This window comes from Bartonella sp. AC130YNZD (assembly GCF_042196865.1).
Classification (GTDB): Bacteria; Pseudomonadota; Alphaproteobacteria; order Rhizobiales; family Rhizobiaceae; genus Bartonella.
The window spans coordinates 1-57671 of sequence record NZ_JBHIQZ010000011.1; the positions used below are offsets into that span (position 1 = coordinate 1).

Here is a 57671-nt window from a genome sequence, read left to right on the forward strand (position 1 = left end):
GTTTTGCTATTCGTGAAGGTGGTCGTACTGTTGGTGCCGGTATCGTCTCTAAGATCATTGAATAAATAATGCTTGTTAAAGGGGTGTTAAAAGTGTTTTAGTTTTGAGAGTTAGGGGTATAGCTCAGTTGGTAGAGCGGCGGTCTCCAAAACCGCAGGTCGCAGGTTCAAGTCCTGCTGCCCCTGCCAAAGGGAGATTTTACATATAAGGGAGTGGATTTTGCTGCCTTTTTTGCTTTTTTTGATATGGGGCTTGTTTTTTTGTGTGTGAAACGGTATTGAATAGAAAGTAAGGAAATTGCATAAGTGTGAAAATTGGCTTTTGCATTTTTTCCTGTTTATTTTGTTCTATAAAGCACAATAGGACTATAAAGCACAATAGGACTAGAGAGAGTATAGTGTGACGATGGCATCTAAAACCAATCCGATTACCTTTTTGAAGCAGGTTTATGCAGAAACAATTAAAGTGAAATGGCCTACACGTCGTGAGACGGTTATTTCTACTATTATGGTTTTGTTGGTAACTGCATTGGCTTCAGCTTTCTTTTTTATTGTGGATCAGGTTATGCATTTTGGTGTTTGGCGGGTTATTGATCTTCTGAAATATCTTTTTAGTTGAGAATGTAAGGAAGTGTGACTGTGGCAGCTCGTTGGTATATTGTTCAGGCATATTCAAATTTTGAAAAGAAAGTAGCGGAAGCTATTGATAAGGAGGCAAAGCAAAAGGGACTTGATCATCTTTTTGAAAGGATTTTTGTTCCAACAGAGCGTGTTGTAGAGGTTCGTCGTGGACGCAAAGTTGATACTGAGCGAAAATTTTTTCCTGGTTATGTTCTTGTTCGTGCTGAGTTAACAGATGAAGTTTATCATCTTATTAAGAATACGCCTAAAGTGACAGGTTTTTTAGGATCGGATGCGCGTCCTGTTCCTATTTCTGATCGAGAGGTTGAGCAAATTCTCAAACAAGTTCAGGAAAGGGTTGAGTCTCCAAAGTCCTCTGTATTGTTTGAGGTTGGAGAGCAAGTTCGCGTTGCTGATGGACCTTTTGTTTCGTTTAATGGAATTGTTCAAGAGGTTGAAGAAGAGCGCTCTCGTCTTAAGGTTGAAGTGCTTATTTTTGGGCGTCCTACGCCTGTTGATTTGGAATTTGGTCAGGTTGAAAAACTCTGATTAAACTTAGAGTAATTTTAATTACTTTAAGGAAGGAGTGGGAGGTGATTTATAGCTTTTGTCGGCTTAATGATCCGAACCACGTGACTGCAAGCGGGTAACAGGCAAGATGAATTGTCAGTATACCAGTGAAATTAAAGGCAGATTGTTATGGCAAAAAAAAGTATAGGTCAGCTTAAGTTGCAGGTTCCTGCGGGAGCTGCTACTCCATCTCCACCGATTGGTCCAGCTCTTGGGCAGCGTGGTATTAATATCATGGAATTTTGTAAGGCGTTTAATGCTGCGACACAAGAAATGGAAAAGGGGGCACCGATTCCAGTTGTTATTACGTATTACCAAGATAAATCTTTCACATTTTCTCTCAAGACGCCTCCTGTATCATTCTTTTTAAAGAAGGAAGCAAACCTGAAATCTGGCTCAAAAGAGCCTGGTAAAGTGTCTGTAGGAAGCATTTCTCGCGATAAAATTCGTTCGATTGCGGAATCAAAGATGAAAGATCTTAATGCGAATGACATTGAGGCAGCAATGCGTATGGTTGAAGGTTCTGCTCGCTCGATGGGCTTGGAAGTGGTGGGCTAATATTATGGCAAAAGTAGCAAAAAGAATAAAAAATATCCGAAAAGATATTGATTTTAATGAACTTTACGCTTTAAAAGATGCCGTTTCAATGGTTAAGGAGCGTGCTATTGCTAAGTTTGATGAAACAATCGAAATTTCAATGAACTTGGGTGTTGATCCTCGTCATGCTGATCAAATGGTTCGAGGCGTTGCTCATTTGCCTAATGGAACAGGTAGAAATATTCGTGTTGCCGTTTTTGCTCGTGGGGATAAGGCTGAGGAAGCTAAGGCGGCAGGAGCTGATATTGTGGGTGCCGAAGATTTATTTGAAAGCGTTAATAGAGGGACTATAGATTTTGATCGTTGTATTGCAACGCCAGACATGATGCCTCTTGTTGGTCGTCTTGGTAAGATTCTTGGTCCACGGAGTTTGATGCCGAATCCGAAAGTTGGTACTGTAACACTTGATGTCGCCGGTGCTGTCAAAGCTTCTAAAGGTGGTGCTGTTGAGTTTCGTGTGGAAAAAGCTGGTATTGTGCATGCTGGTATTGGTAAGGCTTCTTTTGGTGTTGAAAAAATCGTAGAAAATATAAAAGCCTTTGCAAGTGCAGTTATTAAAGCCAAACCGCAAGGTGCAAAAGGTGAGTATATTAGGCGCGTTGCTGTTTCGTCGACTATGGGAATTGGTGTTAAAGTTGATCCAGCAACGGTTCGTTCAGAGCTAGTATAAGCTGATTTATAATTTTGTTTTGGGGTATGGGAATATCAAAATTGTATTTAAAATGCTGATTTTGATCAGCTCGCTATCTAAGCTTTATAGGGCTTAGGTTGTACCGGGAGAAATTCCGGAATATCCTGTCCGAGATTGTAGGTGATGCTTTTAAGTATCTTAATCAAAAAAACCTGCATGAGACTGGGGTAAAAACTGAGAGTTAAAAGACTTAAAGGGTTTGAGCCAAGGTTGCCTTTGAACGCTGTGCGTGAAAAAGGGGACAGGATCCTCATCGGTGACATGAAGTATTTTATGTTATCAAAGGTAACCAACAGATTTGTTTTAAGCAAATCTGTTAAATGGAGAGAGACAGTGAATAGAGCGGAAAAACGCGAATTTGTTACATGGCTTAACGAGGCTTTTCGGAAGTCTGGTTCTGTTGTTGTTGCACATTATTCCGGTCTGACAGTTTCACAGATGAATGATCTGCGTTCGAAAATGGGTGAAGCTGGCGGTGCCGTTAAGGTCGCCAAAAACCGTCTTGCTAAAATCGCTCTTCAGGGCACGGAATCTGAATCGATAGTGGGTTTGTTTACTGGACAAACACTTATTGCTTATTCAGAAGATCCAATCACAGCACCGAAAGTTGCTGTTGATTTTGCGAAAAGCAATGACAAATTTGTCATACTTGGCGGTTCAATGGGTGCAACAAGTTTAACTGTAGATGCTGTGAAGTCATTGGCTTCATTGCCTTCATTAAACGAGTTGCGTGCAAAGCTTGTGGGTATGATTTCTACCCCTGCGACCCGTATTGCACAGGTTGTTAATGCCCCTGCTGGTCAGGTTGCACGTGTCATTGGAGCATATGCTCAGGAGGATAAGGCGGCTTAAGGCTGTTTGTATTCACGTTTATGGAAGAGCTTTAATGCTTTTCTGTTTTTTTGAATAAGATTTAATAATGGTTCAAATCTTTTAATTGAAGGAATTTTAAAATGGCTGATCTAGAGAAGATCGTAGAAGACCTTTCTAATCTAACCCTTTTGGAAGCCGCTGAGCTTTCTAAGTTACTTGAAGAAAAGTGGGGAGTTTCGGCTGCTGCTCCTGTAGCTGTCGCTGCTGTTGCTGGTGCTGCTGCTCCAGCTGCTGAAGAAAAAACAGAATTTGATGTTATTCTTGTTGAAGGTGGCGCACAAAAAATTAATGTTATTAAGGAAGTTCGTGCTCTTACTGGACTTGGTCTTAAAGAAGCTAAAGATCTGGTTGAAGGTGCACCTAAGCCTATTAAAGAGGCTGCTTCTAAAGAAGAAGCAGAAAAAATTAAATCTCAACTTGAAGCTGCCGGTGCTAAGGTGGAACTTAAGTAAATTTAATTTTATCGGCGGGCATTTATGTTCGCCGATTTTCTTTCTCTTAATAAAAAGAGGGAAAATAATGAGTAAAAAACCTTTTCCCAATGGTTTCGTAACAGGAATGGGATAGGTTTGGATTACTTACCCCTTCATCATAGAGTCAAAGAGATAAATGGCTTATGTTGGTGGGGAAAGTTAATGATGCTCATTATTGAGTGTCAAGTGAACTGGTCTGCATATGCAGGTTAATGGTATAAGGCTTTCAAGGTTGGTCTACCTTGAAGAGTAAAGATCAAGGAGCGACGATGGCTCAGACTCACGCAATGATGTCTCAATTCAATGGTCGTAAGCGCGTACGGAAATTTTTTGGTAAGATTCCTGAAGTAGCAGAAATGCCGAATCTTATTGAAGTTCAAAAAGCCTCATACGATCAATTTCTCATGGTTGAGGAACCGAAAGGTGGACGACCAGATGAAGGTTTGCAAGCTGTTTTTAAATCGGTTTTTCCTATTTCAGATTTTTCCGGTACAGCTATGCTTGAGTTTGTAGGTTATGAATTTGATTTACCAAAATTTGATGTTGAAGAGTGCCGTCAACGTGATTTAACTTATGCTGCCCCATTAAAGGTCATATTGCGTTTGATTGTTTTTGATGTTGATGAGGATACTGGCTCCAAAGATATCAAAGACATTAAAGAGCAAGGCGTTTATATGGGCGATATGCCTTTAATGACGACGAATGGTACCTTTATTGTTAATGGTACGGAGCGTGTTATTGTTTCTCAGATGCATCGTTCTCCTGGTGTCTTTTTTGACCATGATAAAGGAAAGTCCCATTCATCAGGAAAGCTTCTTTTTGCTGCTCGTGTTATTCCGTATCGAGGTTCTTGGCTTGATATTGAGTTTGATGCTAAGGACATCATTTATGCGCGTATTGATCGACGGCGCAAGATTCCTGTTACTAGTCTTTTGATGGCATTAGGTATGGATGCGTCGGATATTTTATCGACGTTTTATGATAAAGTGACTTATGAGCGTGATGGAGAAGGATGGCGAGTTCCATATTCTGTGGATCGCTTTAAAGGAATGAAGCTCATTTCTGACCTTATAGATGCAGATAGTGGTGAAGTCGTTGCGGAGGCTGGTAAAAAATTAACAGTTCGTACTGCGAAGTCTTTGGTAGAAAAAGGACTTAAAGCGGTTAAAGTTAGTGAAGATGATTTATTAGGTTGTTATCTAGCCGAAGATATCGTCAATTACGAAACAGGTGAAATCTACCTTGAAGCTGGTGATGAAATTGACGAAAAAGTATTAAAAATTCTGCTCGATGTTAGTGCTGATCAAGTCAATATTCTTGATATTGATCACATGAATATTGGCGCTTACATCCGCAATACTTTGAAGGTGGATAAAAATGAAAGTCGGCAGGATGCGTTATTTGATATTTACCGGGTGATGCGTCCAGGTGAACCTCCAACAATCGATACAGCAGAAGCAATGTTTCATTCATTGTTTTTTGATCCAGAGCGTTATGATCTTTCAGCTGTCGGGCGTGTTAAGATGAATTTACGTATGGATCTTGATTGTCCAGACACAGTTCGCATTTTACGCCAAGAGGATATTCTTGCTGTTGTTAAGATGTTGGTCGAATTGCGTGATGGACGTGGTGAAATTGATGATATTGATAATCTTGGCAACCGTCGCGTTCGTTCCGTCGGGGAGTTGATGGAAAATCAATATCGCATTGGTCTTCTTCGTATGGAGCGTGCGATAAAAGAGCGTATGTCATCGGTTGAAATTGATACAGTTATGCCACAGGATTTGATCAATGCAAAGCCTGCGGCAGCAGCGGTCCGTGAATTTTTTGGGTCTTCACAATTGTCTCAGTTTATGGATCAAACCAATCCATTGTCAGAAATTACCCATAAGCGTCGTCTTTCTGCTCTTGGTCCAGGTGGTTTGACTCGTGAACGTGCGGGTTTTGAAGTCCGTGACGTACATCCTACGCATTATGGTCGTATTTGTCCGATTGAAACACCAGAAGGCCCCAATATTGGTCTGATTAACTCCTTAGCAACATTTGCGCGAGTTAACAAATATGGCTTTATTGAAAGCCCATATCGAAAAATTATTGATGGGAAAGTCACAAAAGAAGTTATTTATCTTTCAGCGATGGAAGAAGCAAAGCATTATGTCGCTCAGGCTAATTCTTCATTAGATAACGAAGGTCGTTTTATAGAAGAATTTGTTGTTTGCCGTCATGCTGGTGAAGTTTTAATGGCGCCGCGTGATCATGTTGATTTGATGGATGTTTCACCAAAACAGTTGGTTTCAGTTGCAGCAGCGCTTATTCCTTTTTTGGAAAATGATGATGCGAATCGTGCGCTTATGGGATCGAACATGCAGCGTCAAGCAGTTCCTCTTGTACGCGCTGAAGCGCCATTTGTTGGGACGGGAATGGAATCTATTGTTGCGCGCGATTCAGGAGCTGCTGTGAGTGCAAAACGTAGTGGTGTTGTTGATCAAGTCGATGCTACCCGTATTGTTATCCGTGCAACAGAAGATTTAGATCCTTCAAAATCAGGCGTTGATATTTACCGCTTACAGAAATTTCAGCGTTCTAATCAGTCCACTTGTATTAATCAGCGTCCTCTTGTACATGTCGGTGATAGGGTAGAGAAAGGTGATATCATTGCAGATGGTCCATCCACGGATCTTGGTGATTTGGCTCTTGGGCGGAATGTTCTCGTAGCCTTTATGCCTTGGAATGGATACAATTATGAAGATTCTATTTTGTTATCCGAGCGCATTGTTGCTGATGATGTGTTTACTTCAATTCATATTGAGGAATTTGAAGTTGCGGCACGCGATACAAAACTTGGACCTGAGGAAATTACGCGCGACATTCCTAATGTTGCGGAAGAAGCGTTAAGAAATCTTGATGAAGCTGGCATTATTTATATTGGTGCTGAAGTTCAACCAGGTGATATTTTAGTTGGAAAGATTACCCCGAAAGGTGAAAGTCCCATGACGCCGGAAGAAAAGCTTCTGCGTGCAATTTTTGGGGAAAAGGCATCCGATGTTCGTGATACTTCTATGCGTATGCCTCCTGGGACTTTTGGTACTGTTGTTGAGGTTCGCGTTTTTAATCGCCATGGTGTGGAAAAAGATGAACGTGCGATGGCAATTGAGCGTGAAGAAATTGAGCGTTTAGCAAAAGACCGTGATGATGAACAGTCTATTCTTGATCGCAATGTTTATGCGCGCCTCACCGATATGTTGACAGGTAAAGTTGCTGTAGAAGGTCCGAGAGGCTTCTCGGGTAGTAAAAAGCTTGATAGTACAGTAATGGGGCATTATCCACGATCCCAGTGGTGGCAATTTGCTGTTGAGGATGAAAAGCTTCAAAATGAAATTGAAGCTTTGCGCAAGCAATATGATGAATCAAAAGAAGCATTACAACGTCGCTTTATGGATAAGGTTGAAAAGGTCCAAAGAGGTGATGAAATGCCTCCTGGTGTCATGAAAATGGTGAAGGTTTTTGTGGCTGTGAAGCGCAAAATCCAACCAGGTGACAAGATGGCGGGACGTCACGGGAATAAGGGTGTTGTTTCACGTATTCTTCCCGTAGAAGATATGCCATTTCTTGAAGATGGGACCCATGCTGATATCGTCTTGAATCCGCTTGGTGTGCCTAGTCGTATGAATGTTGGACAAATTCTTGAAACGCATCTTGGTTGGGCATGTGCGGGGATGGGCAAGAAGATTGGTGCTTTGTTAGAGTTATACCAAGAGACTGGGGATATATTGCCGTTACGTCAGCGTATTGAAAATCTTATGCCTGATGATAATCATAATGAACCAGTTCGTCAGTATGATAATGAAAGCCTTTACAAATTGGCATTGCAGATGAAGAAAGGGATTTCAATTGCAACGCCTGTTTTTGATGGAGCACATGAGTCTGATATTAACATGATGCTGGAAGACGCAGGCTTAGATAGTTCAGGGCAGGTTACGCTTTATGATGGTCGTACTGGGGAGCCCTTTGATCGTCCAGTAACGGTGGGATATATTTACATGTTGAAATTGCATCACCTTGTTGATGATAAGATTCATGCACGTTCTATTGGTCCCTATTCACTTGTTACGCAGCAGCCATTAGGAGGTAAGGCACAATTTGGTGGGCAGCGTTTTGGTGAAATGGAGGTTTGGGCACTTGAAGCGTATGGTGCTGCATACACTTTGCAGGAGATGCTAACGGTAAAATCAGATGATGTGGCTGGTCGAACAAAAGTCTATGAGGCAATTGTGCGTGGTGATGATACATTTGAGGCAGGTATACCCGAAAGCTTTAATGTGTTGGTAAAAGAAATGCGCTCACTTGCTCTTAATGTGGAGCTTGATGATGCGCGTGAACTTATTGCACAGCGGGCATTGTCTGATACGGCAGAATAATAATTCAAGGAGCGCACTAGAAAAAGGCTGCGCTTTTATTGCTTTAAGAGGCTCAATAACCTTATTAAGGCTATACAGGTCGTTTTTAAAAGTAAATGTATTTTAAAGAAGATCTGTTATAAAATAAATGAGATATTACAACAGGTTCTAAGAATCTTTGAAGGAGAACAGCATGAACCACGAGGTCATGAATCTTTTCAATCCTCAAGCGCCAGCGCAGACATTTGACTCTATTCGTATTTCTATTGCGAGTCCTGAGAAAATTTTGTCCTGGTCGTATGGTGAGATTAAGAAGCCTGAGACTATTAATTATCGGACTTTTAAACCAGAACGTGATGGTCTTTTTTGTGCACGTATATTTGGCCCTATTAAGGACTATGAATGTCTATGTGGCAAATATAAACGCATGAAGTATAAGGGCATTATTTGTGAAAAATGTGGTGTAGAGGTTACTCTTTCCCGCGTACGTCGTGAGCGTATGGGGCATATTGAACTTGCGGCACCCGTTGCGCATATATGGTTTCTTAAATCATTACCAGGTCGTATTTCTACACTTTTAGATTTAACTTTAAAAGATATTGAACGGGTTCTTTATTTTGAGAATTATATTGTAACCGAACCAGGGTTAACATCTCTTAAGCTCCATCAGCTTCTTTCTGAAGAAGAATATATGCTTGCTATTGATGAATTTGGAGAAGATCAGTTTACAGCTATGATTGGCGCTGAAGCTATTTACGAGCTTTTAGCTAGTATGGAGTTAGATAAAATCGCTAATGATTTGCGTCTTGAATTAGCTGAAACAACTTCAGAGTTAAAGCAGAAAAAATTGATTAAACGACTTAAAATCGTTGAAAATTTTCTTGAATCTGGAAATAAGCCAGAGTGGATGATTATGAAAACAATTCCGGTTATTCCACCGGATTTGCGTCCATTGGTTCCGCTTGATGGTGGGCGTTTTGCGACATCAGATCTGAATGATCTTTATCGGCGTGTTATTAATCGTAATAACCGCTTGAAACGGCTGATTGAATTGCGTGCTCCTGGAATTATCGTACGCAATGAAAAGCGTATGGTACAAGAAGCTGTTGATGCATTGTTTGATAATGGACGGCGTGGGCGTGTGATTACTGGAGCCAATAAACGTCCTCTTAAGTCTTTATCAGATATGTTGAAGGGCAAGCAAGGACGTTTTCGTCAGAACTTACTTGGGAAGCGTGTTGATTACTCGGGGCGTTCTGTTATCGTGACGGGTCCTGAATTAAAATTGCATCAATGTGGTCTTCCCAAAAAAATGGCTCTTGAATTATTTAAGCCTTTTATTTATGCGCGGCTTGATGCAAAAGGCTATTCATCAACGGTAAAGCAGGCAAAGAAGATTGTTGAAAAAGAACATCCAGAAGTTTGGGATATCTTGGATGAGGTTATTCGTGAACACCCTGTTTTACTCAACCGTGCACCAACATTGCACCGTTTGGGGATTCAGGCTTTTGAACCTATCTTAATTGAAGGCAAAGCTATTCAACTTCATCCACTGGTGTGTACTGCTTTTAATGCAGATTTTGATGGTGATCAGATGGCGGTTCACGTGCCGCTTTCTCTTGAAGCACAGCTTGAAGCCCGTGTTTTGATGATGTCCACCAATAATATTCTTCATCCGGCCAATGGTGCTCCCATTATTGTTCCCTCACAGGATATGGTTCTTGGTCTTTATTATCTTTCAATTGTTTCTGAAAAAGAACCAGGTGAAGGAATGGCCTTTTCTGATATAGGTGAGCTTCATTATGCCTTGGAAAATAAGGTTATAACGCTTCATACGAAGATTAAAGGCCGTGTTAAGAATATGGGGAAGGATGGAAAAGAAGTCTCTAAACTTTATGATACGACACCTGGTCGTTTGATTATCGGTGAGCTTTTGCCAAGAAGTGCGGATATCTCATTTGATATTGTCAATCAAGAGATGACGAAAAAGAACATTTCTAAAATGATTGATCATGTTTATCGGCACTGTGGACAAAAAGAGACGGTTATTTTTTGTGACCGTATTATGCAGCTTGGCTTTTCTTATGCTTGTCGTGCAGGAATTTCCTTCGGTAAGGACGATATGGTTATTCCTGATAGTAAGTCGCGTTTAGTCGCAGAAACAGAAGCTTTGGCTAAGGAGTACGAACAGCAATATAATGATGGTTTGATTACACAAGGTGAAAAATACAATAAGGTTGTAGATGCTTGGGGTAAATGTACAGATCGCGTCGCAGATGAAATGATGAAACGTATTCAAGCCGTCGATTTTGATCCTAAAACAGGTCGTCAACGGCCGATGAATTCTATCTATATGATGTCGCACTCTGGTGCTCGTGGTTCTGCTAACCAGATGAGACAATTGGCCGGTATGCGTGGATTAATGGCAAAACCATCGGGTGAAATTATTGAAACACCCATTATTTCCAATTTTAAAGAAGGTCTAACTGTTAATGAATACTTCAATTCCACGCATGGTGCACGTAAAGGACTTGCTGATACTGCGTTAAAGACGGCAAACTCTGGTTATTTAACACGGCGTCTTGTTGATGTTGCACAGGATGCTATTATTTCAGCAGTTGATTGTGGTACCGCAAAAGGGCTTACCATGCAGCCGATTGTTGATGCAGGACAAATTGTTGCCTCCCTTGGGCAAAGAATTCTTGGTCGTACAGCGCTTGTTGATATTCTACATCCTGTCTCTGGAGAGGTTATCCTTGAAGGTGGAGCAATGATTGAGGAAGCTGATGTCGCGAAGATTGAAGCAGCTGGGATTCAATCTGTTCAAATTCGTTCTGCATTAACATGTGAAACACGTCTTGGTGTTTGTGCAAAATGCTATGGTCGTGATTTGGCGCGTGGAACACCTGTTAATCAGGGAGAAGCCGTTGGTGTTATTGCTGCTCAATCCATTGGTGAGCCGGGAACACAGCTTACTATGCGTACTTTCCACTTAGGAGGAACTGCGCAGGTTGTTGATTCATCGTATTTAGAGGCTTCTTATGAAGGTAAGGTGGAGATTCGTAATCGTAATGTGGTTCGTAATTCTGAAGGACATTTGGTTGTGATGGGGCGTAATATGGCTATCCTTATCAAAGATGAGTTAGGAAAAGAGCGCGTTGTACATCGTGTTAGCTATGGTGCTCATATTTTTGTTGATGATGGTGATGTGGTTAAACGTGGCCAACGTATAGCAGAATGGGATCCTTATACACGTCCAATTTTAACGGAAGTTGAAGGCTATGTGGGTTTTGAAGATATGATTGATGGTTTATCTGTCACTGAAACAGCTGATGAATCTACGGGTATTACGAAGCGTTTGGTGATTGATTGGCGCGCTAATCCACGTGGTGCGGATCTTAAACCAGCTATTATTATTCACACGGATAAAGAAGGTGAATCCATTGCTAAATTGTATAAGGGAGGTGAAGCTCGTTATATGATGTCAGTGGAAACTATTCTTTCTGTTGAGCTTGGTGCTCATGTTAAGGCTGGTGATGTTATTGCTCGTTTGCCAATGGAAAGTGCCAAGACGAAAGATATTACGGGTGGTCTTCCTCGTGTGGCTGAGCTTTTTGAAGCGCGTCGTCCAAAGGATCATGCGATTATTGCTGAAGTTAGTGGTACAATTCGATTTGGCCGTGGTTATAAGAATAAACGTCGTATCATTATTGAACCAAATGATGAAACTCTTGAGGCAGTAGAATACTTGATTCCAAAAGGTAAGTTGTTCCACTTCCAAGAAGGCGATCAAATTGAAAAGGGAGATTATATCCTTGATGGTAATCCAGCACCTCATGACATCTTGGCGATTAAGGGGGTTGAAGCTTTGGCATCTTATCTTGTTAATGAGATTCAGGAGGTTTATCGTTTGCAGGGAGTTCTTATTAATGATAAGCACATTGAAGTGATTGTTCGTCAAATGTTGCAAAAAGTTGAAATTACTGAATCTGGAGATTCTGGTTATATTCCAGGTGATAATGTTGATCGTATTGAACTTGATGAAATCAATGATAATTTGATTGCAGAAGGGAAGAAACCTGCATCTGGTAATCCCATTCTTCTTGGAATTACAAAAGCTTCTCTTCAAACACCTTCTTTCATTTCGGCGGCATCGTTTCAGGAAACAACACGTGTTCTTACTGAAGCAGCAGTTTCTGGTAAAATTGATACTTTGCAAGGACTTAAAGAGAACGTTATTGTCGGTCGTCTTATTCCAGCAGGTACGGGTGGTACAATTTCTCAAATTCGTCGTATTGCTGCAGTTCGTGATGATTTGATTGTAGATGAGCAGCGTAAGTCTAGTAATAACGAAGTGGCTAAGGCTATGTTGACAAATATGACAACCGGAGCCGTTGCTGAATAATTTAAATACAACACCACATAATATAAAAACGTCTGAATAGAAAGTTCAGACGTTTTTTATTTCGAAATGCAGAAGTTGTATATTTTCTTGAAAAATATCAAAAATTATAAGGCGATAGTTATTTTAAACATCTTTAGTAGCTTATTGTTTTGTAATGATGCTTATCTTTTTTGTTACTTCATTTTAAAGTTTTCTTATTTCTGAAGGCAGTATAGAAAGTTTTTCCCAAGTATGTGAAACTCAAAAATCATATTCAAGGAAAAGAGTTGATTATCTACAAATCAAATAATGATTGATTTTAAACTTTAGGAAAATTTTTGATTGATATCTTCTATAAAGATTTAAAAGGACTTATAATGAAAGATCAATAGTCTTTCTGTAATCTAAAAATAATTGATTCTCTACTATACAATGTTTGTGAATGTATTTTCTTCTAAATTAGAATGCAGAAAAGTAGAGATTAGGGTGCTCACTAAGTTTTATAAAAAATAGACATATTTCTTATAACAATGTGATCTATGCAGACAGAATAATAAAATGTACGAATATTATTCAATTGGAAAATTAACACGTGAATTTTCAATAATAGCTCGAACTTTGCTATGAAGAAGAGGGACTTCTTATCCCTTTTCGGTGTGGAAGTACACGGCTTTATACATAAACGGATCGTCATAAGTTAAAACAAATCCTGTATGCTAACAGAGTAAAATTTTCGTTGTCTGAAATATCTGATATGTTGACAATGGTTGGAAAACCACCTGATGATGAGAAAAAGCTTAAGAAATTAATTGCAGGAATTCATAAAAAACGAACTGATTTAAAGCAGATGCAGCATGATGTTGATGATCTTCTACAGGATTTAGAACGAATTGAAGAGAGTTTTTTTGAGAGCTTAGCGGAGTTGGGGGTTAGTCATTGATTATAAATTTATTTTGTCTTCTTTTAGACAAATTTCTTTCTCTTAAAAGAGATAGATTATACTATCTCTAAGGGGAATATTTACCACTGCGTGAAATGTGTAAGTCATTTAAAGAAATAGAGTGTTTGAAAAAGCTGCAAAGGTATTTTCGCAGTATATTATCCTTGATAAGAAAAAACTATTTTTCATAAAGAAAGTAAAAACAATGACAGTTTCTCCTATGAGTGTTTTTCAATCTATTTTGTCACGAAAGTCAATTCGCGCTTTTACTGATCAGCCAGTTAGTTTGGAAACAATCAAAGAAATCTTAAAACTTGCAGCACGTGCACCATCTGGAACAAATATTCAGCCATGGCAAGTAATTGTGCTTACAGGAAGTGTATTACAAAAAGTAGGGCAAGAGCTTTCACAACTTGTGCTTTCAGGTGTAAAAGGAGAGCGTGAATATAGTTATTATCCACGTCAGTGGCGTGAGCCTTATATTTCAAGGCGTCGAAAAGTTGGTTTGGATCTTTATCAGAGTCTTGGAATTCAAAAAGATGATGAAGAAAAAGTACTTCATCAAAAGGCGCGAAATTTTTTATTTTTTGATGCACCTGTAGGACTCTTATTTACAATGGATCACGACATGGAAATGGGGAGTTGGCTTGATTTGGGTATGTTTATGCAGACCATTATGTTAGCTGCACGTGGATTTGGATTAGATACCTGTCCTCAAGCTGCTTTTGCTGATTATCATAAACAGATTCGTACGCTTTTATCTATTCCTTCTGATCGCCATATTATCTGTGGTATGGCACTTGGTTATCGCGATATGAGTGCTCCAGAAAACAATTTTGAGACAGAACGAGAATCGTTAGAAAAATTTGTACGTTTCATTGAAACATATCCATAAAATATTTTATAAAATTAAGCATACGTTTTGAAGAACTTAGTGCATTATGAAAAATATTTCCGATAAGATTTCTCATCCTTATTGAATTTTAATATTGCATATTAACACTTATTTTACTACGCTTGAAACATTAGGAGTTGTGACTCTAGGGGCATTGTCCGTTTTAAAGGTTGGCTAATGGAAAACACTATAGAAAGAAAGTGTTGGGTGGTAGCAAGACGAGCGACATTCGTGTTTATTGTTGTCATTTTTTTAGTTTATCTCGCAATTTGATTTTAAACGGAAGAAACGTTATGAAAAAGCATATATGCTCAAGCTCTATAGTTTAAGGTGATACGTGTTTCTATCTGTTTTTGAACTTTTTAAAATTGGGATTGGTCCTTCTAGCTCACATACGATGGGACCAATGACAGCTGCTAATATGTTTTTGCAAAAGATAGGAGATTTTTCTCAGTCGTCTGATGTTCAAGTTTCTCGTATACGTGTTTATCTTTATGGTTCTTTAGCTTTCACGGGTATTGGTCATGCAACAGATAGAGCTATCATATTAGGACTTTTAGGAGAAAAAGCTTCTACTGTTGATCCTGATAGCATGGGGTTTCTATTAGAAAAAGTTATACGTGAAAAAAAAGTGCAACCAGTAGATCATCCCGCTTATCAGTTTGATGTGCAACGTGATCTTATTTTTGAACGAAAGCAAATCCTCCCTGGACATACAAATGGACTAGCCTTTGAAGGACTTGATACTGATGGGAATGTTCTGTTGCGGCAGATTTATTATTCTATCGGTGGTGGCTTTGTTGTGACTGAGGATGAATTAAGCCATATGAATGATAATATACAACCAGAAGCATTTGAGGTACCATATCCATTCGATTCTGCTTGTACAATGTTATCAATGGCAGAAAAATCAGGATTTTCAATTGCTGAAATGAAGCGCTTAAATGAAGAAACAAAGATAGAGCGTTCTTCTCTTGATGTAGGGCTTGATGAAATTTTTTCAGCGATGACAAATTGCATTGATAGAGGTCTTTCACAAGAAGGTGAGTTGCCTGGTGGATTGCGTGTTCTAAGGCGCGCTAAAAAGCTGCATGAAACGCTTTTGGAAAAACAAAAGAAAAATTACAATTATCCACTTTGGGCAAATGATTGGCTTTCGGTATATGCTATAGCAGTCAATGAGGAAAATGCAGCAGGTGGTCGTGTTGTTACAGCACCAACAAATGGAGCAGCCGGTGTCGTCCCTGCCGTTTTGCGTTATTATCTTCAATTTAATGATAATTCAGATCGAGAGGGAATACATAACTTTCTATTAACGGCAGCAGCTATAGGCGGTGTTATCAAACATAATGCCTCTATTTCTGGTGCAGAAGTTGGGTGTCAAGGTGAAGTTGGAACGGCATCTTCAATGGCCGCAGCAGGGTTGACCGCAGCGTTAGGTGGAACACCAGCTCAAATTGAAAATGCGGCAGAAATTGCGCTTGAACATCATTTGGGAATGACATGTGATCCTGTTGCAGGTCTTGTACAAGTTCCTTGTATTGAGCGTAATGCAATGGGAGCTGTTAAGGCGGTAACGGCTTCTTCTCTTGCATTATATGGTAATGGAGATCATTTTGTTTCTCTTGATGCTTGTATAGAAACAATGCGCCAGACTGGTCATGATATGAGTGAACGTTATAAAGAGACAAGTAAAGGTGGTCTTGCAGTCAATGTGATATCTTGTTAAGAGCTGGAACATTTTTCAATCCATAACTGGACTTTTGGGAGAGAGATCGTATTTCCTGATAAAGCTTATGTTTTTTTCAGCGTTTATGTTGTATGGGGAGCGTTATTAAGAGGAACTTTCTTTATTGAACTTTTACAATAATCCCATCAAATGATAAGCTTTCATCTAATGAAGCTATTCATTTTTTCCAGAAAGATATCAAGGATAATTTTTTATATTAAATCCAAAAGTGGAAAAATATTGGGTATTTTTATGTCCTTAACAATGTTTTTATTGAAAGCTGTCAGAAAAATTCAACAATTTAAGAAAAAAATATGTTTATCAAAGGGTTTTCTAAGGCTGTAGATAATGGTTAATAATAAAATAATTTTTTAGAGAAATTAAATATTTGTTGCTCCTAAACGGATTTTAATAGGCACATTACCAGTTTGGCTCGCAACGCGTAAATGAATGCGTACAGGAGGCATTATGAGACGACGGTTGCGTATTGTTTGGCAAATGAGAAGGTGAACAAGAGATTGTGTATCTAATGCAGTCGAATTATATTTTAAACCAGTAAGTTTTGCGGCAGCATCGTGAAGAGAACGCAATGAAAGGAGGGATGATTGCTTCAATAAAATTTCTTTTTTATGGAATGAAGCAAAAGCATTATCTGTCATAATACTATCCTTAACGCAGAATTCAAAAATTTTTAGTAGGCTACAGTATAGCAGTTAAAATTTGCTTTCTTTAATGTAGAGCAAGCATCAAATGCAGCTTTTTTTGATTGAAACCCTGTAAAGCGCGCTCGGTAATAACGCCGCCCATTTTTTTCAAACAGTTGCATGTGTGAAGATGCGTGTTTTAAAATAGAAAAAGCTATATTTTTTGCTTTTAAAAGTAGAGTTTTTGCTTGTTCTTCACTAGGAAGAGAACCAATCTGGATAGCCCATCCGGCATTTTCGGACAAAGAGACTGTTACAATTTTATGAGTCTCAGCCGGTATAGTTTTTTGAGGATTCGGTATTGGTATAATTACCTTATTTACAGCCGTTATTGCGATATTGGAGTTTTTAGGTTGCTCTGCAAATGCTGTCAACATAGTTGAAATTTCATCGTCAAAATTACTTGAATCAGCTTTAATGGTGGGTATAGGAGTATTGGCGCCAGTGGGTAAGTGATAGCGTACAGAAGCCATTAAACGTTCATCACTTTTCATTTGGCTTGCTTTGGGCAAATATTGATTCAATAAGCTAGCCATATGCTCGTCACGCGCAGTAGATGATTTACCTCCCATAACAACAGCGACAACAGAGCGCCCCTCAAGACGCATCGAAGTTGCTAAATTAGAACCTGACATTTGTGTGTAGCCTGTTTTAATTCCATCGACACCTTTCATTATTTTAACAAGTTTATTGTGGCTGTTAATTTTATGTCCACGGAAATTAAAACTTTTTGTTTTGAACAATTTATATTGTTTGGGAAAATGTTTACGTAAAGCTAATGACAAAGTCGCTATATCTCGTGCTGTAGAATAATTGTGCACATCCGGAAGTCCTGAAGCATTTGAAAAATGTGTATGTTTCATGCCAAGTTTACGAGCTTTTACTGTCATCATTTGAGCGAATTTTTTTTCACTACCTCCAAGATATTCTGCAATGGCAGCAGCAACATCATTTGCGGATCTTGTAATGAGTGCTTTAGCTGCTGATTCTGCAGAAATTGTTTGGCCTGCTTTAAATCCAATTTTTGTCGGTGGACGCATTGCTGCATAATGTGAAACAGGAATTGGTGTATTTGGTGTCACACGACGCATCTGCATAGCTTCAAAGAGTAAGTACAATGTCATCATTTTTGTTAAAGAAGCAGGATAACGTTTCAGTGTTGCATTGGCTTGAAATAGAGTTTTTCCCGTAGTAGCATCTATAACAATAGCCGCATACTTATCAGGATAGGCCCCTTGAGGTGTGGCTGATGCCCAACAGTAAGAAAAAGCTAACATAACAAAAGAAATTGCTATTGTTTTACAGTAGCGCATAATTTTTTGATAATTAATATACACTTGCAGTATCCTATTTCTCCATTTATCCTGAAAAACTTCTATAAAGCTTCCTTTTCTGTAATTTGTTGATGCAGTTTAGACGAATGGTATTACTAATTTGTTTACAGAAGTTATTTTATGAGTGAGTGATTGAAGTCTAACCATAGAGGGAGATTTTTTTCTAATACAAACAGGTATTGCAATAGTTATGAAAGAATTTAAAATTAATAAAAAATGTGCTGCATGGAAAACGATAATGGGACAGACGCTCATAATAAACTCTATAGCTCATATTATGCATAATGAAAAGGGCAAGAATTGGGATGAAGGTAGGCATGGTGCGGTTATAATGCCTAAGGCTAGAGAAAAACTCGAAAAACCTAAATTATGTCGAGTTTTTTTGCTTAATGATGATTACACACCTATGGATTTTGTTGTTTTCGTTTTGAAGAACTTTTTTAAAAAAAGTTTCGAAGAGGCAACGCGGATAATGTTAAATGTTCATCACAATGGGATAGGAGAATGTGGGAATTATACTTATGAAGTCGCTGAAATGAAAATATTACAAGTGAGGGAATGTGCGCGTCAAAATGAACATCCGTTACAATGTGTAATGGAATGGAAGTGAGGAGCTATGCCATCTTTTACACCTAGTCTTGAAGAGGTTTTGCATCGTGCATTAACAATTGCTACTCAAGCACGGCATGAATATGCAACACTAGAGCATCTTCTACTTGCGCTGTTAGACGATGCCGATGCAAATTCCGTTATTCAGGCTTGCCAAGTAGATGTGGAGGAATTGCGAGAGCGCTTAACCAATTATCTTCGCTCAGAGTTAGATGAACAGATTAGAGCTGATGAGGATACAAAGCCTACAGCTTTTTTCCAGCGTGTTATCCAACGTGCGGTGATTCATGCACAATCAGCTGGAAAAGATGAAGTATCGGGGGCAAATGTTCTTGTTGCAATTTTTTCTGAACGTGAAAGCCATGCAGCATATTTTCTTCAAGAGATGGGAATGACACGCTATGATGCTGTACGTTTTATTTCACAGGGTGTCACGCGTGATGATGGGTTATCCATGTTACTTGAAGGACTTGAAGAGCAATTAGATCAGCAGATTTCGGATAATGGTGAAAGAGGAACAAGTGCTTTAACGAATTATTGTGTTGATCTCAATTGTAAAGCTCGTAATGGAAAAATTGATTTATTAATTGGCCGTGAAATAGAAATTTCACGCATGATTCATATTTTATGTCGAAGGTCAAAAAACAATCCGCTTTTGGTTGGTGATCCTGGAGTAGGGAAAACCGCTATAATTGAGGGATTGGCAAAGCGCATTGTTGATGGGCAAGTGCCTGAAGTTTTATCAAATGCAACAATATTTTCTCTTGACATGGGGGGACTTGTTGCAGGTACACGTTATCGCGGTGATTTTGAAGAACGCTTAAAGCAAGTTATTAAAGAGTTTGAGCTGTATCCAGATGCTATTTTATTTATTGATGAAATTCATACCTTAATTGGAGCAGGAGCAACATTAGGGGGAAATATGGATGCAGCAAATCTTTTGAAACCTGTGTTATCTTCTGGAACTATGCGATGTATTGGTTCGACGACTTACAGAGAATATCGCAAATTCTTTGAACAAGATCGTGCTTTAGAGCGTCGTTTTCAGAAGATTGATATTAATGAACCTTCTGTTACAGATGCGATTAAGATTTTGCAGGGGATGAAGCCTTACTTTGAAGATTTTCATCAGATTAAATATACAGATCAGGCGATGAAGGCATCTGTAGAATTATCTTCACGTTATATAATTGACCGTAGGTTACCTGACAAAGCAATTGATATTATTGATGAAAGTGGCGCAGCGCAAAAGCTTTTGCCACAAAAACAACGCAAGAAGAGTATAGGTGTTAAAGAAATTGAAGCGACTGTTGCTACAATTGCAAGAATTCCACCAAAAACAGTTTCCCGGAATGATCAGAAGATACTGAGTAAGCTTGAAAGAGAACTCAAACATGTTGTTTATGGTCAAGATCAGGCAATTTCCGTCTTAGTTTCATCCATAAAATTGGCGCGAGCAGGTTTACGCGAACCGGATAAACCAATAGGAAGTTATTTATTTTCAGGACCAACAGGTGTAGGAAAAACTGAAGTTGCAAAACAGCTTGCATCATCTTTAGGCATTGAATTATTGCGTTTTGATATGTCAGAATATATGGAACGGCATACGATAGCACGTTTAATCGGAGCACCTCCAGGTTATATAGGGTTTGATCAAGGAGGTCTCCTTACAGATGCCGTTGATCAGAAACCTCACGCAGTTCTATTGCTAGATGAGATTGAGAAAGCGCACTCAGAGTTATTTAATATTTTATTGCAGGTAATGGATTATGGTAGATTAACAGACCATAATGGTAAGAAAATTGATTTCCGCAATGTTATTTTGATTATGACAACCAATGCTGGTGCTTCAGATATGGCAAAATCAGCTATTGGATTTGGGAAAGTACATCGTGATGGTGAGGATATAGAAGAAATCAATCGGTTATTTACACCAGAATTTCGTAATCGGTTAGATGCAATTATTCCGTTTGCACCTTTATCTCATTTAATCATCAATCAGATAGTGCAAAAATTTATTTTTCAGCTTGAAGCACAATTAGCTGATCGGGGAATTTGTTTTGAATTAAGCCCTTCTGCAACTTTATGGCTTTCTAATAAAGGATATGATTCTCAGATGGGAGCACGCCCATTAGGGCGTGTTATACAGGAATATATTAAAAAGCCATTAGCTGATGAAATTTTATTTGGAAAGTTACGCAATGGTGGTACCGTTCGCGTATTGACACAAAAATCAAATGGTAAAAAAGAAAGCTTACAGTTAGAAATTTCATCTTCCGATATATCTGTAAGTTCAAAGAAAAGTAAAATGGAAAACTTTACAAAAAAACGTGTAGGAAAAAAAAGAACAACAACTTAAGAGTGTGTTATAAAGCTGCACGGATTTTTTTTGCATTCTCTTCAAGTATTTCTGGAGGCGTTATCATATCATTATGAGGGGTAAGCTCTATTCCCTCCATACGTGGTATAATATGAAAATGAAGGTGATAGACGGTTTGTTGACTAGCTGCTTCATTAAATTGCATGACAGTTATGCCATCTGCTTGAAAGGCTTTTTTGACAGCATTTGCAATTTTTTGAACAGCTTTAATAACAGGAAATAATGTTTCAGGATCTGCATCAAGTAAGTTTCTAGAGCCTTTTTTAGGAATGACCAGCGTATGACCTGGTGCCTGTGGCATGATATCCATAAATCCAATAACATCATCATCTTCGTAGACACGAACAGAAGGGATTTCATTGCGAATCAATTTAGCAAAAATATTGTTATTGTTATAAGCTTGTTTCATACAAATATTTCCTTTTATCGTAAGTTTAAGATTCTAATTTAAAAACGAAAAAATGCAAGGTTTATCAGAGTGTAAGACAAAGAAGTATTTTGACTTCAGTTATATTTAGGATAATGCACTGTCTTAATGAAGGTTTAGATTTCTATGATGGCTTCAACTTCTACAGGAACATCCATAGGGAGAGAGGCAACACCAATAGCAGAACGGGCGTGTTTTCCAATTTCACCAAGGATATTGACGAATAAATTAGAAGCTCCATTGGCAACAGAAGGAATATCGGTAAAATGAGAATCTACAGCCACAAAAACAGTAATTTTGACCACACGTTTTATTTTATTTAAGTCACCCAGAGTTGCCTTGAGTTGCGCGAGAATATTGAGAGCGCAAGCTTCAGATGCTTTTTGGGCTTGTTCGGTATTCACAGTTGCACCAACTTTACCGATGGCTATTGGTTTTCCATTAATAAGAGGGAGTTGTCCAGAAATAAAGAGTTGATTGCCACTTTGTGAAGTGGTGATGTAATTGGCAAGGGGGGAGATTACTTCAGGAAGAGTGATTCCGAATTTTTCTAAGTTTTTTTCAATCATATTGGTCATAATTTTAACTCCATAGCTGCTCTATAATATATTCATTGCATAATCTATTTTTTGATTTAAGAAAATGTGTGGTTAATTGAGAAATTAGCCTTTTTTGCCTTATTGTATGATGTTATGCAACGGGGATAAAGTTCGGAAGTTGGGAATGATTAGATCATTATTTATAATAATTTTATATATTGTTTTTTTATGTACCGCGAGAGCTGAAGAGTCCATTTTTATTGTGCCTCATCGAGCAATTTATGATTTTCATCTCGATAGTGTTTCTCATGAAATGATAATTTCTGCGATGTCAGGACGAATGGTTTACGAGCTTACTGGTTCGGCATGCCAAGGCTATAGCACACGTTTTCGTTTCATTAGCCGTGTTCACATTGAAGATATGCCAGTACGTTTGACGGATCAACAGACGACGAGTTATGAAACAGGAGACAGCCGTACATTTCGTTTTAATATTACAGATCAAGAGGGAGAAGAGGTTGTGCATCGTGCCGAGGGGGTTGCGGAGCGTACGCAAGATGGTATTACAGTTACCTTAAAAAAGCCAAAGGAAAAAGAGTATAAGCTTGCAATGGCTGAATTTCCAATGATGCAACTAAAAAATATTATCCGCCATGCAAAAGCAGGAGATCATTTTTACAATGTTACTGTATTTGATGGGACAAATAAAGCAGATAAAGTTATAAAAGAAAGTATCGTCATAGGGGAAAAGAAGACGCTTTTATCTGATAGCGAAACAGAAAAAATAAGAAAATTGGATGAAGAAGAATATTGGCCTGTTACAATTTCTTATTTTGATGATGGAGAAAATAAAGATGGTTTGCCGGTTTATCGTAGCAGTTTTCTCTTACATGAGAATGGTGTCATGCGTGATCTTCATATAGATTATGGAACTTTTTCAGTGCGTGCAAAATTGAACAGTCTTGAATTCTTGGAACTTGGAAAAGATCTTAATCAATGTGAAAATGCAAATATTAAATGATTAAAGAAAATAACTTGAAAAAGAATCAAATATTAGTATGTTTGCGCTATTCCACACGCGGAATCTGGGTGTTTGCAAATGATCTGTGAGAAACTTCTAGCAAGCATCCGCCGGTAGCAGGTCTTCCTGCTTTTTCCGCGGAGGTTGAACCGGAAAGGATAAGATTTATGGCACTACCCGATTTTACTATGCACCAGCTTTTAGAAGCCGGTGTGCATTTTGGTCACCAGACTCATCGCTGGAATCCCAAAATGACTCCCTATATTTATGGTCAGCGTAATAATATCCATATTATTGACCTTGCTCAGACCGTTCCACTTTTACACCAAGCGCTTAAACTTGTTTCAGATACTGTAGCGCGTGGTGGTCGTATTCTCTTTGTTGGTACGAAACGGCAAGCATCTGACATTATCGCAGATGCGGCGAATCGTTCCGCTCAGTATTACGTTAATGCACGTTGGCTTGGCGGCATGCTCACAAACTGGAAAACGATTTCCAATTCGATCCATCGTTTGCGGAAGCTTGATAAAATTCTTGCTGCTGAAGCGCAAGGCTTTACTAAAAAGGAACGTTTAAATCTTGAACGTGATCGTGAAAAGCTTAATCGTGCGCTTGGTGGTATTAAAGATATGGGTTCTGTTCCAGATCTTATCTTTGTTATCGATACGAATAAAGAAAATATTGCACTCCAAGAAGCAAAACGTTTAGGTATTCCAGTGATTGCTATTATTGATACCAATTGTGATCCCGATGACGTAACACATCCAATACCAGGTAATGACGATGCTTCACGTGCAATTTCTCTTTATTGCGATCTTTTTGCCCGTGCTGCTCTTGATGGTATTGCACGCCAGCAAGGAGCAATGGGTATCGATTTAGGAGATCAAGTTGATGCACCTGTGGAGCCTATTTTGGAAGAAAATACAGTTTCAGAAGTTTCTGAATAATATAAAAATGCCTAATTAAGGTACTTTTATTGTCTAAAGAAGAAGTTATAGGCGTGCAGAGGGATTTTGCACGCTTTCACTGTTACAAAATAAAGAGGCAAATATGAGCATTACTGCTGCACAAGTAAAAGAACTTCGAGAACTATCTGGCGCTGGTATGATGGACTGTAAAGCCGCCTTAGCAGAGACCAATGGTGATATGGAAGCTGCTGTTGATTGGCTTCGTAAAAAAGGGATAGCTAAAGCAGATAAAAAGGCTGGTCGTACAGCAGCTGAGGGATTAATCGGAGTCGTATCAAAAGATTCACATGCAGTTTTGGTTGAGATTAATTCTGAAACAGATTTTGTTGCACGCAATGATGGATTCCAAGACATCGTGCGTAAAGTAGCAACTGCTGCCTTAGATACGCCAGGGGATGTTGAATCTGTTTCTGTTTCTCTTTATCCAGGTTCTGAGAAGACTGTAGAGCTTACGATTAAAGATGCAATTGGTACAATTGGCGAAAATATGACATTTCGTCGTTCCGCTAAATTGTCCGTTGAGAATGGTGTTGTTGCGACTTATATACACAATAGTGTGGCTGATGGGCTTGGAAAACTTGGTGTTTTGGTTGCGATTGAAACAACAGGAAATAAAGAGGCTGCTCTTGCTTTTGGTCGGCAGGTCGCGATGCATATTGCGGCAATCAATCCATTAGCACTTACAGCACAAGATGTTGATGCTTCTGCTGTTGAACGTGAAAAAGCAATTTTTTCAGATCAAGCACGTCAGTCTGGAAAACCTGAAAATATCATTGAAAAAATGGTAGAAGGGCGTATGCGTAAGTTTTTTGAAGAGGTTGTTTTGCTTTCTCAAGCTTTTGTTATGAATCCTGATATAACTGTTGAGGATGCTTTAAAGGATGCTGAGAAATCAATTGGTGCTCCAGCAAAAATTACAGGCTTTATTCGTTTTGCATTAGGTGAAGGTGTGGAAAAAGAGGAGTCTGATTTTGCAGCAGAGGTTGCTGCTGCTGTAAAAGGCTAGTTATTGCAAACTCTTGATCAGAAATTTAAAGTCATATCATTGGTTGTAGAATCTCTGAGGGGAAAAATGTAATTGTTGAGAGGGCGTCACGTGGAAAAAGTGGTGCCCTTCGTGATGTCAAAAGCAAAAGTAAATGGGCTTTTGGGGAGATTATTAATGGCATTAGCACTTCCGTATAAACGTATTCTTTTAAAGGCTTCTGGTGAAGCTCTTATGGGAGGGCAGAATTTTGGCATTGATGTTTCTGTTGTAGACCGTATTGCCGCTGATATTGCAGAAGTGCGCACAATGGGGATAGAAGTTGCGGTTGTTATCGGTGGGGGAAATATTTTTCGTGGCGTTGCTGTTGCTTCGCATGGTGGGGACCGAGTGACAGGTGATCATATGGGAATGCTTGCAACTGCTATTAACTCTTTAGCATTGCGAACATCTTTGACAAAATTAGGGGTTGAAACTGTTGTACTCTCTGCGATTGCTATGCCACAAATTTGTGAAAGTTTCTCGCAACGTAAAGCAATAGCTTATATGAATCAGGGAAAAGTTGTTATTTTTGCAGGTGGTACAGGAAATCCATTTTTTACTACTGATTCTGCTGCTACTTTACGTGCAGCAGAAATTGGTGCGGATGTCCTTCTTAAAGGAACACAAGTTGATGGTATTTATTCAGCAGATCCCAAAATAGACCCTACGGCTAAGCGTTTTGACCAATTAACACATGTTGAAGTTTTGCAATGGGGATTATCTGTTATGGATTCAACGGCGGTTACTTTAGCACGTGAGAACAATGTACCGATTATTGTGTACTCCATTCATGAAAAAGGCGGTTTGGCTAAGGTCTTGAATGGAACAGGACGCTTTACAATAGTATCGGAATAAGGGTAAGCTTCAAAGGACAATTGAAGGAGACAGAAATATGAATGTTACATCAATTATGGATGATCTGAAACGTCGCATGGATGGTGCCATTACGGCTTTTAAACATGAGTTAGGTGGTTTGCGGACTGGACGTGCATCGGCCAGTTTATTAGAACCGTTGACCGTTGAAACTTATGGTTCTGTTGTTCATATAAATCAGATTGCTAATATTTCTGTTCCTGAACCTCGGATGCTTTCTGTTTCTGTATGGGATAAAACAATGGTCGGAGCTGTAGAGCGCGCTATTCGCGATTCTGGTCTTGGTTTAAATCCCATAACTGATGGTACGAATTTACGTATTCCTTTGCCTGAGTTGAATGAAGAGCGCCGTAAAGAACTTGTAAAAATTGCGCATCACTATGCAGAGCAAGCGCGTGTTGCTACACGTCATGTTCGTCGGGATGGTCTGGACAATTTGAAAAAGTTAGAAAAAAATGGTGAAATTGGACAAGATGAAGCCCATAGTTTGTCTGAAAAAGTTCAAAAACTCACAGATGAAACTATTGCTGATATTGATAAAATTTTAGCCGTAAAAGAATCTGAAATTATGCACGTTTAAGACGATTTTGTCGCTAGAAAAAGGATGTTATACTCCCAGCCTGTAAATTGTTTCTAGGGATAATTGTAGGGAGTGGTGTGCTCTGTGGTAGCAAGGTGTGATGCAGGAAGGTATTCTATCATTTTGATATGGGAGAGACTGATTTGAAAGGGCAGATGTTTTAATTTTTTAGTCTGCGTGATAAATCATGCCCTTTGCTGGGAGACATTATTTAACAGCATGGTGCGGGTTTTTAGTTGAGCACGTCTTTGTTAAAATGCATAATGAAAGCATTATTAGAAATTATTCAAATATTCTAAGATGAAGGTTGGGGAAAGAATATAATGCAAAAAAACAAGCCTAACCTTTCTCTTATTTCTCATTATAAAACATGTGAGTATAATTGATCAAGCAGATGTTATGTGGCGTAATTCGTTTTTTAATGACGAATAGTTGATAGAAAAGTGTTTTTATACGAAACCTATATTAGTTAATTTGTATGGGGCAGAGGTAACTGCTTTTTCATTTTATATTTGAGAAAATATTAAAAAATATTTTATAATTTTGACGGAGATTTTTGAAGCTGTTTTCATTGATTATTAGTTTCATAAGCGCTATCTTAGTAGACTGAATTATTTATGATAAATTATAAGAGAAATTATACAGGTATGAGATAAAAATACTGCGTAGGGGAGTTTTTCTTGCGTTAATTTTAGAGCTTGTATTTTCTATTTTTATTGTTTGGATGTTGTTTTGTCTAATTTGGTTTATCGTATTCTGACAGCTTTTGTTTTTGGCATTATTGCGTTGTATCTAACATGGTTGGGAGGAAACTTCTTTTTTTTATTTGTATGGTGTATTGGCGGTTTTGTTCTTTATGAGTGGATGAGTATTACTAAAGAGAAATGGTGTATTTTACAAAAAATATTAGCAAGTATCTTTTATTTAATCTTTGGCTTTTTTTTAGTGTTGAGTGTATCTGCTTCATTGATTTTTTGTGTTTTAATCGTTTTAGCTACAGTATTAGCTATTATATCTATAAAAAAGAGTGGTTGGGTTTTTTGTGGTTTTTTATATGCATCTTTTCCTGTTGTTGCTTTATGCTTTCTACGGGATCATGAAATGTTGGGGTTCCAAGTTGTTATTTTCTTATTTACGATAGTGTGGGGAACAGATATTGGTGGTTATTTTATCGGACGTGCATTAGGGGGACCTAAATTAGCACCACAATTTTCTCCTAATAAAACATGGTCAGGAGCACTTGGTGGTACATTTGTGGGAGTTTTCGGTGGTATGTGGGTCGCTTTTGGATTTTTTGATATAAATTTAGCCAGTTTTTTTGTGCCACTCCTTACACTTGTTTTGTCAATTGTTTCACAATTGAGTGATTTAGGGCAATCATGGCTCAAAAGACGGTTTTCTGTTAAAGATTCTAGTTCTTTATTGCCTGGACATGGTGGTTTTATGGATCGTATAGATGGATTGGTAGGGGCAGCTTTTCTTCTTTATTTAATTGGTTCATTTATGTCTGATATGGATGCACCTTTTAATCTTTTTAGTATGATCTAATTGGGAGAAGATAGTTTGGAACTTTTAAATCATATCGTCACTATGGGTGATTTTCTTTTAAGAAGTTTGAGTATTCTTTTCATCATTATGATTATCATTTTTGTGCACGAATTTGGGCACTATCTCATTGGTCGGTGGTGTGGTATTAAGGCGTTAATTTTTTCGCTTGGATTTGGACCAGAAATAGCGAGTTATACAGATAAGCATGGCACGAAGTGGCGTTTAGCACTTATCCCCTTAGGAGGTTATGTAAAATTTGTTGGGGATGAGGAAAAAATCGATACGGAATCATCCCAATCATCTCTGATTGTTGATGGTTCATTTGCTAGTGCGCATGCTTGGAAAAAAGCAGCAACTGTTTTTGCCGGTCCTTTCTTCAATGCCCTTTTTACTGTTGTTATTCTAACATTTTTTTTCTTTATCTATGGTCGTGTAGCCATTGAGCCCGTTGTTGGTTCTTTGGTAAAAGATAGCCCTGCTCTTCAATCCGGTTTGGAATTAGGTGATCGTTTTGTTGAAATGGATGGGCGACGGGTTGAAAGCTTTGAAGATTTGATGAATTATGTAGCTTTTCACGGAAGAGAACCCATAGAGTTTAAAATAGAACGCATGGGGCGATTCTTTACAACGATGATTACCCCGAAAGTCGTTGAGCGAGATGATGGATTTGGTAATCGAACACGAAGTGCTATGATAGGTGTAGGTGTTCCTGTTGATTTAAATAATCCTGCACGTTTAGATCCAACTTATATAAAACATATTCGCTATGGTTTTGTAACAGCTGTAAGAAAAGCGTCAGACCGTACTGTGTTTATCGCCACTCAAACCGTTCTTTTTATGAGTCGTTTAATAGGAGGCAAAGAGGATCGTTGTCGGCTAAGTGGACCTTCTAAAACCGTTAAAATTGCTTGGAAAGTGAGCGAGACAGGTTTTATCTCTTTATTGAATTTAGCAGCTTTTCTTTCAATAAGTGTTGGGCTTATTAACCTTTTTCCGATTCTACCGCTTGACGGTGGGCATCTTTTATTGCATGTCATTGAGGTCATTACTGGGAGGAAAATATCTGCTAAAATTCAGGGAATCGTTTTTCGTTTAGGTTTTTCCATTCTTCTCCTTTTTATGATCTTTGTCTTTTTTAATGATTATTTTTGTTGGTTTAGCTAATTAAATTATGGAAAACGCTTTATAAATTAAGTAATAATAGCAAAAACAAATTGAAGGTTGTTTACCATGTCTGCAAAATGTTGTGGCATTGTACATTATAATGAGTAATTAAGGAATGAAAAGTCTCGCTGTAAAAAGGTTGTTATGGCAGTTAGCTTTTTAAGGCATCATGTCTAAGGAACGAGAGTAAGGTAAAAAAGCCAATGACTACGAATTCAAAGTTTTTAAATGCAGCATCTGTATTGGTGTTAAAGATGGGGATGATTGCCCCAGCAACGGTTTTTATGTCAATTGCTGCGGTCGGAGAAATACAAGCGTCTGTAGTCCGCTCTATTGAGGTTCGTGGGAATAAGTTTGTAAGTTCTCAGGCGATTCGAGACAATATGGGGATTAAGGTTGGGCAAGGTGTTTCCAGTGGTGATGTTGATAGTGCTGTGAAAAACCTTTTCGAATTGGGTTTATTTTATGATGTTAAAATAAATCCGGTGGGTGATAAATTGGTTGTATTCGTAAAAGAATATGAGGTTGTCAATCAAATATTGTTTCAAGGAAATAAATCTTTTAAAGACCCAGATCTTAAGCGGTTTATTTCTTTAAAACCGAATGAGCCTTTTAATTCTGCTAAGCTTTCTACTGATATAAATACAATTCGTGAGGCTTATAAAACTCTTGGTCGTAATAATATCACTGTTAACGTTCAAACGATTAACCTTGGAAAAGGGCGGGTTAATGTGGTATTTAATGTCGTTGAAGGGAAAAAAACAAAGATTGGTGATATCACTTTTAAGGGAAATAATGTCTTTGGAAGTCGCCGTTTGCGTGATGTGATTTCAACAAAAACTTCAGGAATTTTTTCGAAGTTGTTGGGAGGTGATGTTTACAGTGAAGAGCGCCTCGCTGTTGATGAAGAAGCTTTACGTCGCTTTTATTATAACCGTGGTTATGCAGATTTTCGTGTAGTCTCTTCTAAAGCAACTTTTGATGCAGCAAGCAATACGTATAAAATTTCTTTCGTTCTTGATGAGGGGGCGCTCTATAAAATTAGCGATATTCAGGTTGAAAGTGATGTTGATGGAATTGACGTTCAATCTGTGAAAAGGATACTTAAAACCCAGCCAGGTAATGTTTATAGTGCAGAAGATATTGAACAGTCTGTTGCAACTATTAATAACAAAGTTGCTGATTCGGGATATGCTTTTGCTAAAGTTGAACCGCGGGGAAATCGTAATTTAGCAAATCATACAATTTCAATTTTATATAATATTGAACAGGGTACACGTGCTTATATTCAACGTATTGATATACGTGGCAATGAGAAAACGCGTGATTACGTCATTCGCCGTGAGATTGATTTAAACGAAGGAGATGCTTACAATCAAACTTTATTACAGCGGGCAAAACGTCGTCTAGAAAGTTTAGGTTTCTTCAAAGCCGTTAATATTTCAATGGTTCCTACAGATCAATCTGACCAAGTTGTTTTGGTAATAGATGTTGTTGAAGCTTCAACAGGAGATCTCTCTCTTTCTGGAGGGTATACAACAGGGGGAACAAGTCCTGGTATGTCACTTGAAGTTTCTGTTACTGAACGTAATCTTGGGGGACGTGGTCAATATGTTCGTTTAGGATTAGGTGCGGGGCAAGAAAAATCTCGTAATTATAATTTATCATTTGTTGATCCTTATTTCTTAGGGTATCGTTTATCTGCTGGCGTTGATGTTTTTCGTAGTACTTATCGTGCTGATAAAGCCTATGATGTACGGCAGACAGGTGGATCGCTGCGGTTTTCGTTACCTATTAATAATCAATTATCTGCTAATGTAGCTTATTCTTATGTGCAGGAAGAATATGATTTTGGCGGAGAGTATGATTTTGACAAAGAGAGTGACATAATAGAATTATATGGGAAATATTCTGGTGCGATTGTTCAAGCTGCAAAACACAGCCCTTGGAAACGTTCATCAATTAGTTATGGTTTCACCTATAATACGATTGATGATATGAGATCCCCTCATGATGGGTGGTACGTGCATCTGCTTCAGGAATATGCAGGGCTTGGTGGGAGTGCAAAGTTCTTGAAGACCACGGGTAAGGCGATGATGTACAAGACTCTTTCTGACCAGAAGGATATCGTTGGTTTGCTTTCCTTTGGGGGTGGTTATATCCACGGAATGGGCCGAGATGGTGTTCGTATTTTCGATATGTTTAAAGTAAATTCTGATATGCTTCGAGGGTTCAAATATAATGGAATAGGTCCGCGTCAGGTTTCCAGTAAGGGTGAGGTTTATTTCTTGGGGGGAACGACATATATGAATGCGACTGCTGAAGTACAGTTCCCTATCCCTGTCGTGCCTGAAGGATTTGGGTTGCGCGGTGCTTTATTTGCGGATATTGCCACGCTTTATGGCAATAATTATAAAGCCGTTTTTAAGGGTGAACCGTCTGTTACCAATACAAAAAGTGCTTGGCGTTCATCTGCAGGTGTGAGTTTGATGTGGGATTCTCCGTTTGGTCCTTTGCGTTTTGATTATGCTTGGCCAATAACGAAGCAGGAAGGTGATCGTTTGCAACAATTGAACTTTGGTATTTCTACGAAGTTCTGATTTGAGCGATTTTAAGAAGGAAAAACTTGAAGAGAATAGCTTAAGCTGGGAGAGAAAGTGTTTTGATGGCGGATACATTTTTTTTTACGCCGTCCCGACGATTGACAGTTGCAAATGCTGCTGAGTTGACGGGTGCAAAGCTTCTTAATCCAGAGTTTTCTCATAAAGTTATCAATACTCTTTCTTCACTTGAGAGTGCTGTGGAAGGTTCGCTTGTTTTTGTAGAGCATCGGAAGTTTTCTGATGCTTTACTGGACAGTTCTGCTGTTGCTGTTTTGTGTACGAATGAGATTGTTTTTAAAGTTCCCGAGACTATGGCAATTTTGGTGACATCCACACCACAGCGTGACTTTGCTCAGATTGGTCGTATTTTGTTTCCAGATTCTGTCAAGCCAATGCCTTGGTTGGGGCAGAAGGGGATTTCATCGCATGCGCATATTCATCCAACGGCTAAGTTGGCACATGATGTGTGTATTGAAGCGGGAGCTGTTATTGGTAAAAATGTTGAGATTGGAGCAGGAACTCTTATTTCATCCACAGCTGTTATCGGTGAAAATTGCCGTATTGGATGTGACTGCTATATTGCTCCTAAGGTAACAGTTCAGTGTTCTATAATAGGTGATAAGGTTCAGCTTTATCCTGGTGTTTGCATTGGGCAAGATGGTTTTGGTTATGTTGGGGGCGTTTCTGGAATCGAGAAAATTCCACAGCTTGGTCGCGTTATTATTGAGGATGGTGTAGAAGTTGGTGCGAACACGACAATTGATCGTGGGACATTTCAAGATACTGTTATTGGTGAAGGAAGCAAGATTGATAATCTTGTACAAATTGCCCACAATGTAAAAATTGGCCGCTATTGTCTTATTGCCGCTCAATGTGGCATTGCGGGAAGTACATCTATAGGGGATATGTCTCAGCTTGGCGGAAGTGTGGGAGTAGCTGATCACATCATAATAGGTAAATCTGTTCAGATTGCTGCTCGTAGTGGTGTTATGAATGACATTCCGGATGGCGAAAAATGGGGAGGTAGTCCAGCGCGACCATTTAAACAATGGTTTCGTGAAGTAGCGGCCTTGCGCAGTATGGGAAAAGTTAAAAAGGAGAAACGCTGATATGATCAGCAGTGAAAAAACTAAAAACTTAGAGACTGTCGATATTGAAAAACTATTATCAATATTACCGCACCGTTATCCATTTTTATTAATTGATCGTATAATTGATATTGATGGTGAACAAGAAGCGATTGGTATTAAAAATATAACGATTAACGAGCCACATTTTATGGGACATTTTCCCTCAAAGCCTGTTATGCCTGGAGTTTTGATTTTAGAAGCTATGGCACAAACGGCAGGAGCAATAGCGCTTTTAAATTTAGGCAATAAGCAAACAAATTTAGTTTACCTTATGACGGTTGATAATGCGAAATTTCGTAAGCCGGTTATGCCTGGTGATCAGCTCAAGATTCATGTTCAGCTTTTGAAAAAAAGATCTGGTATGAGACGTTTTTCATGTGTTGCAAAAGTAGAAGATGTCCGCGTCGCTGAAGCAGAAATTGCTGCGATGATTGTCGAAGAAGAATAAACGATATTTGATGGGAATTTAAAAATGTCCGGTACGAAAATCCATCCAACTGCTCTTGTGGAGAAGGGAGCGCAGCTTGGTGAGAATGTACGCGTTGGACCATTTTGCCATATTAGTTCAGAGGCTGTTATTGGTGATGAATGTAGTTTGACAAGTCATGTTGTAATAATGGGAAAGACAACGTTAGGAGCCAAGAGTAAAGTATTTTCTCATGCCGTTTTGGGGGCAGATCCGCAAAATAATAAACATAAAGGAGGGGCTACAACTCTTTTTATTGGTAAGAATTGTACGATTCGTGAAGGTGTAACAATGCATAGGGGGTCCGATTCGAGTGTAGGAATGACAGTTGTTGGTGATAATTGCCAATTTTTTTGTTATGCGCATATCGCTCACGATTGTTATGTAGGCAATCATGTAACATTTGCCAATAACGCAATGATTGCTGGTCATGTTACTATTGGTGATTATGTGATTATTGGTGGTGGTGCTGCTGTTCATCAATTTGTTCGTGTTGGACATCATGCATTTATCGGCGGCGTATCTGCGCTGGTTGGTGATCTGATACCTTATGGAACAGCTGTTGGTGTGCAGGCAAAACTTGCTGGACTCAATATTATTGGCATGAAGCGTGCAGGACTTGAGCGTCAAGATATTCATGCACTCCGTCATGCGGTTGCTATGCTTTTTGATCATAGCAAACCATTTAAAGAGCGTGTCAGTGATGTTGCTTCTTTCTATTCTTCTTCTCAGTCTGTTTCTGAAGTTGTTAATTTTATTAAAGAAGAAGGAAAGCGTTTTTATTGTACACCAAAATTTGAAGGTGTTAGAATAAAAGAACATAAGGATTAAAAATGCCTATTTGGGGAGCCAGAAGTTTTCTTTCCAGCCGTACTGCTATTATAGCAGGAAATGGTGTTCTACCGATTACTGTTGCGCAGACTCTTGAGAAGAATGGAGAAAATCCTTTTCTTGTGCTTTTGCATGGTGAGGCAGATTCTGTTCTTTATCGCTATGAGCATTGCGAGCTATCAATTGTAGAGTTAGCACGACTCGTTAAAATTTTAAAAGAGGCTGGTGTATATAACGTTGTTTTGGCAGGTGGTGTGAAAAAGCGTCCACTTCTTAAACAATTGCGACTGGACTGGACAACATTTTTAGCTCTTCCTAAGTTAATCGGAGCTTTGAAGAGAGGAGACGATGCGTTATTAAAAGCTTTTATACGGGTTATTGAAGCACACGGTTTTTGTGTTATCGGTGCTCACGAAATCGTCCCAGATCTTTTAGCTCCCATAGAATTTAATTTAACAGTACGGCGCGCTACTCCAAAAGAGAAAAAAGATATTTTTTTAGCAGTAGAAGCAGCAAAGCTTTTAGGTCAATTAGATATCGGGCAAGCCGTTGTCGTTGTCCAAGGAAGGGTGGTTGCTCTAGAGGGCGCTGAGGGAACTGATAATATGTTGTGGCGTATTTGTGAAATGCGAGAAAGAGGGCAAATTCCCCTTAAAGGTGGCATTCTTGTAAAATGCGCAAAACCACAACAGGATAATCGCGTTGATTTGCCATCAATTGGGCCCGCGACAATAATGAATATTGCAAAGAGTGGTTTATCTGGTGTTGCGGTGGAGGCAAATAGAAGTCTAATATTATCGGTGAAAACAACAATAGAAAAAGCCAACAAATATTCTTTATTTATAGAGACATTTGAAAAGTTTGGTCATGAATAATTGTTTCTTAAAGATTGCAGTGGTTTCAGGTGAGGAATCTGGTGATTTACTTGGGGCCGATCTAATTTCTTGTTTATTACAACAGATAGGATGCAATATTCATTTGATTGGTGTTGGGGGGAGCCATTTAAAGGCATTAGGCTTAAAAAGCTTTTTTGATTCCCATGATATTGCTTTAATAGGTTTAAAGGAGGTGTTGAAAAAACTACCATTGTTGTTGCTACATATTCGCAATTTATCCAAATTTATTGCACAAGAACAACCTGATTGTTTAATTATTATTGATAGTCCTGATTTCACGCATCGTATTGCAAAAAAGGTACGTGCTTTAGCGCCTTCTATTCCTATCATTAAATATATTGCACCAACCGTTTGGGCATGGAGGCCAGAGCGTGCAAAAGCTATGTGTAGATTTGTTGATCATGTTTTAGCGGTTTTTCCTTTTGAAGAAAAGATTATGCAAGATTTGGGAGGTCCTGCCACGACTTATGTTGGACATCGTCTTTTGACATATCCTCCCCTTTTGAGAATTCAGTCAGAAAAAAAAAGCCAATTAGAACAAAGAAATTTGATCGATACACAAACATTATCGCCTACATTAGTTATTTTGCCAGGATCACGCAATTCAGAAATTCGTTCCTTAATGCCTATTTTTCGAGAAACAGTAGAGATTCTTGTACAACGTATTCCTCATTTACGTATTATTTTACCAACCTTACCTCATTTGGTAGATAGAATCCGGGACTTTGTGCAAGGCTGGAAAAGCAAGATAGAAATTGTAGTTGGTGAAGATGAAAAATGGCGTGCTTTTGCACAAGCAGATGTTGCTCTTGCTGCACATGGAACTGTTTCACTTGAATTAGCCTTAGCAAAAGTTCCTATGGTTCTTTGCTATAAACTTGATTTCTTTTCTAAATTATTTATTTTTCCTAAAATGATGTTATGGAGTGCTGCTCTTCCAAATATTATTGCTGATAAGCCTATTGTTTCGGAATATTTGAATGAATTAATCCGTCCTGGCATGTTAGCAAGACAGGTAGAACAACTTTTGGCTAATCCTTTATTGCGACAGGCACAACTTGATTCCTTTGAGATGGTAGAACAGAAAATGAAAACTGAAGTAGCATCGGGGGTTGTTGGCGCACAAACAATTATCACTCTTTTAAAAAGCAGGAATAAAATTGTATAAATAAAGCAATATTTTAATGATTAATATTTAATTTTAGCAAGAAAATTACAAGCACGTTGGCTTTTAGGATTGGTAAAAAATTCTTCAGAGGCTGCATCTTCAACAATTTTTCCATTTTCTAGAAAGAGTATTCTTTCTGATACTTTACGTGCGAAGCCCATTTCATGGGTAACACAAAGCATTGTGATCCCTGTATCGGCCAATCGAGCCATCACTTCCAAAACTTCTCCCACACTTTCTGGATCAAGAGCAGAGGTTGGTTCATCAAAAAGCATGACTTCAGGTTCCATACAAAGTGCACGGGCAATCGCAACACGTTGTTGTTGCCCACCAGAAAGTTGTAAAGGATATTTTTCACAGTGTTTTTCAATACCAACATGCGTTAAGTAACGAATTGCCCGTTCTTTTGCTTGTTGTTTGGAAAGTCCCTGAACTGTCATAGGTGCTAAAATACAATTTTGTATAACGCTCATGTGGGGAAATAAATTAAAGTTCTGAAAGACCATTCCTATCTTACGAAGAACATTTTTTTGCTGTTGTATAGGTGCAGTATGGATATCAACGTTATGGATACAGATTGAACCTTTTTGTGCTTGTTCTAATTGATTAATACAACGAATTAACGTTGATTTTCCTGATCCGGATGGTCCACAAATAACGATATGTTCACCAGCTTGAACATTAAAGTTGATATCATGTAGGACCTGAAAGTTTCCATACCATTTATTTAGATTTTGGATAGAGATCACAGGGTTTTTACTGAGAGAGATCGATTTATTATTTTTCAAATTCATCTTATTTTATTCTTTCATTGATGAAGAACTTGATTAATTCAACATTTTGATTTGGTACTGTTTTTTTTATGATCATTTTATTTACCGTAAATATCGAGTGAGGCGCTGCTCGATAAAAACAATAAAACGATGAATGAGTTCAACGATAAAGAGATAGATAAGAGCAGCCCAAACGTAAACTTGAAAATCAAAAGTCCGTGAATAAGCGAGTTTAGCAACCCCCATTAAATCATAAACAGTGATAAGTGAGGCAACAGCACTGGATTTAATCATTAAAATCAACTCATTTCCTAGGGGGCGTAATGCTACAATCATTGCTTGTGGAAGAATAACTCTAAAAAATGTGACAGAGTTGCTTAAACCTAAAGCTTTTGATGCTTCGCGTTGTCCAGTTGTTACGGATAGAAAACTTCCTTTAAATATCTCAGATTGATAGGCAGCAGAATTGAGTGTAAAAATAAAAAGACAACAATACCATGCGTTTTGAAAAAACCACCATAGCCCCACCTGTTGCCAAAAACTGTTCATTGAACCAAGCCCATAATAAAAAAGAAAGAGTTGAGCTAATAAAGGAGAGCCACGGAAAAAATAGACATAAGCATTTGCAAAATATTGTAAAAATGTATTCTTTGATAGACGTGCAAAAGCAATAATCATACCAAGAAAAAGGCCTAGAGAACAAGAAATAGAAACAAGTTCAACAGTAACAATAAAGCCATTAATAAATTTTGGTCCATAATGACTTAAAAGATCAGGATTAAAAAGAAAATAAAGCCACTCAGGAATCATTGACCTAGCACCTTTTTATAGCCTATTTGAGTGTATGTTTCCAAATGGCGTAAGATTGCAGTAAAAACCGCTGAAAATAACAAATAGAGTAAGCATGCTACAAAATAAAATAGCATGGGTTTATTGGTAGCAGCGACAGCTAGATTCGTTTGTCGCATGAGGTCAACAAGCGCGATGGTAGAAACAAGGGATGTATCTTTCAGTAAAGTAAGCCAATTATTAGAAAGTCCTGGCAAGGCATTTCGGATGAGCTGAGGGAAGACAATACGAAAAAATGTGGTTGACCGTGAAAGTCCTAAAGCTTTAGCTGCTTCATATTGACCTTTATCAAAAATATTAAATGCTCCAAGCCAAACTTCACAAGAAAAAGCTGCAAGAACCATACTAAGGGCAAGAACACCAGCAACAAAAGCATTGATACTGAACATGATTTCAAAACTAAAATAGTCAAATAAATTTTGAATAAGGCTTTGTAATCCGTAGTAAACTAAAAACAAAGTTAAAAGCTCTGGTAGCCCACGAAATATCGTTGAAAAGAGGCGTGCCATAGGTTTGGCCATCTTAATATTGGATCGAATCATCACTGCATTGAGAAGTCCTAGAGGAAATCCTAGAAGTCCACAACATAATGCCAATGACAAAGTCATTCCTGCACTGGAAAGTATAACTGCTCCCCATCCACCATTGCTAAATGATAGCAATGCTAAATTTTCAATCATTCTTGTATTCCTCATGAAAGAGTTAGATAATATTTTTTAGCAATAACCAACGGGTTTTATTTAAATATCATATTGATATTTAATAAACATCACTTGTAAAATATTTTCTCATAATTTTTTCATAAGTTCCATCCAAACGGATTTCTTTTATTGCTTCATTGAACTTATTTTTAAGATCATTATTATTTTGACGGACTGCAATTGCAACAGGAAATCTTGTTTCTTCTAGAGTTCCCAAGAGGAGACAACAATCTTTTCCTTCATTTTTAAGCCAATTTAATGCTTGTAATTTATCAACAATAATCACATCAAGTCGATGATTTAAAAGATCACGATTCACTTCTATTGTGGAAGGATAGAGTTTTATTTTCACCTCTTCAGAGGCAAAATGATCTTCTGCATAGAAAGCTTGTGTTGTATTTGATTGCACACCAAGATTTTTATCTCTAAAGGCTTTTGTCGAGATTTCTTTAATTCCCGAAGCTTTGGTAACAATAACAGCCAGTGCTGTATCGTAGTAAGGATCTGTAAAGTCAATTTTTTGTAAACGCTCTTGTGTGAGAGAGAGGGAAGCAATGATAGCATCATATTTTTTTGCAATAAGTCCAGGGATCATTCCCTCGAAGTCTTGTGTAACAATAGTACACTCAACATTCATTTTTTTACAAAGTGCATAAGATATATCAATATCAAGACCCTGCAATTTATTATTTGAGTCAATATAACTGAAGGGAGGATAGGTGCCTTCACTCGCAATTTTTAATGTTTTCGCATCAGCCAATTGGGTGAATAGTGCGGCGCTTATTATAAGAGCTCCTGCTAATAGTTTCATGATGTTCTCCTATTGGATAAGCGGGCAATATGAAATCATTATGTTTTTATAATCTGTAAGCTTTTTGGGAGCAATTCAAAAATTTATTGATGTTTATTTTAGATCATTATGTTGGGCATTATTGATAAAAAAAGAATAAATATCTTATTGCTTGTATGATAGCTTAATTTTCACGAAATTTTTAATTTGAATCATTTCATGAGTAAAAACTGAGGATTTTTCTTGAAAATAAGGCTATTAAATTTGAACATAAAGAAAAAACTAGATTTTAATACGATAAAAATACAACCTTATTGTTGTCATTAGATTCTAAAAAATGTTTAGCTCTCAAGGAGCAATTAAAGTTATTTTGATAAATGTAAATTTTCTTATAAAAATGCCGAATTTCTAATTATACCTGCATGTCCAATAAAGATTTAAAAAATACTCCTTAAATATACAGATTGAGTTTTAATTCATAGTGATATCTAATTGATATCGAAAGTAAAATATTTTCTCATAATTTTCTCATAGGTTCCATCGGCGCGGATTTCTTCTATTGCTTTATTAAAACTGTTTTTAAGATCATTATTATTTTGACGGAGTGCAATTGCAATAGGAAAATTTGTTTCTTTTAGAGTTCCCAAGAGGAGACAGCAGTCTTTTCCTTCATTTTCAAGCCAATTTAATGCTTTTAATTTATCAAAGATGATGATATCAAGCCGATGGCTTAAAAGATCACGATTAACTTCTGTTGCTGTAGGATAAAGTTTGATATTAACTCCTTCAGAGGCATAATGATCTTCCGCATATGCAGCTTGTGTTGTATTTGATTGTACACCAAGGTTTTTACCTCTAAAGGCTTGCGTTGAGATTTCTTTAATTTCCGAATTTTTGGTAACGATAACAGCGAGTGCTGTGTTGTAGTAAGGATCTGTAAAATCAATTTTTTGTAAGCGCTCTTTTGTAGGAGAAAGGGAAGAAACGATAGCATCATATTTTTTGGCAAGAAGACCGGGAATCATCCCTTCAAAGTCTTGTGTGACAATAGTACATTCAACATTCATTTTTTTACAAAGCGCATAAGATATATCAATATCAAACCCTTGCAGTTTGTTATTTGAGTCAATATAACTAAATGGCGGATAAGAAGCATCGCTTGCAATTTTCAGCGTTTGAGAATTGGCCGATAGGGTAAACAGTGTCGCGCTTATTATAAGAGCTCCTGCTAATAATTTCATTATGTTCTCCTATTAGATAAGCTGGCAAATATGAAACCATCATGAATTTTTATAATCTGTAAGCTCTTTTGGAGCAATGTAAAAAATTTATCTGTGTTCATTTTGCTATCATTATGCTGAATATCATTATCAAAAAAATAATTTCTTTTTATCAAGTATCGGAATAAAAAATACAGGAAAGAAGGTCCCCTCTTATTGATTATAGGGTGATTTTTAATAATTTTATTTAAAAATCAATAATTTATCTTTAAAAGAAAAACTATTAACTTAAATACAAAGAAAATTTCAGCTTTTAACAGAACAAAATGTAAAGTGTTTTTATTTCTAATTAGAGAAGCACTTAATGTAAGCTTTTTGCAATTTTATCTGAAGAAGATAGAAAGAAAAATTCTGACATTGCTCGATTTTAATATGTAATAAGGCTTTTAAACATGGGGGAATAATAGGGAATACATTTCCATTAAAGATAATGAGGATTATAAGGTCAAATTTTCAATTTCTTTTTGCTAAATGTTTGGCTAATTCGCAGAAGAGTATTCTCAATTTCTTTACAGAGCTAAAACTTAGAATTTTTTAGTAAATTTTTATGATGATGTTATCTCTGTAGAAAGAGTTTTAAAATCACGTTTTATAAAAATTCTTAAAGGATGTTTTTTGATTACTCTCAATAAAGCTTCAGTAAATTGAAGCTTTATTGATTTCTTTTTTTAATTTGCACGTTCATCTATAGGAACATAGTCACGCATAGCATAGCCTGTGTAGAGTTGTCGAGGACGACCAATTTTTTGTGCAGGGTCTTCAATCATTTCTTTCCATTGTGCCACCCACCCGACACTGCGCGCCAATGCAAAAAGGACAGTAAACATTTCAGTTGGAAAACCTAGAGCTTTTAATGTAATGCCGGAATAGAAATCAACATTGGGATAAAGCTTTTTCTCAATAAAATATTCATCACTTAAGGCAATTTTTTCAAGCTCTATTGCAATATCAAGAAGAGGGTCATCTTGAATGTTGAGTTCTTTTAAAACTTCATGACAGGTTTTTTGCATGATTTTTGCACGTGGATCATAATTTTTATAGACACGGTGCCCAAAGCCCATAAGGCGGAAAGGATCATTTTTATCTTTTGCACGTGCAATAAATTCAGGAATTCTTTTAATAGAACCTATTTCTTGTAGCATTTTTAGGCATGCTTCATTGGCACCACCATGTGCTGGTCCCCAAAGGCATGCAACACCTGCTGCAATACAGGCAAACGGATTAGCACCTGAGGATCCAGCAAGACGTACCGTAGATGTAGAAGCATTTTGTTCATGATCTGCATGAAGGGTAAAGATTTGATCCATCGCCCGAGCAAGCACAGGGTTTGTTTTATATTCTTCACAAGGAACAGCAAAGCACATATGGAGGAAATTTGCAGCATAACTAAGATCATTACGTGGATAAACAAATGCTTGTCCAATACTGTATTTATAGGCCATAGCAGCAAGCGTTGGAACTTTTGAGATAAGACGAACAGAAGCAATCATTCTCTGGTGAGGATCTGTAATATCAATAGAGTCGTGATAGAACGCAGACATAGCGCCAAGGCAGGCAACCATGACAGCCATAGGATGAGAATCACGGCGGAAGCCATGGAAGAAGCGTGCAAATTGTTCGTGGACCATGGTATGCTGCATAATACATCGATCAAATTCATTTTTTTCTTGCTGTGTTGGGAGTTCACCATAAAGTAAAAGATAACAACTTTCGAGAAAGTCTCCTTTTTCAGCCAATTGATCAATAGGATAACCACGATAAAGCAATATGCCTTTATCACCATCGATATAAGTAATTTTTGATTCACAAGAAGCTGTTGAAGTAAAACCAGGATCATAAGTAAAAATATCGGTTTTTTTATAGAGAGAAGCAATTTCAATGACTTCAGGTCCACTCGTGCCTTTACGCAAGGGAAGCTCTACTTTTTTATCATTCACAATAATATATGCGTTATTCTCAGACATTCGGTATTCCTTTCAGATCCTTCACTTCTAAAAATTAAGACTCTGCTTCATCAGAGTGGGGGATGTATAACTGAAGCTTTTCTTACTTATTTAAGGGTAGATTGCCTCTAAAAGTGAGTACATGCAATCTAAAAATATTTCCTTATTGGTCATTATTACTCAATAAGAAATGTATTTCAATGATATAACATAAAAAACTCTTTTAGGGCGCGTTTAGATATCTGTATAGACCCTTATTTGAGGAAATATACTCAGTGTCCATCATGGGCATATTGTTGTGATAAGTTGGTCCTTGATGCGATGAAGGGATTCATCGCGTCCTAATAAAATAAGAACATCCAAAACACCTGGTGATGTTGCACATCCTGTAAGAGCTGCGCGAAGTGGTTGGGCGATAGATCCAAATTTGAGATTCTGTGTTTGTACACAAGAGCGAAGTGTTTCATTTAGAGTTTTTGTATCCCAAGAGGAGCAAGCTTTCAGAGCAAGATAAAGATCGTTTAAAATGGTTCGTCCATTTTTATCTAAGAGTATTTGAGCTTTTTCATCAAGTTGTAAAGGTCGTTGCGTAAAAATGAAGGAGGCATTGTCAATCAGTTCGCACAGTGTTTTTGAACGTTCTTTCAAATGCGGGATTGCTTTTAAAAATTGAACACGGCGTTTTTCATCAAGTCTTTCAATAATTTGTGCTCCCCTATCGGTTTCTGGTAGAATATTAAGAACGGCATCAAAAAGTTCTTGATCATTACTCATACGCATATAGTGTCCGTTGATGGAAATGAGTTTTTTGAGATCAAAACGAGCAGCACCTTTGTTAATATCCTCAATATCAAACCAAGAAATCATATCTTTAAGTGACATCAGTTCGTCATCACCATGACTCCAACCTAAACGGACAAGGTAATTGCGCAAAGCAGCAGGAAGATATCCCATTGTTCGGTAGGCATCAACACCGAGCGCACCATGTCGCTTTGATAATTTTGCACCGTTTTCACCATGGATAAGAGGAATATGGGCCATAACAGGAATGTCCCATCCCATTGCTTTAAAGATAATCGTTTGTCGGGCTGCGTTGGTAAGATGATCGTCACCACGTATAATATGTGTGATGCCCATATCATGATCATCAACGACAACAGCATGCATATAGGTAGGCGAACCATCAGAACGTAAAATAATAAAGTCATCGAGATCTTTATTAGGAAAACGGACATCACCTTGAACACGGTCATGTATGATCGTTTCTCCATCTTGAGGGGCTTTGATGCGAATAACAGGCTTAACACCTTTAGGAGCTTCAGAACTGTCACGGTCCCGCCAACGTCCATCATAACGGGGTGGGCGCCTTTCTGTACGGGCTTTTTCACGCATTTCAGCTAACTCCTCAGGTGAAGCATAACAATAATATGCTTTGCCATTCTTGACTAACTGTTCAGCGATTTGGCGGTGACGTTCTGCACGTTCGAATTGCGAAATAGGGGCGCCATCATAACTAAGACCCATCCAGTGCAAGCCATCTATAATGGCTTTTACAGCTGCTTCTGTTGAACGCTCTCGGTCTGTATCTTCAATTCGTAAAAGCATTTTTCCACCGGTATGTTTTGCATAAAGCCAATTAAAAAGAGCAGTACGAGCACCACCAATGTGAAGGAAGCCAGTGGGTGAAGGGGCAAAACGAGTAATAACAGACACGAATATTTTCCTTTAAACTAAGATATTACTTATGGAATTTTATAGAAAAGTCATGTTAGCATAAGTGATGGGGCGTGCAATAGCCGTATTGCGAGTTAAAGTGGGGGACTGATGTTTTATAAAAGTAAAGAGGGTTTATCCGAAAAATCTGTTACAGAAAGAAAAAAGCCATGTCAGATAGGGCAGAGTGTTTTTTCTAGGTATGATGATGCAAAGAATGGTAGCTATAATCAACAAAAACTTTTTTTATTGACACTCTTAAAAGAAGTAATCATTTTTTTTCGCAAATGGTTAGAAGATTGTATTAATAAAGAAGTTTCTTTTGGTATCCTTTTTTCGCTGATTTTAGTCTTTTTTGCCCTAGGAATCATTTTCTATTTTCATTTAGAGTGGGAACCAAGTTGGGGACAATTGGGGGCGTTGGTCAGTATTTTTCTGGGAATATTCTATGTTGCACGTTTTTATCGAAAAATATGGATTCCCGTGGGGTTTCTGTTTTGTATTATATTGGGTGTTTTAGCGGCAAAAATAGAAACGTGGCGTATTGCAACACCCATGCTAAGCAGTGACATTGTCACTACATTGACGGGAAGAATTGTTTCTATTGAGTCAGGTGCCAAAGGAGGATTTCGTTTAGTTTTGGATATTTTGAATACAGAAAATCCCGTATTACGCCATAGTCTTCATCGTGTTCGTTTATCGGCAAGATATTTGCCATCTGGCTTAGCGATTGGTGATGGATTGCATGGAAAAGTTAAGATTCGTGCATTCTCTGGGCCGGTGCGTCCAGGAGGCTACGATTTTAGTTTTCATAATTATTTTAAAAGAATTGGAGCACAAGGCGTTTATTTAGGAAAACCAAGAAAAATATCCGTTTCGCAGCCTGATGGAATATTCGCTATCATTCTACAGAAAATTGAAAATTTACGCACGAAGATGACACAAAGAATCCGTATAGCCCTTGAAGGAGAAAAGGGAAGTGTTGCAGCTGCCCTCATAACAGGGCAGCGTGCTGGTATTTCAAATGAGACAAATGAAGCATTACGTACAGCTGGATTAGCTCATATTTTATCAATATCAGGTTTACATATGGCGTTGTTAAGCGGCATAGTTCTTTTGAGTATCCGTAGTTTTTTAGCATTTTTTCCAGTTTTTTCTTCCTATTATTCCAGTAAAAAATTTGCTGCTATCGTTGCTTTTATGATAACAGCTTTTTATTTGTTATTGTCGGGCTTAGCAATATCAGCGCAAAGAAGTTTTGTGATGATTGCTGTTATGTTGGTTGCTATATTGTGTAATCGCTCTGCTATAACAATGCGTAATTTTTCCATTGCAGGGTTGATAACTCTAGCGATGACACCCCATGAAATATTAGGTCCTAGCTTTCAAATGTCCTTTTCTGCGACTGCTGCTTTGATCGCTTTTTTTGATTGGTGGAGTGGAAGGTCATTTTTTCGTAAAAGAAAAACAACTCCCTCTTATGTTGGAGGAGGAGTGATAAATTTTGTTTTCTTATCGATGCTTTCAACATGTGCTTCTTCCTTTGTTGCAGGGAGTGCAAGTGGAATTTATGCTGCTTATCATTTTTCTAATATGGCATCGTTGAGCATTATCAGTAATGCTTTTGCTTTGCCTGTCATCTCAATTTTTGTCATTCCCTTTGGATTAATCGCAGTTCTTGCAATGTTAGGAGGATTCGAATGGCTTCCTCTTCAAATTATGGGTTTTGGAGTTGATCTTGTAATAAAGATTGCACATGCTATCAAGGCTATTTCTCCTGATTTGAATCCTGGTTTTATGCCGTTATCAGCGTTAGTTTTATTGAGTATAGGCTTGGTTGGACTGACTTTTTGCAAAACACCCATCCGGTTCTTTTTTAGTTTGTTTATTTTGGCAGGTATTTCTATTTGTGTAATGCATTCACCTGTACAACTGATTATAGCAGATAATATGCGTCTTGTGGGCGTTATCCATGATAAAAAATTATATATTGATCGTTACCATATTTCTAAGTTCACGACATCCATATGGAAAAAGTCATTTCGTGTGAATGAAACGATTAAACCAACAAAATATGGTCCTTCGTTGCACGGACAATTTATTTGTGATTATCATGTATGTACGTCATTATTAGAAAATGGATTAAGAGTGGTTGTTTTACAGAGAGAAACAGGTCAATGTGTAGAGGCAGATATTCTCATTCAGACATTTGTGATGCATAATCCAACTTGTTACAAGAAGGCAAAAATAATATTTATACCTCAACAATTGTTATCACGAGGAAGCGTTATGATGACCAAAGGTGGAGATATTATTTGGTCTTCGCTAGGGTTTCATAGACCATGGAATATGCACAGACAGCGTTCATAAAAACATATAATCAGTCATATTTTGCTTCACATTTGGATAATGACAAAACAAAAAATAACAGAAGACTTTTCTCATAATATTTTACGGTATTTAAATTGGTAAGTTTATCAACGTCATTGAAATGAGATAATAATCTACAGTTTTCTAGAAATAGATGATTTTTTATATCTGATCATTTTAATTTTTTCAAAAAAATTGATATGTGCATCTTTGTGCATCCTATTGATAGCACAAAATAAATCAAAAATTCTTATTGAATGAGAAAAATGCTAACAAATATTCTCAAAGAAATAAAAAAGATAATTGTTGATTATTCTATTTTATTCTTATCATATATTTCTATAACGAGTAACATCTCTTCAAGCAAAAGATGATGGTCAATTTAAATAGATTGCGTCAAGAGGTTATCTTTTATTATCATTATTATCGGTGGTAATAGGGGTGATAAATGCTGCTTATACGGATAGAAGGCAAAGTCATTTATGAATGTTCAGCAGTTAAAAAAAATGGCAGCTATTAAAGCGCTTGAGTTTGTTGAAGATGGTATGCGGCTTGGAATCGGATCTGGTTCGACAGTCAATGAATTTATTCGTCTTCTAGGTGAGCGTGTTGCGGATGGTTTGCGGGTGACTGGTGTTGCTACTTCAAAATATTCTGAACAACTCTGTCATAAGTTTGGAGTGCCTGTTAGCACTTTAGAACAAATACCTGAGCTGGATCTTGATATTGACGGAGCAGATGAAATTGGTCCTGAGATGATGCTCATTAAAGGGGGAGGGGGAGCATTGTTGTATGAAAAAATTGTAGCGTCGGCATCTCGTGCAATGCTTGTCATTGCGGATGAAACAAAGGTGGTAAAAAGACTTGGTGCTTTTGCACTACCAATTGAAGTTAATCCATTTGGTATCCACACAACATGCAGAGCCATTGAAAAAGTTGCTGATGATTTAGGGCTTTCTGGAAAAATTGCATTGCGAATGAATGGAAAAAATCCTTTTGAAACAGATGGTGGCCATTTTATTCTTGATGCATTTTGGGGCTGCATTTTGCAACCAAAACCATTATCGGATGCACTTCTTGCTATTCCTGGTGTTGTTGAGCATGGACTTTTTTTGGGGTTGGCTTCACGTGCAATTGTCGCTATGGCTGATGGTCAAACAAAAATTTTAGAATCTTTTGATTTTAGAGAAGACAGTTTCATGACGATATGTTAGCACAGTAAAAAAGGGTCTTAAAGATTTTAGGTAGAATAACGAATTAAAATTATAATTAGCGATCGGGGTAATCATTAAATGAAAATAATATTTTCTTTTCAGCGTTTTGTCGTATATTTGGGTGTAGTTGTCGTTTTTGTTGTGAATATTGGAATGGCTTATGCACAAGGTGTGAGCGATCAACATTTAGATTCAGCTAGAAAAGCTATAAGTGCCATTCACGCAACGGATCAGTTTGATAGTTTTTTACCAAATGCGGTAGAAGATCTTAAAACTGTACTGATGAGGGATGATCCAAACTTGGCAGCGGATATTTCTGATATTGTTGATAAGCAGGCGCTTGCTTTAATTAAAAGGCGCTCTGATCTAGAAAAAGAGATTGCTCATGTATATGCAAAATATTTTACTCAAAAAGAACTTGATGCAATAACAACATTTTATAATTCTGATACCGGTAAAAAGTTTTTGACAGAAGTTCCCAATATCGCACGTGATTCTTACTCAGCATTTGATATATGGCGTACTGCTTTTATGCAGGATCTTGTAGAAAATGTGAGAAAAGAGATGTCTGAAACACTTAATTTTAATAATTCTACGATGCCTACAAATGTGCCTATAAAATCAGAATCTTCAGGAAATAAAAAATAGCTTGATTGATATCATGACAACCAATGGGCAATTTCTGATTTTTAAAATAGCGGCGGTTTTCCCGCCGTTTTAAATATTTTAATGAGAATAAGTCTTTTTAGAATACTGCTTTATAAAAAAGGCTTCTTCAAAAGAAAAAAAGACTTTTATTTGATAATAAAAGATCTTAGCCTACTCTTGCAGATGTATAAGAAGGAATAATTCGTGGGCTCTTTTGACTTTGATTTATTTGTTATTGGAAGTGGTTCTGGTGGAGTGCGTGCAGCACGGCTTGCTGGAGGTCTTGGCAAGCGGGTCGCTATAGCAGAGGAATATCGTATAGGGGGCACTTGTGTTATTCGTGGTTGCGTTCCCAAAAAACTTTATGTTTATGCATCACAATATGTAAAAGAATTTAAGAAAAGTGTTGGTTTTGGGTGGGAATATGCGGATCCAATTTTTAGCTGGGAAAAGTTGGTTGCAGCTAAAAATAAAGAAATATCAAGGTTAGAAGGGTTGTATCGTAAGGGATTAGAAAATAACAATGTGCATATTTATGAAAGTCGTGCTACTTTTATAGATGATCACACATTAGAGCTTTCTGCCACGGGTGAGCGGGTAAGTGCAGAAAAAATTTTGATTGCAACAGGGGCAAAATTTGCACCAAATACGTCCATAGAAGGTGGTGAATTTTGCCTTACTTCTAATGAGATTTTTGACCTTAATCAACTCCCAAAATCAATAGTGATTGTTGGGGGAGGGTATATTGGTGTTGAATTTGCTAATATTTTTCATGAATTAGGTGTAAAAACAACACTTCTTCATCGTGGTGATTTAATCCTTCGTAATTTTGATCATGATTTGCGGCAATTGCTCAGCGATGCAATGATTGAAAAAGGGATTTCTATTCTCTATGGCATAACAATTTCTAAAGTGCAGGCTGCAGAAAATTGTTATGAAGTTGTTTTATCAAATGGGAAAATAATCAGAGCCGATCAGATTATGTTGGCTACGGGGCGTGTACCAAATACAACGGGTTTAAGACTTGAGCGGGCAGGTGTTAAGGTGAATGAATTTGGTGCAGTTGTTGTTGATGAGAAAATGACAACAAATATCCCCCATATTTGGGCTGTTGGTGATGTAACAGGTCATATTCAATTAACACCCGTTGCGATTCATGATGCAATGTGTTTTGTTAAGACAGCATTTGAGAATATTCCAACAACACCTGATTATGATTTAATTACAACAGCAGTTTTTTCACAGCCAGAGATTGGAACGGTTGGTCTTTCAGAAGAGGAGGCGGTAAAGCATTATAAGCGTCTTGAAATTTATCGTACAGTTTTTCGTCCTATGCGTAATGTTCTTTCTGGTAGTTCAGAGAAAATGCTTATGAAACTCATTGTTGATGGTGAAAGCCGTATTGTTGTGGGCGCTCATATTTTAGGGGAAAATGCTGGTGAGATGGCACAGCTTATTGGGATAGCTCTCAAAGGAAAGCTGACGAAGGATATCTTTGATGAAACGATGGCAGTGCATCCAACGATGGCAGAAGAATTGGTAACGATGTATAAACCAAGTTATATATATGAAAATGGGAAGAAAATAGAAAGTTAAACAGCATATATTGCGGTAAAAAGCTTTTGATATGCTAATCTGTAAGATTAATCTTTAGAGAGAGTGTAATGATAAAAGAATGGGCACCTGACTCTTGGAGAACAAGGCCAATTAAACAAGTTCCGACTTATCCGGATAAGTCTATGTTAGAAGATGTTGAACGAAAACTGAGAAGTTACCCTCCTTTAGTTTTTGCCGGTGAAGCACGTGATTTAAAAAATGAATTAGCAGCTGTTGCAAAAGGACAAGCTTTTTTATTGCAAGGTGGTGATTGTGCCGAAAGCTTTGCAGAACATGAAGCTGATAATATTCGTGATTTTTTTCGTGTATTTTTGCAAATGGCGATTGTTTTGACCTTTGGTAGTTCTAAACCAGTTGTTAAAATTGGTCGTATTGCTGGTCAATTTGCAAAGCCTCGCTCTTCTGATATTGAAAGAAAAGAGGGAGTTGAATTTCCTGCTTATCGTGGGGATATTATTAATGGCATTGAATTTGAAGCAGGTTCTCGTATTCCAGATCCGCAACGGATGTCTATGGCTTATCGCCAATCTGCGGCAACACTTAATCTATTGCGTGCTTTTTCACAAGGCGGCTATGCTAATTTAGAAAATGTTCACACATGGATGTTGAGTTTTGTTTCTAACAGTCCGCAGGGAGAACGTTATGAATTATTGGCAGAGCGTATTTCTGAAGCAATTGATTTTATGCGTTCTATAGGGATTACATCCAAAACACATTCTTCATTGCGTGAAACATCTTTTTATACCAGTCATGAAGCACTGTTGCTTGGTTATGAAGAGGCTTTGACTCGGATTGATTCAACTTCAGGAAATTGGTATGCAACATCTGGTCATATGTTATGGATTGGTGACCGTACGCGTCAGATTGACCATGCTCACGTTGAATATTGTCGCGGCATTAAGAATCCTATAGGATTAAAATGTGGTCCTTCCATTGAGTCTGATGAGCTTTTAAAATTAATTGATATTTTAAATCCTGAAAACGAGCTGGGGCGGCTTACTCTCATTACACGCTTTGGTTATGATAAAGTTGAAAGTTATCTGCCTAAACTCATCCGTGCCGTTGAACGCGAGAAGCGTGCGGTTATATGGTCATGTGATCCAATGCATGGCAATACAATTACTGCCAATGGTTATAAGACGCGTCCCTTTGATTATGTTTTAAAAGAAGTAGAGAATTTTTTTGCAGTGCATCGTGGAGAGGGAACTTATCCAGGAGGCATTCATATTGAGATGACAGGTCGTGATGTTACTGAATGTACAGGAGGGGCGCATGCCATTTCTGTGGACGATTTATCTGATCGTTATCATACGCAATGTGATCCACGGTTAAATGCAGATCAAGCGTTAGAATTGGCTTTTCTTGTTGCTGAACTCCTTAAAAAAAATCGCGTGACTGACTCGTTAGCAATTGCTGCTGGGGGGTAGGCAAAAATTTGCCTAATATTTTTTTAGATCATTATGGCAGAAGAGAATTTTAAAAAATGATATTTCCGATGATGAAGAATAAAGTTGTGGTTACTAAACTGATGAAATGATACAAAGGCTTATGAAAAATGATTTTCGGGTATCAATTGCTCAATTAAATCCTATTGTCGGTGATATTGAGGGGAATTTTTCTTTAGCTGTCATGGCGCATCAAAAGGCCAAAGAAGAGGGGGCAGATCTTGTTTTATTCACAGAACTTTTTATAAGCGCTTATCCGCCGGAAGATCTTGTTCTAAAACCTGCTTTTACAAAAACATGTGAAGAGATTGTTGAGAAATTAGCAAAGATAACCGTAGGCGGACCAGGAATTGTCATTGGACTTCCATTAAGACGCAATGGCAATATTTACAACGGTGTCATGCTTCTTGATGAAGGGAGAGTCATTGCCGAAAGTTTGAAGTTTGATTTACCTAATTATGCTGAATTTGATGAAAAGCGTTTATTTTCTTCAGGTCCACGTCCTCAGCCTATTGTTTATCATGGAATTAAATTAGGAATAGTCATTTGTGAGGATATTTGGAATGATTCCTCTCTTAGTACAGAGCTTAAAGATAAAGGAGCGGAAATTATTCTTGTCGCTAACGGATCTCCCTACTATCGTAATAAAACTTTAAGACGTATAGATGTTGTTCATACGCAAGCTCTACAATCTGGGGTGCCAATTATTTATGCTAATCAAGTTGGTGGTCAAGATGAATTCGTTTTTGATGGCGGGTCTTTTGCCTTGAATGGACAAGGCAAAAAGATATTTCAAATGAAACACTTTGATAGCCATATTGCTTTAAGCCATTGGCAAAAAACAACGACGGGATGGTACTGTATTTCAGGTCCTAATGAAAGTCTTCTCAATGGATTAGCGGCCGATTATCAAGCTTGTGTTTTAGGTTTGAAAGATTACGTTAATAAAAACGGCTTTAAGGATGTTATTCTTGGTCTTTCAGGAGGAATTGATTCAGCCCTGTGTACGGCAATGGCGGTGGATGCTCTTGGTGCTGAGAGGGTTCGCACCATTATGATGCCCTATCATTATACTTCGCAAGAATCATTAAAAGATGCCAAAGAATGTGCTGATCTTTTGGGATGTTGTTATGAAATCATACCGATTGCACAACCTGTTGAGGCTTTTTTAAAGACAATGGCACCTGTTTTTTCAGGGTTATCCTCTGACGTCACAGAAGAAAATCTTCAAAGTCGTATACGCGGTACACTTTTAATGGCGCTTTCAAATAAATTCGGCTCAATGGTGGTAACGACAGGCAATAAGTCAGAAATGGCTGTGGGATATGCAACATTGTATGGGGATATGAATGGTGGGTTTAATCCTCTTAAAGATATTTATAAAATGCAGGTTTATGCATTAGCTGAGTGGCGCAATAAAAATCACTTGCACAATTTGAGAGGACCAGAAGGAATTGTCATTCCATCCAATATTATAGAAAAAGCGCCTTCTGCAGAGCTGCGGGAAAATCAAAAAGATGAAGATTCACTTCCACCTTATCCTATTCTAGATGATATTTTGCAATCTCTTGTAGAAAATGACATGAGTATTGGTGATATTGTTCAACGTGGGTATTCACGGGAAATTGTTGAGAAAATTGAACAGCTTCTTTATAGTGCTGAATATAAAAGGCGACAATCTGCACCCGGTGTAAAAATCAGTTACAAGAATTTCGGACGCGATCGTCGCTATCCTATAGTCAATCATTTTCGCGATAAAAATTGAGTATTATGTTATGGTTAAAGTTCGTTTTGCTCCCTCTCCAACAGGTTATATTCATATTGGCAATATCCGTATTGCGCTTTTCAATTGGCTTTATGCGCAAGCGCATAAAGGAGAATTTATTTTGCGCTATGATGATACAGATGTTGAACGTTCTAAACAAGAATATATTGATGCTATTGCTGTTGACCTTGAATGGCTTGGTATTCAACCAGATTCAATTTATTACCAATCTAAGCGATTTAATCGATATGATGAAGTTGCGGAAATTCTCAAACAACGCGGGCTTCTTTATCCCTGTTATGAGACTGCAGAAGAATTAGAGCGGCGTCGTAAAATCCAGCTTTCACGCAAATTACCTCCTATTTATAACCGTGCAGCATTAAAATTGACAGCAGAAGAGAAAAAAAACTTTGAATCTCAAGGTCGTAAACCCCATTGGCGTTTTCTTCTTCCTAATTTTGAAAGTGATCCTTTACAAACAAAGCGAACAGAAGTTTGCTGGAATGATGCAATAAAGGGAAAGCAGACGATTGATTTGGCTTCTCTTTCAGATCCTGTTCTTATTCGTGAAGATGGAAGCTATCTTTATACATTGCCGTCTATTGTTGATGATGTAGATATGGCTATTACGCATATTATTCGTGGGGATGATCATATTACAAATACAGGCGCTCAAATTGCTCTTTTTAAAGCTCTTAATGCAGAATTACCGGTTTTTGCTCATACCAATTTATTGGCGACAGTTTTAGGAAAAGGATTTTCAAAACGTAATAATGATCTTTCTATTCGTTCTCTACGGGAAAAAGGATTTGAATCTATAGCTGTTCAATGCCTTGCCGTTTTGATTGGGACATCACAAAATGTACATCCCTATCCCCATCAAGCAGCGCTTTTAGAGCATTTTAATTTACAAGATACATCAAAATCGGTTGCAAAATTTGATATTGCTGATCTTCTTTCTTTGAATAGTCATCTTGTCCATGAACTAAGTTATGAGGACGTTAAAATGCGCCTTAAAAAACTTTCTATTGAGGGAGATAAGGCGGAATATTTCTGGAACGCGATAAGACGCAATATTGATAAAGTCAATGATGCTGTTTTGTGGTGGAAAATCATTCATGATGAACAGAATTTTGATACAGTGGCACTAGAGGATCGTGTATTTGTGCGTCAATCACTCGATTTCTTACCTGAAGGTGCTTTGAATGAGGAAAGTTGGAAAATTTGGACAACAGCATTAAAAGAAAAAACAGGTCGGAAAGGAAAGTCCTTATTTATGCCATTACGTCAAGCACTTACGGGCATGGATCATGGACCTGAAATGGGAAAGCTTTTGCAGCTTTTAGGGCGTGAAAAGGTAATAGAAAGAATCTCTAAGAAATAAGAGAAACTTTTAAAAGGCATCTTTTATTTACTTTATGCTTACAGAGAGTAAAGGACGAGTCTATCTACGCGTCTTTATGAGCATGAATGCAGGAATATCATCACCAAATCCAAGGGGCGTGTAATTCTTATTTTTTCGTGAGCGTTGTTGCTCAGATGGCTTCTCCTTATTATTTGCATTTTTGATATATTCTGTTTTATTCTCTTCTACAGATTTTTTAGTGTGAGCAACAGGCTCTTTTGGAGCAGTTTTCTTTGATGATTTTGAAGATTTTTTCTTTACAACAATATCTTCTGTTTGAGCATCGGCTATTAAAGTTGAAAGATCTCCATTGAGCCATTCAATTTTTTCATTACTCATTTCCTCGATGGCATTGATATATTTTTGATCAGCTTTTGTAACGATTGTAAAGGCTTTTCCGCTGCGATTTGCACGTCCTGTACGACCAATTCGATGGATATAGTCTTCAGCATGTGTCGGAACATCATAGTTAAATACATGACTTACAGCTGGAATATCGAGACCGCGGGCAGCAACATCAGAAGCAACAAGAAGTGTAAGTTTATTATTTTTAAAATCAGCTAGGGTGTTCATGCGCGAATATTGGTCCATATCTCCATGAAGTGCCCCTACATTAAAGTTATGTTTGATAAGCGATCTAAAAAGTTCAGAGATATCTTTCTTTCGATTACAGAAAATGATTGCATTTTGAAGCTCTGCACCTTCATTTTGGATCAGCTCTCGTAAAACCGCTCTTTTATCCCATGATTTATTTCCAGATTTGACAAGCCGTTGTGTAATTGTGGTAGCTGTTGAGGAAGCTTTTGTAACTTCAACAGATACAGGAGAATGTAAAAATTGTTTCGTTAGCTTTGTAATTTCTGGCGCCATTGTTGCAGAAAAGAACAAAGTTTGACGCGTAAAAGGGGTTAGTTTACAGATGCGTTCAATATCAGGAATAAAGCCCATATCCAACATGCGATCAGCTTCATCAATCACAAGGATTTCAACGCCCATCAGGAGCAGTTTACCGCGCTCGCAATGATCAAGAAGGCGCCCTGGTGTTGCTATAAGAACATCAGCTCCCCGTTCAAGTTTGCGATCTTGGAGTTCAAAAGAAACGCCACCAATCAAAAGAGCAACATTTAAACGATGATTTATGCCGTATTTATCGAAATTTTCTTCAACTTGAGCTGCAATTTCTCTTGTTGGTTCTAAGATAAGCGTACGGGGCATGCGTGCTCTTGCACGACCTTTTTCAAGGAGAGTGAGCATAGGCAATACGAAAGACGCGGTTTTACCTGTTCCCGTTTGGGCAATTCCTAAAACGTCTTTTCTTTGAAGGACATGCGGAATTGTTTCACTTTGAATAGGTGTCGGAGCTGTATACCCCGCTGATTTCACCGCATTAATAACCTTTGCGGAAAGACCTAAATCATCAAAACTGTTTAAAGATGGTATCATTTTTTTATCAACTGCTCTGTGATTTTAACTGCGCTATCTAATGATGATTATAACCAATATTCTACACTCTTTAAAAGTGTTAAGATGTTTTCACAAAAAAACTAACTATAACAATCATATACATATAAAACGCATAATACAATCATTAATAGCGAAATTGTTCTGATAAAATGCGCTCATCCCATGAATGATTTGAGTCAAAAAGGATTGAAGCTGTTACTTCTGTTGCCATTGCAATAGTAACTGAATGAACAGATTTAACTTCAATATTATCTGCAGCAGCGTTTACAGGGCGTTTGTCAGGTTCAAGCATATCAAAGCGCACTGTTACTGTATCGGGAAGCAAAGCTCCATGCCAACGCCGAGGGCGAAAAGGGCTAACGGGAGTGAGGGCCATAAGGGGAGCCATAAGAGGTAAGATAGGTCCTTGTGCTGATAAATTATAGGCGGTTGATCCAGCTGGTGTAGCGACGAGGACACCATCACAACTTAATTGTTCCATGCGTACGTTGTTATCAATGGTGATGCGAATTTTTGCCGCTTGATAAGATTGCCGAAAGAGGGATACTTCATTAATTGCAAGCGCCTCGATAGAATCTTGACATTCAGATTTTGCAATCATGCGCAGGGGATGGATTTCTTTTTTATGTGCGGCAGCAATACGATTGGGCAATTTTTTTTCATGAAATTCATTCATAAGAAATCCTACAGAACCTTGATTCATACCATAAATAGGTTTGCCTGTGTTCATGACATCTCGTACGGTTTGTAACATTGTCCCATCACCACCGATTGCAACAACAATATCAGTTTCTTCCAGAGAAGAATGACCATAAACGGAAATTAATTTATGGGTAGCTTTGATAGCCTCCTCAGTTTCTGCGGAAATAAAATGAAAGCGACTTGGTAATGTAGCCATTTAAAAATTATCCTGATACTTATAATTTATGTTGTAACTTATTTTTGAGAGTTTTGAAGTTGTAATAAAAGCTCTTTTTATAATAAAAAGAGCATTGAATAAAGAGAAGTTATTTCAAGGTAAAGTATCATTAAAAAGTAAAAGGAATGCGTCGTTAGATAAATTACAAACGAGTAATTTTTTTATTAGAATGATAATTTAGCATTGAAGCTAAGAGTATGATTAGTTAAAAGACCATAACTGATTTTAATAATCAGTGTGAAGCACCCGTAGCTCAGCTGGATAGAGCGCTGCCCTCCGAAGGCAGAGGTCACAGATTCGAATTCTGTCGGGTGCACCAAATTCTTCAACTTCATATC

At 37.8% G+C, this 57671-nt stretch carries 46 protein-coding genes, 2 tRNA genes and 1 pseudogene; 36 read left to right on the top strand and 13 right to left on the bottom strand.

Annotated elements, in window-relative coordinates; all coding sequences use genetic code 11:
* From ACFINU_RS05700 to ACFINU_RS05760, 13 genes and pseudogenes are all read left to right on the top strand, one after another.
* A pseudogene (locus ACFINU_RS05700) lies at window positions 1-65 on the top strand (elongation factor Tu); the annotation flags it as partial.
* Between the two features lie 47 nt (window positions 66-112).
* Window positions 113-188, top strand: a tRNA-Trp gene (locus ACFINU_RS05705).
* Window positions 189-405: 217 nt separating this feature from the next.
* Window positions 406-618 carry a preprotein translocase subunit SecE gene (gene secE, locus ACFINU_RS05710; RefSeq protein ID WP_273790652.1) on the top strand — a complete coding sequence of 71 codons (213 nt, stop codon included), beginning with the start codon at window positions 406-408 and terminating at the stop codon, window positions 616-618.
* 20 nt (window positions 619-638) lie between these two features.
* Window positions 639-1169 (top strand): transcription termination/antitermination protein NusG, encoded by a 531-nt coding sequence (nusG, locus tag ACFINU_RS05715; RefSeq protein WP_375618385.1) that lies wholly within the window; start codon window positions 639-641, stop codon window positions 1167-1169.
* Window positions 1170-1319: 150 nt separating this feature from the next.
* On the top strand, window positions 1320-1748 hold the full coding sequence (rplK, locus tag ACFINU_RS05720; protein WP_273723157.1) for a 50S ribosomal protein L11: 429 nt from the start codon (window positions 1320-1322) through the stop codon (window positions 1746-1748).
* 4 nt (window positions 1749-1752) lie between these two features.
* Complete coding sequence (gene rplA / locus ACFINU_RS05725; protein WP_375618384.1) at window positions 1753-2457, top strand: 50S ribosomal protein L1; 705 nt, start codon at window positions 1753-1755, stop codon at window positions 2455-2457.
* 354 nt (window positions 2458-2811) lie between these two features.
* Window positions 2812-3330, top strand: a complete 519-nt coding sequence (rplJ, locus tag ACFINU_RS05730; RefSeq protein WP_012755027.1) for a 50S ribosomal protein L10 — start codon at window positions 2812-2814, stop codon at window positions 3328-3330.
* A 101-nt stretch (window positions 3331-3431) separates the two neighbouring features.
* A complete protein-coding gene (gene rplL, locus ACFINU_RS05735; RefSeq protein WP_273790654.1) occupies window positions 3432-3803 on the top strand; it encodes a 50S ribosomal protein L7/L12 in 372 nt (123 codons plus the stop codon).
* A 290-nt stretch (window positions 3804-4093) separates the two neighbouring features.
* The gene (rpoB, locus tag ACFINU_RS05740; RefSeq protein WP_375618383.1) at window positions 4094-8242 is read left to right on the top strand and encodes a DNA-directed RNA polymerase subunit beta; all 4149 of its coding nucleotides are present in this window, start codon (window positions 4094-4096) and stop codon (window positions 8240-8242) included.
* Window positions 8243-8414: 172 nt separating this feature from the next.
* Window positions 8415-12626: a DNA-directed RNA polymerase subunit beta' gene (rpoC, locus tag ACFINU_RS05745; protein WP_375618382.1), complete on the top strand. Its 4212-nt coding sequence runs from the start codon at window positions 8415-8417 to the stop codon at window positions 12624-12626.
* 715 nt (window positions 12627-13341) lie between these two features.
* Window positions 13342-13545: a hypothetical protein gene (locus tag ACFINU_RS05750; RefSeq protein ID WP_375618381.1), complete on the top strand. Its 204-nt coding sequence runs from the start codon at window positions 13342-13344 to the stop codon at window positions 13543-13545.
* Between the two features lie 205 nt (window positions 13546-13750).
* Window positions 13751-14440, top strand: a complete 690-nt coding sequence (locus ACFINU_RS05755) for a nitroreductase (protein WP_375618388.1) — start codon at window positions 13751-13753, stop codon at window positions 14438-14440.
* Between the two features lie 337 nt (window positions 14441-14777).
* The gene (locus ACFINU_RS05760) at window positions 14778-16169 is read left to right on the top strand and encodes an L-serine ammonia-lyase (protein WP_375618380.1); all 1392 of its coding nucleotides are present in this window, start codon (window positions 14778-14780) and stop codon (window positions 16167-16169) included.
* 380 nt (window positions 16170-16549) lie between these two features.
* On the opposite strand, the gene ACFINU_RS05765 is transcribed toward ACFINU_RS05760, so the two are convergent.
* A complete protein-coding gene (locus tag ACFINU_RS05765; RefSeq protein WP_375618379.1) occupies window positions 16550-16828 on the bottom strand; it encodes a hypothetical protein in 279 nt (92 codons plus the stop codon).
* Window positions 16829-16860: 32 nt separating this feature from the next.
* Complete coding sequence (locus tag ACFINU_RS05770) at window positions 16861-18210, bottom strand: D-alanyl-D-alanine carboxypeptidase (RefSeq protein WP_375618378.1); 1350 nt, start codon at window positions 18208-18210, stop codon at window positions 16861-16863.
* Window positions 18211-18445: 235 nt separating this feature from the next.
* Between ACFINU_RS05770 and clpS the strand changes: the two genes are divergently transcribed.
* Both clpS and clpA read left to right on the top strand, forming a co-directional pair.
* Window positions 18446-18817 (top strand): ATP-dependent Clp protease adapter ClpS, encoded by a 372-nt coding sequence (gene clpS / locus ACFINU_RS05775; protein ID WP_375618387.1) that lies wholly within the window; start codon window positions 18446-18448, stop codon window positions 18815-18817.
* A 6-nt stretch (window positions 18818-18823) separates the two neighbouring features.
* Entirely contained in the window at window positions 18824-21175 is a 2352-nt protein-coding gene (gene clpA / locus ACFINU_RS05780; RefSeq protein ID WP_375667448.1) for an ATP-dependent Clp protease ATP-binding subunit ClpA, read from the top strand.
* A 7-nt stretch (window positions 21176-21182) separates the two neighbouring features.
* Here the strand turns inward: clpA and ACFINU_RS05785 are convergent, their stop codons facing one another.
* Together ACFINU_RS05785 and ACFINU_RS05790 are read right to left on the bottom strand one after the other, a co-directional pair.
* Window positions 21183-21605, bottom strand: coding sequence for an HIT family protein (locus ACFINU_RS05785; protein ID WP_375618376.1), 423 nt, complete (start codon window positions 21603-21605; stop codon window positions 21183-21185).
* Window positions 21606-21739: 134 nt separating this feature from the next.
* Window positions 21740-22201: a RidA family protein gene (locus ACFINU_RS05790; RefSeq protein WP_375618375.1), complete on the bottom strand. Its 462-nt coding sequence runs from the start codon at window positions 22199-22201 to the stop codon at window positions 21740-21742.
* 145 nt (window positions 22202-22346) lie between these two features.
* Here ACFINU_RS05790 and ACFINU_RS05795 point away from each other — a divergent pair, with 145 nt between their 5' ends.
* The 13 genes from ACFINU_RS05795 (at window position 22347) to lpxB (ending at window position 36437) form a co-directional block, all read left to right on the top strand.
* The gene (locus tag ACFINU_RS05795) at window positions 22347-23183 is read left to right on the top strand and encodes a cell envelope integrity EipB family protein (protein WP_375618374.1); all 837 of its coding nucleotides are present in this window, start codon (window positions 22347-22349) and stop codon (window positions 23181-23183) included.
* Between the two features lie 167 nt (window positions 23184-23350).
* Window positions 23351-24130: a 30S ribosomal protein S2 gene (gene rpsB, locus ACFINU_RS05800; protein ID WP_375618373.1), complete on the top strand. Its 780-nt coding sequence runs from the start codon at window positions 23351-23353 to the stop codon at window positions 24128-24130.
* A gap of 103 nt (window positions 24131-24233) precedes the next feature.
* Window positions 24234-25157 (top strand): translation elongation factor Ts, encoded by a 924-nt coding sequence (gene tsf, locus ACFINU_RS05805; protein WP_375618372.1) that lies wholly within the window; start codon window positions 24234-24236, stop codon window positions 25155-25157.
* Window positions 25158-25313: 156 nt separating this feature from the next.
* The gene (gene pyrH / locus ACFINU_RS05810; RefSeq protein WP_273790666.1) at window positions 25314-26033 is read left to right on the top strand and encodes a UMP kinase; all 720 of its coding nucleotides are present in this window, start codon (window positions 25314-25316) and stop codon (window positions 26031-26033) included.
* A 37-nt stretch (window positions 26034-26070) separates the two neighbouring features.
* Window positions 26071-26631: a ribosome recycling factor gene (gene frr / locus ACFINU_RS05815; protein ID WP_375618371.1), complete on the top strand. Its 561-nt coding sequence runs from the start codon at window positions 26071-26073 to the stop codon at window positions 26629-26631.
* Window positions 26632-27363: 732 nt separating this feature from the next.
* A complete protein-coding gene (locus tag ACFINU_RS05820) occupies window positions 27364-28179 on the top strand; it encodes a phosphatidate cytidylyltransferase (RefSeq protein WP_375618370.1) in 816 nt (271 codons plus the stop codon).
* 15 nt (window positions 28180-28194) lie between these two features.
* Entirely contained in the window at window positions 28195-29343 is a 1149-nt protein-coding gene (locus ACFINU_RS05825) for an RIP metalloprotease (protein WP_375618369.1), read from the top strand.
* A gap of 203 nt (window positions 29344-29546) precedes the next feature.
* Window positions 29547-31943 (top strand): outer membrane protein assembly factor BamA, encoded by a 2397-nt coding sequence (gene bamA / locus ACFINU_RS05830; protein WP_375618368.1) that lies wholly within the window; start codon window positions 29547-29549, stop codon window positions 31941-31943.
* 65 nt (window positions 31944-32008) lie between these two features.
* A complete protein-coding gene (gene lpxD / locus ACFINU_RS05835) occupies window positions 32009-33055 on the top strand; it encodes a UDP-3-O-(3-hydroxymyristoyl)glucosamine N-acyltransferase (RefSeq protein ID WP_375612127.1) in 1047 nt (348 codons plus the stop codon).
* Between the two features lies 1 nt (window position 33056).
* Entirely contained in the window at window positions 33057-33524 is a 468-nt protein-coding gene (gene fabZ, locus ACFINU_RS05840) for a 3-hydroxyacyl-ACP dehydratase FabZ (protein WP_375618367.1), read from the top strand.
* A gap of 24 nt (window positions 33525-33548) precedes the next feature.
* The gene (lpxA, locus tag ACFINU_RS05845) at window positions 33549-34373 is read left to right on the top strand and encodes an acyl-ACP--UDP-N-acetylglucosamine O-acyltransferase (protein WP_375609506.1); all 825 of its coding nucleotides are present in this window, start codon (window positions 33549-33551) and stop codon (window positions 34371-34373) included.
* Between the two features lie 2 nt (window positions 34374-34375).
* Window positions 34376-35248: an LpxI family protein gene (locus tag ACFINU_RS05850; RefSeq protein ID WP_375618366.1), complete on the top strand. Its 873-nt coding sequence runs from the start codon at window positions 34376-34378 to the stop codon at window positions 35246-35248.
* The gene (lpxB, locus tag ACFINU_RS05855) at window positions 35241-36437 is read left to right on the top strand and encodes a lipid-A-disaccharide synthase (RefSeq protein WP_375618365.1); all 1197 of its coding nucleotides are present in this window, start codon (window positions 35241-35243) and stop codon (window positions 36435-36437) included. The genes ACFINU_RS05850 and lpxB overlap by 8 nt, the downstream gene beginning before the upstream one ends.
* Window positions 36438-36457: 20 nt before the next feature.
* Here the strand turns inward: lpxB and ACFINU_RS05860 are convergent, their stop codons facing one another.
* The 7 genes from ACFINU_RS05860 to gltX (ACFINU_RS05890) form a co-directional block, all read right to left on the bottom strand.
* Window positions 36458-37231, bottom strand: a complete 774-nt coding sequence (locus tag ACFINU_RS05860; RefSeq protein ID WP_375618364.1) for an amino acid ABC transporter ATP-binding protein — start codon at window positions 37229-37231, stop codon at window positions 36458-36460.
* 81 nt (window positions 37232-37312) lie between these two features.
* A complete protein-coding gene (locus tag ACFINU_RS05865; RefSeq protein WP_375618363.1) occupies window positions 37313-38020 on the bottom strand; it encodes an ABC transporter permease in 708 nt (235 codons plus the stop codon).
* Window positions 38017-38739, bottom strand: a complete 723-nt coding sequence (locus ACFINU_RS05870) for an ABC transporter permease (protein WP_375618362.1) — start codon at window positions 38737-38739, stop codon at window positions 38017-38019. The genes ACFINU_RS05865 and ACFINU_RS05870 overlap by 4 nt, the downstream gene beginning before the upstream one ends.
* Window positions 38740-38818: 79 nt before the next feature.
* Window positions 38819-39571 (bottom strand): transporter substrate-binding domain-containing protein, encoded by a 753-nt coding sequence (locus tag ACFINU_RS05875; RefSeq protein ID WP_375618361.1) that lies wholly within the window; start codon window positions 39569-39571, stop codon window positions 38819-38821.
* 467 nt (window positions 39572-40038) lie between these two features.
* A complete protein-coding gene (locus ACFINU_RS05880) occupies window positions 40039-40791 on the bottom strand; it encodes a transporter substrate-binding domain-containing protein (RefSeq protein WP_375618360.1) in 753 nt (250 codons plus the stop codon).
* 707 nt (window positions 40792-41498) lie between these two features.
* Window positions 41499-42794, bottom strand: a complete 1296-nt coding sequence (gltA, locus tag ACFINU_RS05885; RefSeq protein ID WP_375618359.1) for a citrate synthase — start codon at window positions 42792-42794, stop codon at window positions 41499-41501.
* A gap of 261 nt (window positions 42795-43055) precedes the next feature.
* Window positions 43056-44486, bottom strand: coding sequence for a glutamate--tRNA ligase (gene gltX / locus ACFINU_RS05890; RefSeq protein WP_375618358.1), 1431 nt, complete (start codon window positions 44484-44486; stop codon window positions 43056-43058).
* Between the two features lie 111 nt (window positions 44487-44597).
* On the opposite strand from gltX (ACFINU_RS05890), the gene ACFINU_RS05895 reads away from it, so the two are divergent.
* The 7 genes from ACFINU_RS05895 to gltX (ACFINU_RS05925) all read left to right on the top strand — a co-directional run bounded on the left by ACFINU_RS05895 (window position 44598) and on the right by gltX (ACFINU_RS05925) (window position 54929).
* The gene (locus ACFINU_RS05895) at window positions 44598-46856 is read left to right on the top strand and encodes a ComEC/Rec2 family competence protein (RefSeq protein WP_375618357.1); all 2259 of its coding nucleotides are present in this window, start codon (window positions 44598-44600) and stop codon (window positions 46854-46856) included.
* Between the two features lie 482 nt (window positions 46857-47338).
* Window positions 47339-48070 (top strand): ribose-5-phosphate isomerase RpiA, encoded by a 732-nt coding sequence (gene rpiA, locus ACFINU_RS05900; protein WP_375618356.1) that lies wholly within the window; start codon window positions 47339-47341, stop codon window positions 48068-48070.
* Between the two features lie 78 nt (window positions 48071-48148).
* Window positions 48149-48718 carry a DUF2059 domain-containing protein gene (locus ACFINU_RS05905; protein WP_375618355.1) on the top strand — a complete coding sequence of 190 codons (570 nt, stop codon included), beginning with the start codon at window positions 48149-48151 and terminating at the stop codon, window positions 48716-48718.
* A 204-nt stretch (window positions 48719-48922) separates the two neighbouring features.
* Window positions 48923-50314 (top strand): glutathione-disulfide reductase, encoded by a 1392-nt coding sequence (gor, locus tag ACFINU_RS05910; protein WP_375618354.1) that lies wholly within the window; start codon window positions 48923-48925, stop codon window positions 50312-50314.
* A 68-nt stretch (window positions 50315-50382) separates the two neighbouring features.
* Window positions 50383-51762 (top strand): class II 3-deoxy-7-phosphoheptulonate synthase, encoded by a 1380-nt coding sequence (locus ACFINU_RS05915; RefSeq protein ID WP_375618353.1) that lies wholly within the window; start codon window positions 50383-50385, stop codon window positions 51760-51762.
* A gap of 121 nt (window positions 51763-51883) precedes the next feature.
* A complete protein-coding gene (locus ACFINU_RS05920) occupies window positions 51884-53545 on the top strand; it encodes an NAD+ synthase (protein WP_375618352.1) in 1662 nt (553 codons plus the stop codon).
* 10 nt (window positions 53546-53555) lie between these two features.
* Window positions 53556-54929, top strand: coding sequence for a glutamate--tRNA ligase (gene gltX, locus ACFINU_RS05925; RefSeq protein ID WP_375618351.1), 1374 nt, complete (start codon window positions 53556-53558; stop codon window positions 54927-54929).
* 60 nt (window positions 54930-54989) lie between these two features.
* On the opposite strand, the gene ACFINU_RS05930 is transcribed toward gltX (ACFINU_RS05925), so the two are convergent.
* Window positions 54990-56393 carry a DEAD/DEAH box helicase gene (locus ACFINU_RS05930; protein WP_375618350.1) on the bottom strand — a complete coding sequence of 468 codons (1404 nt, stop codon included), beginning with the start codon at window positions 56391-56393 and terminating at the stop codon, window positions 54990-54992.
* 145 nt (window positions 56394-56538) lie between these two features.
* Window positions 56539-57312, bottom strand: coding sequence for an NAD kinase (locus tag ACFINU_RS05935; RefSeq protein WP_375618349.1), 774 nt, complete (start codon window positions 57310-57312; stop codon window positions 56539-56541).
* 263 nt (window positions 57313-57575) lie between these two features.
* On the opposite strand from ACFINU_RS05935, the gene ACFINU_RS05940 reads away from it, so the two are divergent.
* Window positions 57576-57652: transfer RNA gene (locus ACFINU_RS05940), tRNA-Arg, on the top strand.
* Window positions 57653-57671 lie beyond the last annotated feature (19 nt).

Excerpts from the sequence above, each read along its gene's own strand:
- secE (WP_273790652.1), top strand. The coding sequence starts at position 406 with ATGGCATCTAAAACCAATCCGATTACCTTTTTGAAGCAGGTTTATGCA.
- rplK (WP_273723157.1), top strand. The coding sequence starts at position 1,320 with ATGGCAAAAAAAAGTATAGGTCAGCTTAAGTTGCAGGTTCCTGCGGGA.
- rplA (WP_375618384.1), top strand. The coding sequence starts at position 1,753 with ATGGCAAAAGTAGCAAAAAGAATAAAAAATATCCGAAAAGATATTGAT.
- rplL (WP_273790654.1), top strand. The coding sequence starts at position 3,432 with ATGGCTGATCTAGAGAAGATCGTAGAAGACCTTTCTAATCTAACCCTT.
- rpoB (WP_375618383.1), top strand. The coding sequence starts at position 4,094 with ATGGCTCAGACTCACGCAATGATGTCTCAATTCAATGGTCGTAAGCGC.
- rpoC (WP_375618382.1), top strand. The coding sequence starts at position 8,415 with ATGAACCACGAGGTCATGAATCTTTTCAATCCTCAAGCGCCAGCGCAG.
- ACFINU_RS05755 (WP_375618388.1), top strand. The coding sequence starts at position 13,751 with ATGACAGTTTCTCCTATGAGTGTTTTTCAATCTATTTTGTCACGAAAG.
- ACFINU_RS05765 (WP_375618379.1), bottom strand. The coding sequence starts at position 16,828 with ATGACAGATAATGCTTTTGCTTCATTCCATAAAAAAGAAATTTTATTG.
- clpS (WP_375618387.1), top strand. The coding sequence starts at position 18,446 with ATGGGACAGACGCTCATAATAAACTCTATAGCTCATATTATGCATAAT.
- clpA (WP_375667448.1), top strand. The coding sequence starts at position 18,824 with ATGCCATCTTTTACACCTAGTCTTGAAGAGGTTTTGCATCGTGCATTA.
- ACFINU_RS05785 (WP_375618376.1), bottom strand. The coding sequence starts at position 21,605 with ATGAAACAAGCTTATAACAATAACAATATTTTTGCTAAATTGATTCGC.
- ACFINU_RS05790 (WP_375618375.1), bottom strand. The coding sequence starts at position 22,201 with ATGACCAATATGATTGAAAAAAACTTAGAAAAATTCGGAATCACTCTT.
- ACFINU_RS05795 (WP_375618374.1), top strand. The coding sequence starts at position 22,347 with ATGATTAGATCATTATTTATAATAATTTTATATATTGTTTTTTTATGT.
- rpsB (WP_375618373.1), top strand. The coding sequence starts at position 23,351 with ATGGCACTACCCGATTTTACTATGCACCAGCTTTTAGAAGCCGGTGTG.
- tsf (WP_375618372.1), top strand. The coding sequence starts at position 24,234 with ATGAGCATTACTGCTGCACAAGTAAAAGAACTTCGAGAACTATCTGGC.
- pyrH (WP_273790666.1), top strand. The coding sequence starts at position 25,314 with ATGGCATTAGCACTTCCGTATAAACGTATTCTTTTAAAGGCTTCTGGT.
- frr (WP_375618371.1), top strand. The coding sequence starts at position 26,071 with ATGAATGTTACATCAATTATGGATGATCTGAAACGTCGCATGGATGGT.
- bamA (WP_375618368.1), top strand. The coding sequence starts at position 29,547 with ATGACTACGAATTCAAAGTTTTTAAATGCAGCATCTGTATTGGTGTTA.
- lpxD (WP_375612127.1), top strand. The coding sequence starts at position 32,009 with ATGGCGGATACATTTTTTTTTACGCCGTCCCGACGATTGACAGTTGCA.
- fabZ (WP_375618367.1), top strand. The coding sequence starts at position 33,057 with ATGATCAGCAGTGAAAAAACTAAAAACTTAGAGACTGTCGATATTGAA.
- lpxA (WP_375609506.1), top strand. The coding sequence starts at position 33,549 with ATGTCCGGTACGAAAATCCATCCAACTGCTCTTGTGGAGAAGGGAGCG.
- ACFINU_RS05850 (WP_375618366.1), top strand. The coding sequence starts at position 34,376 with ATGCCTATTTGGGGAGCCAGAAGTTTTCTTTCCAGCCGTACTGCTATT.
- lpxB (WP_375618365.1), top strand. The coding sequence starts at position 35,241 with ATGAATAATTGTTTCTTAAAGATTGCAGTGGTTTCAGGTGAGGAATCT.
- ACFINU_RS05860 (WP_375618364.1), bottom strand. The coding sequence starts at position 37,231 with ATGAATTTGAAAAATAATAAATCGATCTCTCTCAGTAAAAACCCTGTG.
- ACFINU_RS05865 (WP_375618363.1), bottom strand. The coding sequence starts at position 38,020 with ATGATTCCTGAGTGGCTTTATTTTCTTTTTAATCCTGATCTTTTAAGT.
- ACFINU_RS05870 (WP_375618362.1), bottom strand. The coding sequence starts at position 38,739 with ATGATTGAAAATTTAGCATTGCTATCATTTAGCAATGGTGGATGGGGA.
- ACFINU_RS05875 (WP_375618361.1), bottom strand. The coding sequence starts at position 39,571 with ATGAAACTATTAGCAGGAGCTCTTATAATAAGCGCCGCACTATTCACC.
- ACFINU_RS05880 (WP_375618360.1), bottom strand. The coding sequence starts at position 40,791 with ATGAAATTATTAGCAGGAGCTCTTATAATAAGCGCGACACTGTTTACC.
- gltA (WP_375618359.1), bottom strand. The coding sequence starts at position 42,794 with ATGTCTGAGAATAACGCATATATTATTGTGAATGATAAAAAAGTAGAG.
- ACFINU_RS05895 (WP_375618357.1), top strand. The coding sequence starts at position 44,598 with ATGTTTTATAAAAGTAAAGAGGGTTTATCCGAAAAATCTGTTACAGAA.
- rpiA (WP_375618356.1), top strand. The coding sequence starts at position 47,339 with ATGAATGTTCAGCAGTTAAAAAAAATGGCAGCTATTAAAGCGCTTGAG.
- ACFINU_RS05905 (WP_375618355.1), top strand. The coding sequence starts at position 48,149 with ATGAAAATAATATTTTCTTTTCAGCGTTTTGTCGTATATTTGGGTGTA.
- ACFINU_RS05915 (WP_375618353.1), top strand. The coding sequence starts at position 50,383 with ATGATAAAAGAATGGGCACCTGACTCTTGGAGAACAAGGCCAATTAAA.
- ACFINU_RS05920 (WP_375618352.1), top strand. The coding sequence starts at position 51,884 with ATGAAAAATGATTTTCGGGTATCAATTGCTCAATTAAATCCTATTGTC.
- gltX (WP_375618351.1), top strand. The coding sequence starts at position 53,556 with ATGGTTAAAGTTCGTTTTGCTCCCTCTCCAACAGGTTATATTCATATT.
- ACFINU_RS05930 (WP_375618350.1), bottom strand. The coding sequence starts at position 56,393 with ATGATACCATCTTTAAACAGTTTTGATGATTTAGGTCTTTCCGCAAAG.
- ACFINU_RS05935 (WP_375618349.1), bottom strand. The coding sequence starts at position 57,312 with ATGGCTACATTACCAAGTCGCTTTCATTTTATTTCCGCAGAAACTGAG.